Annotated in this window: 44 protein-coding genes, 2 tRNA genes and 1 rRNA gene; 10 read left to right on the forward strand and 37 right to left on the reverse strand. The window is 45.9% G+C overall.

Annotated elements, in window-relative coordinates; translation table 11 throughout:
- Together GC102_RS35000 and GC102_RS35005 are read right to left on the reverse strand one after the other, a co-directional pair.
- Nucleotides 1-87 (reverse strand): 16S ribosomal RNA (locus GC102_RS35000); the annotation flags it as partial.
- Nucleotides 88-475: 388 nt separating this feature from the next.
- Nucleotides 476-1,345, reverse strand: coding sequence for a nucleotidyltransferase-like protein (locus tag GC102_RS35005; RefSeq protein WP_171693615.1), 870 nt, complete (start codon nucleotides 1,343-1,345; stop codon nucleotides 476-478).
- A 124-nt stretch (nucleotides 1,346-1,469) separates the two neighbouring features.
- Here GC102_RS35005 and GC102_RS35010 point away from each other — a divergent pair, with 124 nt between their 5' ends.
- The gene (locus GC102_RS35010; protein ID WP_171693616.1) at nucleotides 1,470-1,874 is read left to right on the forward strand and encodes a DUF2614 family zinc ribbon-containing protein; all 405 of its coding nucleotides are present in this window, start codon (nucleotides 1,470-1,472) and stop codon (nucleotides 1,872-1,874) included.
- A gap of 43 nt (nucleotides 1,875-1,917) precedes the next feature.
- Here the strand turns inward: GC102_RS35010 and GC102_RS35015 are convergent, their stop codons facing one another.
- The 15 genes from GC102_RS35015 to GC102_RS35085 form a co-directional block, all read right to left on the reverse strand.
- On the reverse strand, nucleotides 1,918-3,654 hold the full coding sequence (locus GC102_RS35015; RefSeq protein ID WP_246321295.1) for a glycosyl hydrolase family 18 protein: 1,737 nt from the start codon (nucleotides 3,652-3,654) through the stop codon (nucleotides 1,918-1,920).
- Between the two features lie 123 nt (nucleotides 3,655-3,777).
- Complete coding sequence (gene perR / locus GC102_RS35020; RefSeq protein WP_057305131.1) at nucleotides 3,778-4,212, reverse strand: peroxide-responsive transcriptional repressor PerR; 435 nt, start codon at nucleotides 4,210-4,212, stop codon at nucleotides 3,778-3,780.
- A gap of 100 nt (nucleotides 4,213-4,312) precedes the next feature.
- Nucleotides 4,313-4,891, reverse strand: coding sequence for a DUF6677 family protein (locus GC102_RS35025; protein ID WP_171693617.1), 579 nt, complete (start codon nucleotides 4,889-4,891; stop codon nucleotides 4,313-4,315).
- A gap of 22 nt (nucleotides 4,892-4,913) precedes the next feature.
- A complete protein-coding gene (locus GC102_RS35030) occupies nucleotides 4,914-5,222 on the reverse strand; it encodes a hypothetical protein (protein WP_171640652.1) in 309 nt (102 codons plus the stop codon).
- Complete coding sequence (locus tag GC102_RS35035; RefSeq protein WP_171693618.1) at nucleotides 5,173-5,775, reverse strand: RNA polymerase sigma factor; 603 nt, start codon at nucleotides 5,773-5,775, stop codon at nucleotides 5,173-5,175. The genes GC102_RS35030 and GC102_RS35035 overlap by 50 nt, the downstream gene beginning before the upstream one ends.
- A gap of 61 nt (nucleotides 5,776-5,836) precedes the next feature.
- Nucleotides 5,837-6,544: an MgtC/SapB family protein gene (locus tag GC102_RS35040; protein ID WP_171693619.1), complete on the reverse strand. Its 708-nt coding sequence runs from the start codon at nucleotides 6,542-6,544 to the stop codon at nucleotides 5,837-5,839.
- Nucleotides 6,545-6,619: 75 nt separating this feature from the next.
- A complete protein-coding gene (locus GC102_RS35045; protein ID WP_171693620.1) occupies nucleotides 6,620-7,102 on the reverse strand; it encodes a GNAT family N-acetyltransferase in 483 nt (160 codons plus the stop codon).
- Between the two features lie 71 nt (nucleotides 7,103-7,173).
- Entirely contained in the window at nucleotides 7,174-8,625 is a 1,452-nt protein-coding gene (gatB, locus tag GC102_RS35050; RefSeq protein ID WP_171693651.1) for an Asp-tRNA(Asn)/Glu-tRNA(Gln) amidotransferase subunit GatB, read from the reverse strand.
- Between the two features lie 33 nt (nucleotides 8,626-8,658).
- Entirely contained in the window at nucleotides 8,659-10,116 is a 1,458-nt protein-coding gene (gene gatA, locus GC102_RS35055; RefSeq protein WP_171693621.1) for an Asp-tRNA(Asn)/Glu-tRNA(Gln) amidotransferase subunit GatA, read from the reverse strand.
- A 27-nt stretch (nucleotides 10,117-10,143) separates the two neighbouring features.
- Nucleotides 10,144-10,431 carry an Asp-tRNA(Asn)/Glu-tRNA(Gln) amidotransferase subunit GatC gene (gatC, locus tag GC102_RS35060; protein WP_057305138.1) on the reverse strand — a complete coding sequence of 96 codons (288 nt, stop codon included), beginning with the start codon at nucleotides 10,429-10,431 and terminating at the stop codon, nucleotides 10,144-10,146.
- 171 nt (nucleotides 10,432-10,602) lie between these two features.
- Nucleotides 10,603-11,898, reverse strand: a complete 1,296-nt coding sequence (locus tag GC102_RS35065) for a TolC family protein (RefSeq protein WP_171693622.1) — start codon at nucleotides 11,896-11,898, stop codon at nucleotides 10,603-10,605.
- A gap of 24 nt (nucleotides 11,899-11,922) precedes the next feature.
- Nucleotides 11,923-13,143, reverse strand: a complete 1,221-nt coding sequence (locus GC102_RS35070) for an ABC transporter permease (RefSeq protein ID WP_246321296.1) — start codon at nucleotides 13,141-13,143, stop codon at nucleotides 11,923-11,925.
- Nucleotides 13,144-13,151: 8 nt separating this feature from the next.
- Nucleotides 13,152-14,426, reverse strand: coding sequence for an HlyD family secretion protein (locus tag GC102_RS35075; RefSeq protein WP_171693623.1), 1,275 nt, complete (start codon nucleotides 14,424-14,426; stop codon nucleotides 13,152-13,154).
- A 34-nt stretch (nucleotides 14,427-14,460) separates the two neighbouring features.
- Nucleotides 14,461-15,036, reverse strand: coding sequence for a TetR/AcrR family transcriptional regulator (locus GC102_RS35080; protein ID WP_171693624.1), 576 nt, complete (start codon nucleotides 15,034-15,036; stop codon nucleotides 14,461-14,463).
- Nucleotides 15,037-15,225: 189 nt separating this feature from the next.
- On the reverse strand, nucleotides 15,226-15,606 hold the full coding sequence (locus GC102_RS35085) for an ATPase (RefSeq protein WP_171693625.1): 381 nt from the start codon (nucleotides 15,604-15,606) through the stop codon (nucleotides 15,226-15,228).
- Between the two features lie 205 nt (nucleotides 15,607-15,811).
- Between GC102_RS35085 and GC102_RS35090 the strand changes: the two genes are divergently transcribed.
- On the forward strand, nucleotides 15,812-17,203 hold the full coding sequence (locus GC102_RS35090; RefSeq protein ID WP_171693626.1) for an MATE family efflux transporter: 1,392 nt from the start codon (nucleotides 15,812-15,814) through the stop codon (nucleotides 17,201-17,203).
- Nucleotides 17,204-17,271: 68 nt separating this feature from the next.
- Here GC102_RS35090 and GC102_RS35095 read toward each other — a convergent pair whose 3' ends face one another.
- The 3 genes from GC102_RS35095 to tkt form a co-directional block, all read right to left on the reverse strand.
- Nucleotides 17,272-17,763 (reverse strand): NanQ anomerase/TabA/YiaL family protein, encoded by a 492-nt coding sequence (locus tag GC102_RS35095; protein ID WP_171693627.1) that lies wholly within the window; start codon nucleotides 17,761-17,763, stop codon nucleotides 17,272-17,274.
- 99 nt (nucleotides 17,764-17,862) lie between these two features.
- A complete protein-coding gene (fsa, locus tag GC102_RS35100; protein WP_171693628.1) occupies nucleotides 17,863-18,519 on the reverse strand; it encodes a fructose-6-phosphate aldolase in 657 nt (218 codons plus the stop codon).
- Between the two features lie 35 nt (nucleotides 18,520-18,554).
- A complete protein-coding gene (gene tkt / locus GC102_RS35105; RefSeq protein WP_171693629.1) occupies nucleotides 18,555-20,582 on the reverse strand; it encodes a transketolase in 2,028 nt (675 codons plus the stop codon).
- Between the two features lie 115 nt (nucleotides 20,583-20,697).
- On the opposite strand from tkt, the gene GC102_RS35110 reads away from it, so the two are divergent.
- A complete protein-coding gene (locus GC102_RS35110) occupies nucleotides 20,698-21,585 on the forward strand; it encodes a LysR family transcriptional regulator (RefSeq protein ID WP_171693630.1) in 888 nt (295 codons plus the stop codon).
- Nucleotides 21,586-21,646: 61 nt separating this feature from the next.
- On the opposite strand, the gene GC102_RS35115 is transcribed toward GC102_RS35110, so the two are convergent.
- Genes GC102_RS35115 through GC102_RS35125 form a run of 3 tightly spaced genes read right to left on the reverse strand, consistent with a single transcriptional unit; the run spans nucleotide 21,647 to nucleotide 24,507 of the window.
- Nucleotides 21,647-22,714, reverse strand: a complete 1,068-nt coding sequence (locus tag GC102_RS35115) for a zinc-binding alcohol dehydrogenase family protein (protein WP_171693631.1) — start codon at nucleotides 22,712-22,714, stop codon at nucleotides 21,647-21,649.
- A 21-nt stretch (nucleotides 22,715-22,735) separates the two neighbouring features.
- A complete protein-coding gene (locus tag GC102_RS35120) occupies nucleotides 22,736-23,680 on the reverse strand; it encodes an aldo/keto reductase (protein ID WP_171693632.1) in 945 nt (314 codons plus the stop codon).
- Nucleotides 23,677-24,507 carry an amidohydrolase family protein gene (locus tag GC102_RS35125; RefSeq protein ID WP_171693633.1) on the reverse strand — a complete coding sequence of 277 codons (831 nt, stop codon included), beginning with the start codon at nucleotides 24,505-24,507 and terminating at the stop codon, nucleotides 23,677-23,679. Before GC102_RS35125 ends, GC102_RS35120 begins: the two co-directional genes overlap by 4 nt.
- 148 nt (nucleotides 24,508-24,655) lie before the next feature.
- Here GC102_RS35125 and GC102_RS35130 point away from each other — a divergent pair, with 148 nt between their 5' ends.
- On the forward strand, nucleotides 24,656-25,519 hold the full coding sequence (locus tag GC102_RS35130) for an AraC family transcriptional regulator (protein WP_171693634.1): 864 nt from the start codon (nucleotides 24,656-24,658) through the stop codon (nucleotides 25,517-25,519).
- 80 nt (nucleotides 25,520-25,599) lie between these two features.
- Here the strand turns inward: GC102_RS35130 and pelG are convergent, their stop codons facing one another.
- The 6 genes from pelG to GC102_RS35160 are packed head-to-tail and all read right to left on the reverse strand — an operon-like array spanning nucleotide 25,600 to nucleotide 32,986.
- The gene (gene pelG / locus GC102_RS35135) at nucleotides 25,600-27,057 is read right to left on the reverse strand and encodes an exopolysaccharide Pel transporter PelG (RefSeq protein WP_171693635.1); all 1,458 of its coding nucleotides are present in this window, start codon (nucleotides 27,055-27,057) and stop codon (nucleotides 25,600-25,602) included.
- A complete protein-coding gene (gene pelF, locus GC102_RS35140) occupies nucleotides 27,057-28,469 on the reverse strand; it encodes a GT4 family glycosyltransferase PelF (protein ID WP_171693636.1) in 1,413 nt (470 codons plus the stop codon). The genes pelG and pelF overlap by 1 nt, the downstream gene beginning before the upstream one ends.
- A complete protein-coding gene (locus GC102_RS35145; RefSeq protein WP_171693637.1) occupies nucleotides 28,466-30,310 on the reverse strand; it encodes a DUF2194 domain-containing protein in 1,845 nt (614 codons plus the stop codon). Before GC102_RS35145 ends, pelF begins: the two co-directional genes overlap by 4 nt.
- Nucleotides 30,270-31,334 (reverse strand): tetratricopeptide repeat protein, encoded by a 1,065-nt coding sequence (locus GC102_RS35150; protein ID WP_171693638.1) that lies wholly within the window; start codon nucleotides 31,332-31,334, stop codon nucleotides 30,270-30,272. Before GC102_RS35150 ends, GC102_RS35145 begins: the two co-directional genes overlap by 41 nt.
- A complete protein-coding gene (locus GC102_RS35155; protein ID WP_171693639.1) occupies nucleotides 31,331-32,566 on the reverse strand; it encodes a hypothetical protein in 1,236 nt (411 codons plus the stop codon). Before GC102_RS35155 ends, GC102_RS35150 begins: the two co-directional genes overlap by 4 nt.
- A gap of 18 nt (nucleotides 32,567-32,584) precedes the next feature.
- The gene (locus GC102_RS35160; RefSeq protein ID WP_171693640.1) at nucleotides 32,585-32,986 is read right to left on the reverse strand and encodes a response regulator; all 402 of its coding nucleotides are present in this window, start codon (nucleotides 32,984-32,986) and stop codon (nucleotides 32,585-32,587) included.
- A gap of 138 nt (nucleotides 32,987-33,124) precedes the next feature.
- Between GC102_RS35160 and GC102_RS35165 the strand changes: the two genes are divergently transcribed.
- The 5 genes from GC102_RS35165 (at nucleotide 33,125) to GC102_RS35185 (ending at nucleotide 37,864) form a co-directional block, all read left to right on the forward strand.
- A complete protein-coding gene (locus tag GC102_RS35165; protein WP_171693641.1) occupies nucleotides 33,125-33,955 on the forward strand; it encodes a glycoside hydrolase family 191 protein in 831 nt (276 codons plus the stop codon).
- A gap of 185 nt (nucleotides 33,956-34,140) precedes the next feature.
- The gene (locus GC102_RS35170; protein WP_171693642.1) at nucleotides 34,141-35,184 is read left to right on the forward strand and encodes an HD-GYP domain-containing protein; all 1,044 of its coding nucleotides are present in this window, start codon (nucleotides 34,141-34,143) and stop codon (nucleotides 35,182-35,184) included.
- 18 nt (nucleotides 35,185-35,202) lie between these two features.
- Nucleotides 35,203-35,748, forward strand: coding sequence for a heme NO-binding domain-containing protein (locus GC102_RS35175; RefSeq protein ID WP_171693643.1), 546 nt, complete (start codon nucleotides 35,203-35,205; stop codon nucleotides 35,746-35,748).
- A complete protein-coding gene (locus tag GC102_RS35180; RefSeq protein WP_171693644.1) occupies nucleotides 35,749-37,503 on the forward strand; it encodes a hybrid sensor histidine kinase/response regulator in 1,755 nt (584 codons plus the stop codon).
- Nucleotides 37,496-37,864: a response regulator gene (locus tag GC102_RS35185; RefSeq protein ID WP_171693645.1), complete on the forward strand. Its 369-nt coding sequence runs from the start codon at nucleotides 37,496-37,498 to the stop codon at nucleotides 37,862-37,864. The genes GC102_RS35180 and GC102_RS35185 overlap by 8 nt, the downstream gene beginning before the upstream one ends.
- On the opposite strand, the gene GC102_RS35190 is transcribed toward GC102_RS35185, so the two are convergent.
- The 3 genes from GC102_RS35190 to GC102_RS35200 form a co-directional block, all read right to left on the reverse strand.
- A complete protein-coding gene (locus tag GC102_RS35190; RefSeq protein ID WP_171693646.1) occupies nucleotides 37,858-38,775 on the reverse strand; it encodes an NAD-dependent epimerase/dehydratase family protein in 918 nt (305 codons plus the stop codon). The genes GC102_RS35185 and GC102_RS35190 overlap by 7 nt on opposite strands.
- 183 nt (nucleotides 38,776-38,958) lie before the next feature.
- Nucleotides 38,959-40,293 carry a (Fe-S)-binding protein gene (locus tag GC102_RS35195; RefSeq protein WP_376769434.1) on the reverse strand — a complete coding sequence of 445 codons (1,335 nt, stop codon included), beginning with the start codon at nucleotides 40,291-40,293 and terminating at the stop codon, nucleotides 38,959-38,961.
- On the reverse strand, nucleotides 40,286-41,701 hold the full coding sequence (locus GC102_RS35200; RefSeq protein ID WP_171693647.1) for an FAD-linked oxidase C-terminal domain-containing protein: 1,416 nt from the start codon (nucleotides 41,699-41,701) through the stop codon (nucleotides 40,286-40,288). Before GC102_RS35200 ends, GC102_RS35195 begins: the two co-directional genes overlap by 8 nt.
- 119 nt (nucleotides 41,702-41,820) lie before the next feature.
- Here GC102_RS35200 and GC102_RS35205 point away from each other — a divergent pair, with 119 nt between their 5' ends.
- The gene (locus tag GC102_RS35205; protein WP_171693648.1) at nucleotides 41,821-42,534 is read left to right on the forward strand and encodes a FadR/GntR family transcriptional regulator; all 714 of its coding nucleotides are present in this window, start codon (nucleotides 41,821-41,823) and stop codon (nucleotides 42,532-42,534) included.
- A 6-nt stretch (nucleotides 42,535-42,540) separates the two neighbouring features.
- Here the strand turns inward: GC102_RS35205 and GC102_RS40200 are convergent, their stop codons facing one another.
- The 5 genes from GC102_RS40200 to GC102_RS35230 form a co-directional block, all read right to left on the reverse strand.
- Nucleotides 42,541-42,666 carry a hypothetical protein gene (locus tag GC102_RS40200; RefSeq protein WP_281367741.1) on the reverse strand — a complete coding sequence of 42 codons (126 nt, stop codon included), beginning with the start codon at nucleotides 42,664-42,666 and terminating at the stop codon, nucleotides 42,541-42,543.
- Between the two features lie 31 nt (nucleotides 42,667-42,697).
- A complete protein-coding gene (locus tag GC102_RS35215; RefSeq protein WP_171693649.1) occupies nucleotides 42,698-43,891 on the reverse strand; it encodes an anhydro-N-acetylmuramic acid kinase in 1,194 nt (397 codons plus the stop codon).
- Entirely contained in the window at nucleotides 43,891-45,549 is a 1,659-nt protein-coding gene (gene nagZ, locus GC102_RS35220) for a beta-N-acetylhexosaminidase (protein ID WP_246321297.1), read from the reverse strand. The genes GC102_RS35215 and nagZ overlap by 1 nt, the downstream gene beginning before the upstream one ends.
- Nucleotides 45,550-45,926: 377 nt before the next feature.
- A tRNA-Leu gene (locus GC102_RS35225) sits at nucleotides 45,927-46,005 on the reverse strand.
- Between the two features lie 47 nt (nucleotides 46,006-46,052).
- Nucleotides 46,053-46,138 (reverse strand) — tRNA-Leu (locus GC102_RS35230).
- Nucleotides 46,139-46,194 lie beyond the last annotated feature (56 nt).

A 46,194-nucleotide genomic window follows, 5' to 3' on the forward strand; every position in this document is an offset into this window, starting at 1 on the left:
TTATCCCGAAGGATAAATCCGCTCGACTTGCATGTATTAGGCACGCCGCCAGCGTTCGTCCTGAGCCAGGATCAAACTCTCCATAATAGTGGACAATTGCTTGTCCGTATATCTGAAAGCTGAAATGCTCATTGACTTGCTAGCGAGATTTTGCAATCTCTTTTTGAACGATTTCTCGTTCGTGCTTACTCACTCGTTGTTCAGTTTTCAAAGATCAATTTCTTTCGTATTTCTTCGCCATCCGTTTAGCGGCGACTTTTATAATATATCACATCTAGGCTACTCAATGCAAGCTTTTTTTTATTTTTCTTTTTTCTTGCTTCGCTTACACCTTGGTACTGCGTTGGCTTTCGAATGCGAACCGTTTTTAGCGGCGAGAGTTAATTTATCATAGAATCGCAATCAAAGTCAAGCAATAAAATAAGAATAAAAAAAGAACCAGAATAATACCTGATTCTTCTTGGGGTTGGCTCGATTAAACACTCGTATATCTTAACTCTATTTCTGAATTCTCTTCATCAATGAGAACGGCCACTTCTTTAATCAATCCTTTTTTGACAAGCTTATTCAACAGCAAGGGAAGCTCCGTCCTAAGCTCAACTAACTGAGCATGCTGCTGCAGTTCATCTGTGCTTAAAGGTATTTCATTTTCTCTTAGGATTTGAATAAACGCCTCACAGCAACGCTCCATTTTCGACATAACCGAAAATTCACAAGCGAGTAGAACGAGCTGGACTCTCTGCTTCAACGTTTCCTTACTCATTGTCAGTTCCTCATATAGCTTATACACGCCAGGATTAATCGCACGGATCTGCCTCCATACGGTGATTTCCGGGTGATAGCCATCTTCGATAATAACAATGCGAGCCCAGTGATGAAGTGCTTCTAGAATATTATTGTACGCATCCAGCAAATGCTCATCTAAAATGTATTCCTTGCTCTGAAGGTATTTACGTAGAAATAGGGAGAATTCAACAAGTAGTTTGTGCTCACGCAAGTCCCCCGGAAACTCGAGTATTCGATGACGCAAGCCTTCTAAATAAGTGTTCTGATCCAGAAGTATCTCCCCTTTTAGCAGCCAGTGAAGGATATTTCGGTTGACGCCATGACGTATCCATTGCTCTATGGAAGATGGATCTATCCATCTTTCTTGTATCCTCGAATCGTCTCTTATATAATTAGTCGTATGATTGTTCAGGCTCAGGTCGTTCGTTACTATAAGAAGTAGCGTATCAAAACCATCCGTCAGTGAAGGAAGTTGCTTAGGATTATCTACCGCCATGACACTAATGATCCTCTGGTCATTTCGGAACTTAAGCAAAAACTGCTCTTTATCGATTCCCATGGGTATCCGAAGCTCCTGTCTCCAAATTGTTTATATCTATTTCTACATCGTAGAAGGAGTTTCCTGCTGATTTCTGTGACAATTCATACAAACATGATAGCAATTGAATGGGGAGGAACAACGCGTGCGTTTCAGATCAAGTAAAGTAAATGAATTCCGCTTATGGGGTCTCGGCATGACCATGGGTGGAATGCTGCTTATGATTATAGGACTAGCGGGCATCGTTTTTGACTGGGGGAAGGCTGGGCGAATCATCGCTGTAGTCTTCATGATCATTGGTATGATAAGTATGATGGTTAGCATGGGTATATACTTCTGGGCAGGGATGCTTTCCACATCGGCAACTGTCATTGATTGTCCGGAATGCGGAAGAAGAACGAAGATGTTAGGGAAGACGGATCGCTGCATGTTTTGCAAAACGATTTTAACAGTTGATCCACAATACGAACCTACAGCCGAGAACGAAACAGCCGCTACACAAACTGTTCAACTTGAATTGGACAGAGCTCACGAACATAAGCCTCATTGATTGTAAAAAGCCGTAACCCTCTTGGGTTCGGCTTTTTGTTTTGTTATTGCTTAGCTTGTTGTAATGTATCCTGAATGACTTTCCACGTTGTCGGCTGTTCAAAGCCTCTTCTCCATGAGGCCACTCCTGCTAAATCGTACTTCTTCACGAGTTCAAGCCTTGCTTTCATCGATGTTTCATCTTCTAACCAGATACGTATGAGTTTCTCTCCATCTTTGTACTCCACATAGTTCTGACCTGTATCAGCTAAGAAAGTAGGGGTTAGTTTCTTATCTTTAATAATCGTCTGGGCGGCTTCCATCGTTAAAGTTTTGGAGGTGACAGTCGTTTTACCATTCTTCGTCTCTTCGGTCCACTGACGCGTATAGAATGGCACACCTAGGACAAGCTTAGATGGTGGCACCTTCTCGCTCCCCAAGAGCTGGGTAACAGAGCGCTCTGTCCACGGCAGCGATGAAACGGAGCCAGATTTGGGGCTAGAAGCCCAATATTCGTCATATGCCATCAACATCATATAGTCAACAACTTCGGCAAGAGCAGGTCTGTCATAAAACATGGACCACATCTCATTCGTTGATTTTGGTGTTACATCGATGGAAATGGCAAGACCTTGTTCATGCATAAAAGGTGTCAATTCACGGACGAATTGGACTAAATTTTCTTTATCTTTGAGATGCACATTTTCAAAATCAATATTGATGCCCTGCAAATTGTACGTTTGTGCAAAGCCGAGCAACTGTTTAATCATTTTCATACGACGATCATAGGAGGACAGCGCTTGAGACGTCCGATCGGGTTCAAAGCCGTTGCTAAACAACGCCCAGACTTGATAATTGCGCGTTTGCGCCCATTTCACATAGGAAGCGTCGGCCAAGTTCTTAATGCGCCCCTCACCGTCAGCCAGAGAGAACCAGGTAGGGCTAACAACATGTAAGCCGGGCATATCGCCAAGTTTAGAAGTGTCAGGATTCTTCGTAATGACGTGTTCCCAAGTGAGATTTAGTTTACCGTTAAGCGGCTTCCAAGGTACATAAGCTGATGCCTGCTCCTGAGCTGGTATAGTTTCTTCATGATCCTCCAAAATATCAGCTTTACGCACAAAGCCTATAGGACCACTCTGCTGCTGTACGCGATACCATTCTCCCTCTACAGCTAGCACCATAACTTGCTCATTGTTTGCAATCGTGGAGACTATCGGTGCTTTTATAGAAGCAAATGTCCGCAGTTGGGCATCTTCGGTACCCATATGCTTCCCCCATTTTACGAGGTCGCCCTTTTTGAATAAAAGAATGGCACCTGACTTCTCGGACTCTCTTATTTCAAAAGGATACAGCTGCCGAAGAGGCTCAATAGGCACGTAAATGTCATTCCCTTTCTTTTCAACAGGAAAAGATAAGGTGATTGGTTTCTCGTTCATTAAAGCTGAAAGCTCCGTAGTCTTTAACCGCAATACTTTATCTTTCGTTGTGATAATAACGGAATCACTGCTTTTTTCATATATAATCGATGGGTCCATCCACTCCTGTATGAGTGTAAGCGGAAGCTTCAGTCCCTCTTTTTCCCCAATCGCGCTTGTCTTATAGTAATTACCTTGATAAAAAACCGGCTTGCTTAACTCGTTATATTCTAGCTCTACCTTCGTCCGGTTCGGCGCTAACTGCTGCCATAAGAAAGTAGCTGCTCCCGCGGCAAACATTCCAATACAAAGGCCAAATAATAAGAGAATTCTCTTCGTAGATCTTCTGCGTTTCGGTTGCAGATCTGTAGGTGATGAATGCAAGGTTTCACTTCCTTTATTTGATATATAAAAAGAAAAAACGTGTTCTTACCTCTCTACATCCGAAAGGAAGGATCACGTTTCATTATACATCATAGGTACAGATAATGAGGAATTCTGCTTAAGTTAATGCTTGGTAATCCCTGTACAATCCGGGCAAACGCCATAAACCTCTAGTCGATAACCGCCAACTCGGAAGCCTGTTTGCTCAGCAGCGGTAGTCTCTATATCCGAAAGTGGCGGATACTCAAAATCCGAAATCTTCCCACACAACTCACAAACAGCATGATAATGGTCCGTCATATCCGCATCAAAGCGACTCGAGCTGTCTCCATAAGTCAGTTCCCGAACGAGTCCCGATTCAATAAATACTTTAAGATTATTGTAAACAGTCGCAACGCTCATGTTAGGAAATTTCGATTCAAGAGACTTGTAAATGTCATCTGCTGTCGGATGAGTCATGGAGTCCAGCAAAAAGGATAGAATAGCATGCCGCTGCGGCGTCATCCGAACACCTGTTGTTTTCAACTTAGCTAAAGCCTGTTCTAATTGTGCTGCCATGGTACTCACCACCTGATGTTAGTCATTAAAACCTTACATTATATTGTACGTGTGTTAATTGACTTTTGTCAATGATGGTTGCGCATATAGCACCATTTGGCTATTTATTTTTACGGGAATCTAGTACATACATAGCCAAACCAGCAAGGACGAGGATAACCGATCCAATATACGAGCCCATGAGATCAAAGAGCCCTGTGAACCAACGAGGTTTGTTGCTGAGAAGAAAAAATAATACACCAGCCGCAATAAGAATAACACCTAAGTTTGTGCCTTTGATTAGTTTCTGTAAAGGATCTTCATTGTTATAGAGTTCAGCCGCAAATTCCCCAAGCTCATTACGCCGGTTCACATTGTCCGTGGTTTGAAGCGCATCGAATAGATTGTAGAAGTATATGACTGGAATGAACAATGCAAAAAGCGTTACCATAGGTACACTTGTGTCAGACCGAGTAGTGATAGATGTGATAATAAAAATATCGAGAATGAGAAGCATCATAATAAATAGACCGCGCTGCATAAGGCCTAAGTAAAAGTGTCCAGTTCCCGGGACAATGAACGATAGAATGCCTGCGACCCATTTGCGCTTCTTAGGAGCTTGATAATAAGGAGCATAGTGTTGAAAAGATGGATTGGGCGAATACTCCGGAATGTGCGAATTGTCTTTGGGAAGATTCACTTAAATACCTCCTATATATGATTTACAAAATTCGGGATAAATGTTGGATATAAGTTGTTATCTGAGCGATCCCCGTATCTATATTCATAATTTTGTTGATAATCCCTGATTGCATGAGGAGTACAGTCGCGGCTATCGCAACAAAACTGTTCACCCATTGTTTTCTTTTGCCAACTTGATGATTAATTGGATTCTCAGGAATTTCTGCAGATTGTACCCTGCGCATCACACGCTCCGTCAACATTGGGCTTGGTTCACTAAGCGGCATCTCGTCCAGCAATTTATTTAGGTATTGCGTGAGCCGTGTGTCTTCCTGATGTTTGGGAATCATGTGCATTCACCTCCAACCATTTTTCTTTTAGCATCGCTTTTCCCCGATAGAGTCTAGTTTCCAACGTTTTCATGGGCAGCCCGGTCACCTCAGACATTTCTTGGTACGAGAGCTGCTTATAATGAAACAAATACATAATTAATCTATACTTGTCTGGCAGTTCGGAAAGCAGAGCCTGCATACGCTCCTGCTCATCCTTCCGCATAGCCATTTCCTCAGGCTGCTCACGTGCATCCGTAAACCAGCCCTTCATTTTATCGAGAAGCGCTTCATAGGGCTTACGTTTCTGCGAACGCCGAAAGTCAGTCACGAGATTCGTCGTCATGCGATAAAGCCAAGTTGTGAACTTCGCATCCCCACGAAAATGAGCTAATGAACGAAACAGCTTAACGAACACTTCTTGGGTTAAGTCTTCAGCAGTTTCCTTATGCGGGACCATGCGGTATACCAATGTATAGATGTAGCTTTTATGCCGTTCTACCAATACACGGTAAGCATCGGAGTGACCTTGACGGACCCGGTCGATCAGCTGCTCATCCGTCATTTTGTCCATGCCTGACTTCCCCCCTTTCTGTTCGTCCAAAAGCTTAGACGCTTCCCATAGGCTGACCCCTTCAATTTTTACTTTTTTCGAGGGTAACGCCGGTAACCCCTTTCATTTGATTGATTTCTTCAAGAACCGTCTCGATTATGGACGGCTTAGGAATGGTGACATGGAATGTAATTTGAACATGATTCGGTTTACTGTCGCTCTCTTGTTCTTCCATTGAGATCTTACGGATGTCAACTTTCTGTTTACCAAGTAGGGTCGTAATAAGTCCTAGTGTCCCCGGTTGATCAATCGCCAGTATTTTGAGAATACGAATTTTCTTGCCGTTAAAATATTTATGTTCCACTTTATTCAAGATCCACAAGGAGATGAGCACCATAAAACATGCTAGAACAGCCGGATAATAGAAGCCAGCCCCAATGGCAAGGCCGATACCCGCAACTACCCAAAGTGAAGCCGCTGTCGTAAGCCCCGTAATGGATCTCCCATTAAAGATAATCGTTCCAGCACCTAAGAATCCGATACCGCTAATAACTTGTGCAGCTAAACGCGAAGGATCAATACGGACATTCACTTCGTTCACAAAGGCACTAAACCCATACATGGAAAGCAACATAACAAGGGCAGAGCCCACGCAAACTAAAATATGCGTACGAAGGCCAGCTGCATGACTGCTGACCTCCCTCTCAAACCCGATTAATCCACCTAGAAAAAGTGCCAGAACTAACCGTATCGTAATATGGAGTTGATCAATAACCCAAGGATTGCTCATCGTGTAACCGCTCCCTTTTTTCATACTGATAGTGCCTTGTATCACACAAGATAGCGAGAACCACTGAAAATATATTTAGGAGATGATGGCAGGCCGTTCGAAAGTGGTTAAGCTTATTCCCGGAGGAACTGTGAATACTCGACGTACGGCGAAACCGAAACTCTCGTATAACTGAATAGCAGGTAAATTCTCCGTTCCGGTGGATACAATAAAACGCGTTGCTCCATTTAACTGTTGATCCATTAGTATATGTTGTAAAAGTGACCTAGCAATCCCACGGCGAAAAAAATTCGGATGCACCATCATTCGGCAGATCGTGACTATACAACCTTCTCGGGAATAGGATATGGCCCCAGCAAGTGTGGGCTCATCATTCTCCTGAACGTAAAAGCCATAAAATGTTTCCTCCGCTTCGCGTAAAGAGTGGATCCCATCCCTCAGCGGCGGGATGTCATCAAAGCCAATAAGATCAGCTTCCACGCGATAGGAAGCGATTTGTAGAGATAACAGGACCAAGATATCCTCGTTGGTTTCCAATAGTAGTCGTTGAATGGACATGCAGAGTCCTCCTCTCTAGATTAACTGAAAAAAGTGGCGTCCATAACATCGGATCACCACTTCAACCTTCATCATTTACTGTTCAGGCACTCCACAATTAATTTGTTGACGAGCCCTGGATTAGCTTTACCTTTGGTTTCTTTCATGACTTGCCCGACTAAGAAGCCCACTGCTTTTTCCTTGCCGGCTTTGAAATCAGCTACTGATTGTGGACTGTTCTCGACAACTTGCTGGACAATGGCCTTGATAGCACCTTCGTCGCTGATTTGTACAAGCCCCTGCTCTTCAACGATCTTTTGCGGCTCTTTGCCGGATTCGATCATTTCCTTGAATACGGTTTTGGCGATTTTGGTGGAGATTGTGCCTTTCTCAATCAGACCAATCATCTCACCTAAGCCTTTACCCGTGATTTTCACATCGGCAAGTTCCAGGCTATTCGCGTTCAAATACCCAAGTAGATCGCCCATGATCCAGTTCGAAACCGCTTTGGCATCTTTGGTATATTGCAAGCTCTCTTCGAAGAAATTAGCCAACTTCATGGACGAAGTGATTACATCAGCATCATAGCTCGGTAACCCGTACTCACTGCTGTATCTCGCTTTACGCGCGTCTGGCAATTCAGGGATAGAGGCTTTGACGCTAGCTTTCCAAGCATCGTCGATATACAAGCTGACGAGATCCGGATCCGGGAAATAGCGGTAGTCATGCGCGTCTTCTTTGCCGCGCATTGCCAAAGTCATTCCTTTTGCATCATCCCAGCGACGGGTTGCTTGTTCGACTTCACCGCCACTGCGAAGAATTTCCGCTTGGCGGTATTCCTCGTACTCGAGTCCTTTTTGGACACCACGGAACGAGTTCATGTTCTTCAGTTCGGCTCTCGTGCCGAATTTTTCTTGCCCGAATGGACGCAAGCTGATGTTAGCATCACAGCGCAGTGAGCCTTCCTCCATTTTCACATCGGAAACGTCGCAATAGATCATGATCGCTCTTAGCTTCTCCAGATAAGCCCGCGCTTCCTCTGGTGAACGCAGATCGGGCTCGGATACGATTTCAATCAGAGGTGTTCCCGCACGGTTCAAATCCACAAGAGAGGTGTAACCACCGTCTACGTGTGTTAGCTTACCTGCATCTTCCTCTAGATGAACGCGAGTCACGCCGATACGTTTGCTTTCTCCATTCACTTCGATATCGATCCAACCGTTCAAGCCGATCGGCTGATCATATTGCGAAGTTTGGTAAGCGTCCGGTGAATCCGGGTAAAAGTAGTTTTTACGGTCAAATTTACTGTGTGTAGAAATCGTACAATTCAGTGCCATAGCGGCTTTCATCGCATATTCGACTGCTTGACGGTTAAGTACCGGAAGTACACCCGGGTGACCTAAACAAACCGGACATGTATTCGTATTCGGAGGTGCTCCGAATGAGGTTGCACAACTGCAAAATATTTTGGAAGCGGTATGAAGCTCTACGTGAACTTCAAGACCGACTACAGTTTCAAATTGGGTATCTGTTGCCGACAAAATGAATGCCTCCTTCGTTACTCATGAACTATTAACCTACAATTGCGGGCGCTGCTTATGATGATCTGTATGCTGCTCGAAAGCGTGGGCTACACGCAAAAGGGTAGCTTCATCCAACGCTTTGCCGATGACTTGCAGGCCAACGGGAAGTTCGTTCACGAATCCGCAAGGTACGCTAATCGCAGGAATGCCCGCCAAACTGACCGGAATGGTCATGATATCGTTCAAATACATCGTGAGTGGATCACTGCTTTGCTCACCGATTTTGAAAGCAGGTGTCGGAGCCGTTGGTCCGATGATGATGTCGAATTTCTCGAACACTTGATCAAAATCTTGCTTGATCAGGGTGCGGACTTGCTGTGCTTTCAAATAGTAAGCATCATAGTAACCTGAGCTTAACGCATAGGTTCCCAGCATGATGCGGCGTTTGACCTCGGGGCCAAAGCCTTCGCTGCGTGACATATGGTACAAGTCCAGCAAGTTGCGAGCGTTGTCCGAACGCACACCGTAACGCACGCCGTCAAAGCGCGCAAGGTTCGAGGACGCTTCGGAAGAAGCGAGCAAGTAGTAAGTCGCTACGGCATACTCAGAATGAGGCAGCGTCACTTCTTCCCATACAGCGCCTAAGCCTTCAAGCACTTTGAGCGCTTCAAGCACTTTCTCTTTGACGGCCGGGTCGATACCATTGCCCATGTATTCTTTGGGTACGCCGATGCGCAGACCTTTGATATCACCAGTCAATGCGCTGAGGTAATCAGGGATATCCACTTTCGCAGACGTGGAATCCTTCGGGTCGTAGCCGGCGATGGCTTGGAGCAGGTAGGCGGAGTCTTCAACGTTCTTCGTCAGCGGCCCGATCTGGTCGAGTGAGGACGCGAACGCGACTAAACCATAGCGGGACACAAGTCCGTACGTCGGCTTCAGCCCGACGATACCGCAATAAGCGGCTGGCTGGCGAATGGAGCCGCCAGTGTCTGAACCCAGCGCGAAGTACACTTCGCCTGCAGCAACTGCTGCAGCGGAGCCGCCACTGGAGCCTCCTGGTACGTAATCCGTGTTCCACGGATTGTGGGACGGATGGAAAGCGGAGTTCTCGTTGGAGCCGCCCATGGCGAATTCATCCATGTTGAGCTTGCCGATCGTAACGGTTTGAGCATCCTTGAGCTTGCTAACCACTGTTGCATCATAGATCGGCGTGAAGTTCGATAAGATTTTGCTTGCACAGGTCGTTTTCAAACCTTCGGTAACCATGTTATCTTTGATCCCAATCGGAAGGCCGAATAAATGGCCACGTTCATTGCTGCTCGCGAACTGCTCGTCCAACTTGGCGGCAGCTTGTCTAGCGTTCTCTTCATCTAATGTAAGAAAGGCGCGAACCTTGCTTTCCACTTGTTGTATTCTTGTATAGGATTGATCCACGAGATCGGCAACTTTAAGTTCTTTGCCTTGAAGCTTCGCGTGAATTTGCTGTAGGTTTAAATCAAACAAAGACAACGACAGGCACTTCCTTTCATATGGTTCTTATTCTAAAACAGCTGGGACTTTGAATTGCCCGTCTTCGTGATCGGGTGCGTTCAGCATCACTTTCTCAATAGGCAGCGATGGTTTCGTGACATCTTCACGCATGACGTTGACTAACGGCATGGCATGACTGGTCGGAATAACACCTTCGGTATTCAACTCATTCAGCTGCTCGGCATATTTTAAAATGGCATTTAGCTGTTCAGTAAATAGTTCTTTCTCGTTATCACTCAGGTCGAGTCTAGCCAACTTCGCAACGTGCTCGACATCTGTTTTCGTTATGCTCAAGTTTTCTACACCCCTTTAATTAATCAGCATTTAGTCATTCTTTTCATTATATCCCAGATATTTTACGAACTCAATCCAGAAAAAACCACAAATCAAAAACCACAGCTTTCTTCTCAGCTTGGCTAGGAGGCCGTCGCTAAAAAGAAGCTGTGGTTGCTTTGTGGTCAAGAATTATTGGATAAATCCCGTATCCATCGCTTTCGCTTTTTCTTTTAACACGTAATACTTGAGCTTAGCAGCGGCTAAGGTCGTTTCATTCTGACGGACTTTGATTTCGAATTTATTCAGATCATGCTTGGAGATGACGCCAACGCTATAGCGAAACTTCATTTTAGTCAAATCGGCCTGCACATCATTCAAGTTCCGCTGTTCTGTGAGAACGGCTTGATACGCATTCTTGGCATCGTTGTACGTCGCTTGAATTTTCTTGGTTAGTTCAAGCTTGGTTTGCTCATTTTTCTGCCCGTTTATGGCTAGATTAACGCCTTGATACATTTCGCCATACGTATTCTGGATAACCGTGTGACCCGTTTCCCATACAGCTTCGTCGATGTTATTGCCGGCTGTTTTCATCTGATAAGAAGCCTTCAATAAGGTGGTCATGTCTGTCTCCGAAATGGGATCCACTGAAATGGACTCGATATCCTTGATGACTAGATTAGGGTCATAGGAAATCCCAATGTCCGTCGAAAGCTGCACAAGTCCCAACCGATAGTTATTAAGCAATGTTGCGTTATCGTCCTTTTGCTTATTGATGGCTTTCTGCACCGTCTGCACATCATCAGGTGATGCTAACCCTTGCTGCGCGAAAAGCGTAGCTTTCAGCAGGTCCTTCTCCATCACAACCTGGTATTCATTCATGAAATCAAGCTGCTTCTTCTGGGCTAATAGCTGCACATATTGCGCGATGGTTTGCAAGCGAATGCCCGCCTTAGCTTCATCTGACTGCAGCAGCGAGTTCCGCCCATCGGTCCCGAGTTGATGCGCTGCTGTACTCATTTGCGCACGTTGAGAGGATATGATTTTATTCATGCCGCCAGCAAGAGCTCCCATCCCCTGCATCATCTGGTTCATCGCACTATTTTGCATGACGGTCCAGGCGATATCGGTTGGATTTGTTAGGTTAGGGAGCTGTGGATTCCCCGTGTTGGTCACCTCTGCAGGAGTGCTCGGTAAATGTCCGGGCGTCATCGAGGCTGATCCCATTTCGTTCATTTGCTGTTCCAGATCGCCCTTTTTACTGCCTTGAGCTGCGTATTTTAGCGTTAGCAAGGCAAGGTTATGGGAATCTTTCAGTGCTTTATCCAGTACATATGTCAAATCTACGGAAGATACGGTTTCTAGAACGTCTACGCTGACGTATACATTTTGAGTTGGATCTTGGACATTATCGGCGAAAACAAGAGTTTGCGTTGTGCTTGAAAGGAGTAACAGGGCTGCAGATAAACTTATGAGCGTTTTTTTCAAAAAAATCGCTTCCTTCCTCTTCGGTTATAACGAGATATTCGATCCGGATGGCAGCACAGTTTGCGTGCCCGCAGCGGCATCTTTTGATTTCTTTTTAGAGAAAATAATGAATCTAGTTAGCAACATAGCAATGAAATAAGTGAGTGCACCAGTCAAAATCAATGAAACGCAATCATGCCAAATGACGGCAAAGTCATTTCCTTTAACAAATACGTTGCGAACGCCATCTAAAAAATAAGTGAGCGGAAGCATATGGCCGAGCACCTGCAGCACTTTAGGCATAGCTTCGAATGGCCAAGTGAACCCCGATAGCATAAAGGAAGGCACCGCAATTAACATTGCAGTCTGAGTTGCCCCGAGCTGATTGCTCGAGAACAAGCTGATCAGATAACCAATACCGCTGACGGCAAAGGTAAAGCTCACAACGATGGCCAAACCGACTAGCAAACTGCCGCTCATAGGTGTACCAAAGGCATACAAAGCGATGACGAAGGTAACGGCTGTGTTAAAGAAATTGATTAAGAAGTACGGAGCTGTCTTCGCGTAAGCAATGCGCCATGGATTTCTTCGCCATGCCTCGAACCGCTGCCACGTCCCAGCATCTTTCTCGCGAGTGATGGTTAAGGCAATGCCAAGAAACAGAACTTGCTGTAGAATCGCACCAACAAGTCCGTACAGCATAAAGTCACTATAATTGAAAGCTGAATTGTACATAATGCGATATCGGAAAGGAATCGGAGAAAGGGTGTTCATCACTTCCTCGTTCTGAAGTCCTTGCTTTAGTTGGAGCTTTTTTTGTGAGTAACCCATGCTGAAGGTTGAGATGACTTCGCCCGCCCCTTTGGTAGCAGAGTTCGAAATCATCATGTTGCTGCCGTCGATCAGTGTAAGCAGCGGCAGCGTTTCGCCATGTTTCAGCTTCGCTTCGAAATTAGAAGGAATGACGAGGCCTACCTTGGCCTCTCCTGATGAAAGCGCCCGCTTCACATCTTCCTCCGAGTGATATTCCTTCTTGATCTGGAACGTTTCACTCTGCTCGAAGGCTTGAATAATTTGACGACTAAGTGGACTTTGGTCTTCATCGATAACAACAGTGGCCATTTCGGTCACTTTATGGTGTAAGTAAATCGATCCGAACAGCACCGTATAAAGAATCGGAACGAAGAACAAGATCAGAAAAAGACGTCGGTCCTTCAGAATGTGCTTCCATTCTTCTGTAATTAGCTTGCCAATCTGAAGATCCATCTCCTTCATCATCCTTCCGTTTTACCGTTCCATTGCAAGGTCATCCCTGTTGTTGCTGTGTTCGGCAATGTGTTCAGTTCGATTTTGATCCCAAACGAACGAATGTCCGTTTCGCCTGAGGTTTGTGTCGCTTTCTTGATTGCAAAATCCGGCGCAGCCGCTACAGTTTTAACTGTACCAACGATTTTCTCGCCCGTTGACAGCATGGTCATGCTGATGTTGTTGCCTACTTTCAGTCCTGCAATAGATGTCTCTGGCAAGTAAAACTTAGCCCAACGTTTCTCCGTCGACTCGACCGAGAGTACAGGAAATCCAGAGCCTACAAGCTCGCCCACCTGTGCAGATTGACTAAGAATGACCCCATCAGTGGGTGCAACTAACTCTGTGTAGCTCAAGTAAGTCTCTGCTTCCAGCTGAGCCGCTTTCGCTTGCTGTTCACCGGATTGTGCGGATTGAATTGCACCTTGAGCTTGCTGCACAGCTGCTGTTGCAGCCGCTACATCGCCCTGTCTCACCTGCACGTTTCCGCGATTGGCTTCAGCCAGCTTCAAGGACGCTTGCGCTTGGGCTAGCAAAGCTTCCGCTCCGCGAATTTCTTCCTCACGAGGTCCTTGATTCGCCATGTTTAGCTGCTGCTGAGCCAGATCGCGTTTCGTTTTCGCTTCTTCGAAGCTCACCTTCACTTTATCCACATCAGCCTGAGCAACAAGCCCTTGCTCCAGCATCGCTTTCATCCGATTCAAGTTTTGCTCAGCAATGGTGTATACTTCGGAAGCCGCTTGGAACTGAATCTCAGCTTGCTTCTTCTCCTCCGGACGCGCCCCATTATGCAGCCCATCCACTTTGGCTTGTGCCGCGCTAACAGCTGCTTTGGCCTGTTCAACTTGCTGCTCGGCTGTATCAGCCGTCACGTTGACACCGGCAATGCCTTGCTGCTTCTTCGCTTGAGCGGTCGCGGTAGCTCCTTGCGCCTCAGCGATTTTGCCTTTAGCGAGCGCGACGGCCGCTTTGGCCTGCTCGACTTTAGCTTCAATCTCGGTGCTTTGCAGATGGGCCAGCACTTGCCCTTTTTTCACGACATCCCCTTCTTTCACGAGGATTTCGGTGACTCTTCCGCCCACTTTGAAGCTGGCACTTACTTCGTTCGATTCAATATAAGCCGTAGGATGCAGCTGATTAACGACATCTGTTTGGCTAGTTGCCTGTTTGGTTGTTAAAAGAAATGCACTCGTTCCGATGATAATCGCCATCGCGGAATAAACCATTGGTCTAATAAAACGCATAATTACCCCTCCATGAAATAAAAAATGAGAAAAATTACTTAATCAGAAAGTTATCAAAATACAACTGCAGCGTGCTCATAATCCGCTCGTCGGTTAATGGCACGTTCTGCTTCTGCTTCTCCCAATCAAAAACTAAAGCGACATACAGCTTGAATAAAATGAAAGCTGTCATTTTCGGGTCACAGGTCTTCATCGTGCCGTTATGTATCGCGCGTTCCATATGTTCACTCATGAACTGGATCACTTCTGTTTCGATACTGGCCATCGCTTCGATCGTTACCGGACTGCCAAATTGTTGAACCTCGTGAGCCAATTGGATGAGCAGCTCATGCTCTTTGCGAAAAACGAGAACCCCATAAATCGCACTATGAATTTTCTCGAAGGGTGTTGCTCCCTCTGCAATAGCTTTATCGGCGACTGCCTTCATTTCGGCAATTAACGACTGTACAATTTCATGCAATAGATCTTCCTTATTCGCGAAAAACGTATAGATCGTCGCCTTACCGACACCGGCTATTTTGGCGATTTGATCCATCGTTGTACCTTTGTACCCAAAAAGTGAAAAAGATTTCTTCGCCGATTCCATAATTAACAATTTTTTGGCATCCATTTGCGCACCTCAGAACTAGAATACTAAAATAGTTTTATGTTCGGATATTAATGTACCACCATTTCATGATTTTAGCAACCCAAAAACCATGATTCTCAAGCAGCTTCTTTTGTATACATAAACACACTAATAAAACAAAACCCGCACTAGTGAGCACTAGGCGGGTTTTGGTGTTTGATGAAACATGTATTAAATCCAGGCCTTCAGGCCGATTTGTTTAATGAAATCTTCGGTTGACTGAACATCTTTATCTCGTTCTACTTCCTGTTGTCCACTTGGCTCACCGTTCATAATTTTACGAAACAGCTCTTCATTCTTCGTTGCTAGCGCGAAATCAATTAACGCTTCTCTCTCGACTTGATCCGCCTGCTGATGGAGAAGAACTTCTTCAAGCTCGATATCTGACGCAGGTACGTAATAGTGTTTATTATCCTTGGGGACGCGAACGACGTAGTCGAAAATGTTATCGTTATTCCGGTCGTAAGCAATAATATATCCATATCCGCCTATTGGCAGATTCTGTTCTAAACTATCGGCAATTACTATTATTTTTTCACCAAGACGAAGCATCTGAATTTCCCCCCACCTATATAAGCCCACAATCTATATGTCAACCAGACTTATCCTCTACTCTACTAAAAAAAATAGTTTGTGTCCAATTGATAGAGGGATCATTTGTAAAATACGCAATTATTTTTGGAATGAGATGGAAGAAGGTATAATGAATGAAGAACTTTAAATGCTTGTATCTGAATGAATAACAAGGAGATTCCACATGAGCGAGAATACTACTAAGAAGCCGCGCCCATCTTTGACGGAAGGCCCGATTGCCAAGACGTTGATCTTATTTTCGTTACCGATTCTGTTAGGTAATGTGCTCCAGACGCTTAATGGTTCTATTAATGCCATATGGATTGGCAAGTACCTCGGTGAAGGTGGGCTTGCGGCGACGTCCAATGCCAACATTATCATGTTCTTCTTAATTAGCTCTATTTTCGGCATTGCAATGGCCGCCGTTATCATGATTGGTCAAAATCTCGGAGGACAAAAGGTAGAAGAAGCTAAAAAAGTTGTCGGCACCAGCGCCGTCTTTTTCCTCATTCTTTCCATCGTCGTTGCCTTATTCGGGCTGCTTTTCTCCCATACCATTCTGGGGTGGATGAATACACCTGCGGATGTTAAGGATCTTGCCGTTACATACACGCGAATCATTTTCGCTGGTGTTCCATTTATGTTCGGCTTTAATCTCATTATGGCCATATTACGGGGTTCAGGTGACGCAAAGACTCCTTTCTATTTCCTGTTATTGTCTGCCGCTTTGGACATTGTGTTGAATCCATTGCTCATTCAAGGCATGGGGCCTTTTCCGAAAATGGGGATAGCCGGCTCGGCTGTCGCTACCTTTGTGGCACAGCTAATCAGCTTCGTGCTGTTGATTGTGTATTTGTATCAGAAAAAGTATTTTCTGCGGATTACGAAAAAGGATATTCCCCTGCTTCGCATTAATTGGATGATCATTCGGACTCTGATTCAAAAAGGACTGCCGATGGGATTAAATATGGTCGTGGTTTCCTTAAGCAACTTAATTCTCATCCATCTCGTGAACTCCTATGGTTCTGAATCAACCGCTGCCTTCGGCGTTGCGATGCAAATATCGAGCTATGTGCAAATGCCCGCGATGGCGATTGGAGGGGCTGTGACTTCCATGGCCGCGCAGAATATTGGTGCTGGGAAATGGGATCGGGTGAATCGAATTACGTGGACCGGTGTTGGGGTTAACATCATGATGACGGGACTTATTGTCGTTCTTCTTCATTTGTTCAACCGAGAGGTCGTCAGTTTCTTCCTTCCTCCTGAGGGCAAAGCGATCGCAATTGGGGTACATATTAATAATATAACGCTATGGTCGTTTATTATCTTTGGCGTGTTTAACGTCGTTGCCGGTGTAGTTCGTTCTGCAGGGGCTGTTGTGTTCCCGCTTATTGTTGCCTTTATTGCCCTGCTGCTTGTTCGAATTCCGCTTGCTACTGTGTTGGCGAACAAATATGGATTTGATGTGATCTGGTGGAGCTTTCCGGTTAGCTTCAGTGTTGCGGCTGCGTTGAACTTACTTTATTATCGCTTTGGTAAATGGAAGCAGGCGAGGATGCTTACGAGTAGGGGCTAGAAATTGAGAAGGTATAGTGAAAAGAGCCCGTGAAACACGGACTCTTTTCCTATTATTTTGAGATAAAGTTAAAGCTGGAGAAGATCTCTGTGGATCTTGATGACGATCTTTTTGTTGCTCTTTGACTCCGTAATGGAACCGTTCGGACGGTGAATGTCAGAGGGAAAGCAAACCGCAAACATACCTGACTTCAAAAGAATTTCCGTTTCTTGCTGGGAGGGATCCGATTTATAAAAAGCAATATCATGGGAGTCGAACTTATCATCGACGACTTTCGCGTTAGGATTCAGCTTGTAGAAACTAAGCCTTTCCTCCCCGCTTACTAGAAACTGAATATCCGTATATATCATATGGGACTCCGGCATCTGCTCCTCAATGGGACGGGTCACAACTTCCTGTACATTGGCAAACATCAAATGTCCCTTATCACCTTCAAGATCATATCTCCCAACTTCCGCCTCACCTAACTTGCGATTCAAAATGTAATCGATACCCCGCGATACGGCCGGTGGCCACAAATGACGTTCCTGCTCAAAATGCTCAACATCGCTAATAATCATGGTGAAATGACTCCTTCTATAACTCCGAATAAAAACTTACATTTACTATATCCTAGGACGAGAAAAAAGACCCGCTTCTTACTGCGAGTCTTCCTACGCTTAAAACTTTTCTTGTTTTGCGCCTTCCCAATCTGCCAAAAACTTCTCGATCCCCGCGTCTGTCAGCGGGTGCTTGCTCATGGACTCGATAACTTTATAAGGCACTGTAGCGATATGTGACCCTGCAAGCGCCGCTTCAATCACGTGAGCGGAGTGACGAACACTAGCAGAGATAATTTCGGATTTGATACCGTGTACTTGGAAAATTTGGCTGATTTCTTTAATTAGATTCATACCAACTTGATTGATATCATCCAAACGTCCAATAAATGGCGATACGTAAGTTGCTCCTGCGCGTGCAGCAAGTAAAGCTTGTGTCGAGCTGAAGATCAAGGTTACGTTCGTTGGGATGCCGATTGATCTGAACACGCTAGTCGCTTGAAGTCCATCCAACGTCATTGGAAGCTTAATAACAACATTTGGGCTTAGTTTAGCAAGCTTCTTGCCCTGTTCAACCATTTCGTCTGCTTTCAGTGAAACGACTTCTGCACTAATCGGTACATCGCCGACAATGGAGATAATTTCTTTCACTGTTTCGAAGAAATCTCTACCTTCTTTAGCAATCAATGAAGGGTTGGTTGTTACTCCTGCTACAACGCCTAACGCGTGAGCTTTGCGAATTTCGTCTACATTGGCCGTGTCGATAAACAATTTCATCCTGTATCCCTACCTTTTCTCCCTTTTGTGGGCTCTTATTGGAAATACTTCTGTCTGATTTGTTGAACGATTGCATCTGCTGTAAAGCCGTATTCACGAATTACTCGATCTGCCTTCGCTGATGCACCAAATTTACGGATGCCAACAACGAAGCCATCGCCTCCCGTAATCTCTTCCCATCCAGCAGGATAGGCCATCTCAATGACTACATTTGCTTTTACTTGTGGTAAAAGGATGGCATTCCGCACCTCTTCAGGCTGCTGCTCGAACAATTCACGGCTTGGCATGGAAATAACACGAGCCCCAATACCATCTTGCGCCAACTGCTTCTTCACGTCAAGTGCTAAGCTCACTTCAGAACCCGTTGCGATGAGTTGGATATCAGGTGTCGCTGATGTGTCAACATCGGATAAAATATAAGCTCCTTGATGAATATGAGCATAAGCAAGATGATCCGTGCCCGGAAGCACCGGCAAATTCTGACGCGAAAGCGCGAATACGAACGGGCCTTCCTTCGCCCCCAGAACATACTCCCAAGCCGCTGCGGTTTCGTTAGCGTCCGCAGGACGGAACAGCGTCAGATCCGGAATCATCCGCAGGGATGGGATCTGTTCGATCGGCTGATGCGTAGGACCGTCTTCGCCGACAGCGATGCTGTCATGCGTAAACACGTACGCAACAGGGAGCTTCATGAGCGCGGACAAGCGAATCGCGCCGCGCAAATAGTCGCTGAACACGAGGAACGTTCCGCCGAAAGCGCGCAATCCGCCGTGCAGCAGCATGCCGTTCAATGCTGCGCCCATGGCGAACTCACGGACGCCGAACCAGAAGTTGCGGCCGCTGTAATCGGCGGCGCTGAATGCCGCGGCGTCGTTAATCATGGTGAAGTTGGAGCTCGCTAGGTCGGCGGAGCCGCCTACTAGCTGAGGTACCCGCTTCGCCAAGCCGTTAATCACTTTGCCAGAAGCTGTGCGCGTCGAGATAGCGCCGCTCTCTGGGGTAAAGCGCGGCACATCGGCGTTCCAGTCCGCTGGAAGGTCGCCGCGGCTCGCGAGCTCGAATTGCTGAGCGAGCTCGGGGTCCGCAGCCTGGTAGCTGTGCCACAGCTGCTCCCAGCTGATTTGGGCTTGAGCGCCCAGTTCTTTGTGCTGGGCGAAGTGCTTATAGACCTCAGCCGGAACGTAGAAGTCCGGCTCAAGCGGCCAACCCAGAGCTTGCTTCGTCAGCATCAGCTCTTCTTTGCCTAGCGGCGAGCCGTGCGTGCCGCCGTGGCCGCCTTTGCCGGCTTTGTTCGGACTGCCGAAGCCGATCGTTGTTTTAATCTCAATCAGGGTTGGACGACCCAGATCCGCTTTGCCTTCTTCGATCGCGGCAGAAATCGCCTCGACGTTGTTTTGCTCTTCCACACGTAAGTATTGCCAACCATAGGATTCAATACGCGTCCGAATATTTTCAGAGAACGACATATTCAACTCGCCGTCGAGCGAAATATCATTTGAATCGTAGAGCACAATTAGCTTACCCAATTTCAAATGACCTGCCAAGGAAGCAGCTTCGGAGGAAACACCTTCCATCAAATCGCCATCTCCGCAAATAGCATACGTGAAGTGATCAACGATTGGGAAGTTCGGTCTATTGTAAACAGAAGCCTGATGGGCTTCGGCCATTGCCATTCCGACAGCCATTGCAACCCCTTGGCCAAGTGGTCCCGTTGTCGCTTCAACACCTGCCGTATGACCATACTCGGGATGCCCGGGTGTGCGGCTTCCCCATTGACGGAATTCCTTAATGTCGTCAAGGGTTACATCATAACCACTTAGGTGCAGTAGGCTGTAAAGCAGCATCGAACCGTGTCCTGCGGATAGAACAAATCGATCACGATCAACCCATTTGGGATTCGTCGGATTGTGCTTTAAGTGCCGTGTCCAAAGTGCATACGCCATAGGCGCCGCGCCCATCGGCATACCAGGATGACCCATAGCCGCTTTCTCGACTGCATCGATTGTAAGCGTTCTAATTGTATTGATGCTTAACTCTTCAATGCCAACAGTTGTCTGATTCAAAAGAGATTCGCCTCCATCAATTTGGTTGTATTAATTCCATCTACTCTTTATTATAAGGATAGATGAAGCATTCAAATAATTGATAGTTTCGATACTCGCTATAGAAGGTGTCTATATGGTGAATTTTGAACTTTATAAAGTATTTTATCTGACTGCCAAAACTGGCAGCTTATCTAAAGCAGCAAAAGAGCTGTACATTACACAGCCCAGCGTCTCTCATTCGATCAAATTGTTGGAGGATACTTTGGGGCTGCAGCTGTTTGCCAGAACGTCCAAAGGCGTCGAGCTTACCAAGGAAGGCGCTGTGCTGTTTTCCTATATCGAACAGGCGTACAATTTCATTTCACTCGCTGAAGAGAAATTAAGTGAGCTTCGTAATTTCTCTAGCGGAGAAATCAAAATTGGCGGCAGTGACTCCTTGTGTAAACACTATCTGCTCCCTTTCTTGGAGTCATTTCACGTACAGTATCCGCATGTACAGATTAACTTAGTTCACGGAACGACACCGGAAATTGTGAAGCATCTGAAAGAAGGCAAGATTGATATTGGCATTGTCAGGACGCCTATTCTAGATGATCAATTGCAGGTGCGAGAAGGCATTACTATTCAGGATTGCTTCGTAACGGGGCCAAAATACCGGGAGCTGTCATTGGGAAAAGTCTCCCTTGCTAAGCTGTTAACCTACCCAATCATCTTATTTTCGAGTAATAGCTCATCACGGAAATTCGTCACCCGTCTGTTCAGTGAAAATGGCTTGCTGTTGGAACCGGAAATTGAGCTCGGCAGCGTGGATTTACTCATTGAATTCGCAAAGATCGGTTTTGGCGTTTCCTTCGTAACCAAAGAATTTGTAGCGAAGGAACTGGCAGATGGAAGCTTGTTTGAGGTGAATATTGACGCTATCATTCCGTCGACTAAGATCGGTATTATCACATTAAAAAATATGCCGCTATCAACCGCGGCTTCTGCTTTCGTAGCAGAGCTAGAAAGCCCGGGAAGTTGAGCCGAGTTGAGAATGGTACCTAAACAAACCTCAACGCCGCCTGAGCGTGCCTTTTTCATTTTCACAAACTAACGATCGCTTTGATGACCTTCGATTCTGGCTTCAGCCAAGTCTCGAACTGATCAATCATGTCCTCGAATGTCGCGCGGTGCGTGATGTATCGTTCGATGTCGATGATGCCGTCTTGCATGGCGGCACGTACGGTGTCGAAATCCTCCATGGTCGCATTGCGGCTGCTCATTAAGGTCAGCTCCCGTTTATGAAAGTCGGGATCATGGAAGGTGATATCGGCCTTAACAAGTCCGACATACACGAGTTTGCCGCCATGTGCGACAAGTCCGAACGAATCAGTCATCGACCTAGCGTTCCCTGTCGCATCGAAGACGACAGTAGGATATTCGCCGTTCGTGAGCGCAGCTAGCTGCTCCATCGGCTGCTGTAAGGCATTAATCGTATGATCGATGCCTGCCCAATCACGGCAAAAGGCTAACCGCTCATCGTTAATGTCCATCGCAATGACGTTTGCTCCGCGCTGCCTAGCCAGAATCATAACGCCGAGTCCAATTGGACCAACCCCAATCACGAGCACGTTTTCACCAGCACGAAGTTCTGATCTTCTCACTGCGTGAGCTCCGATGCTAAGCGGCTCTAACATAGCTGCTTGGTCCAGCGTGAGGCCATCGGTCTTGATGAGATGGCTGACTGGCAAGGAGATCAGCTCTCTCATCCCCCCGTCGATATGTACGCCAAGCACCTTCATATCTGTGCAGCAGTTTGTCTTGCCGTTCCGGCAAGCAATACAAGTCCCGCAGTGCATATAAGGGACGATGCTTACTTGATCACCGATTTGCAGTCCTGTGACTCCCTCACCTTCTTGCAATCCTGTGACGCTCTCACCGACTTTTAGTCCTGTTACACCCTCACCAATCTGTTCAATATAACCAGCCAGTTCATGCCCGAGAACACGGGGATAGCTAAAAAATGGCTGATTCCCTTTATACGCATGCAAATCTGTCCCGCATATGCCTATCCTTTTGATGCGAACAATAGCTTCCCCTGCTCTTAGACTAGGCTCCTGTACTTCTACTTGCTTAAACTTCTCGATCTGTTCACATACGATTGCTCTCATTCCTGGTTTCCCCCTGTCCGATTACACATAGGTTTTCTCGTTATATTCGGGTCTTCCACTAATCCAAGACTTATTGTGAATGGGGGTTAGAATCTCCAGCACCTCATGAAGCAGCTCCATGTCAATTGGTTCATCTGTCCACGCAATATTATTGCGAATGTTGTCAGGGTTCGCCGTGCTGACTAGCGTCGTAGGGATGCGTTCGTTCGCTGTTGCATACTGCACAGCCAATTTGGCAATGTCAGTTCCCTTACTTGCACAGTGTTCAGCAGCCTGTTTACATAGTCGCTGAATTTCGCCTGAGGCTGGATGCCATTCCGCCGCTGGTTTAGTGCTCAGAAGCCCCATCGACAGCGGCGATGCATTCACCAAACCTACCCCATGCTGTTCCAGAACTGGAACTAGATCCAGCAAGGAATTATCGTTCAAACTATAGTGACAGTAGGACAAGACGGAATCCAGTTCTTTGTGAGCCAATGCTTTTTCAAATATAGATAACGGTAAACCGGATACCCCGAAATAACGAATCTTACCTGATAGCTTTAATTCATCCAGCGCAGGGAAGGCGCCTTCCAGAATCTCGTTAAATGGTGCAAACTCAATATCGTGTAAATATAAGATATCAATATAATCCGTCTGAAGCCGCTTTAAGCTCTCATCGACACTTTCTAGAATTCGCTGCTTCGAGAAATCGAACTCTTCTGCTCCGTATCGCCCTGCCTTCGTCGTCAGGATGAAACGATCCCGCTCCAATTGAGCTATTGCCTTACCTAGTACCGTCTCTGCCTTGGTTAACCCATAAAAAGGGGACACATCAATCAGATTAATGCCCATATCAATTGCTGTATGAACGGTTCGGATGCTTTCTTCTTCATTAGTTTCACGGAATACAGATCCTAGTGAGGATGCACCAAAGCTCAGCACGGAGACATCAAGTCCGGTTTTGCCTAGCTTACGATACTTCATAATTTATAAAATTCTTTTGCATTTAATCCGAATAAGCGTGCTTTATCTGCTTCCGACCAATTTCCTGGCAATGCTTGAGTAAGCACATCGACAACGTCATCGTACTCTGCTGCTAGCAAACAAACTGGCCAATCACTGCCGAATAAAACACGTTCCGTTCCAAATACCTCGAGGACATGCTGGATATAAGTACTAAAATCCTCACGCTTCCATTCTGTATGATTGGCTTCTGTTACCATACCGGAAAGCTTACAATATATATTTGGATGCTTCGCAATAGCCGTCATTTGGCTTTTCCAAGGCTCAATAACACCATCCGCAATTCGCGGCTTAGCCATATGATCAATAACAGCGCGTAAACCTGGAACCAGCTTCAAAAGCTGAACCACCGGCTCCAATTGATGAGATACGACTAGCAGATCAACGGGTACATCTTTTTCAGCAAAATAACGGAACGCTTCTACAAAATGAGGCTCAAGTATAGCACTCGCATCCGGCATTTCTTGAATCATGACTCTAAAGCCTACATATTTAGGATGCTGGCTAAATCGTTTGTAATGAATATGAAAGTCAGGATCATTCAGATTGAGCCATCCTACTACACCGGCAATTGTATCTGATTCCTCGCTGAGGGATAATAGATAATCCGTTTCTTCTAATGTGGGCGCCGCTTGAACCACAATAGTTTGATCCAAGTTGTGCTGTTGCAGGTGGGGTAATAAGTCGTTCGGCAGGAAATCACGATACAGTACCGACAGCTCTGGTGTAAGCCACCCATAGTCACCCCGATCCATCTTCCAATAGTGCTGGTGTGCATCGATCCGCATAGAGATTCTCCTCTTCATTATCCATAAATTTTGGCACCGCTTTCTTCTATTGTATCACCAAATAAATCATATGAAATAACGATATCTAGCATCTTTATACGTTTTTTTGATATCATGAGATTACGAGTTATCTTGAAGGAGGAATCTTATGCATCCCGTGCGAAAAGTGTTCGATGCGAACGATGCCTTCCCGTTTTCACTTGCCTATAAAAACACAAAGAGCTCGCAAAGCGAGCTTCCTGATCATTTCCACGACTGGTATGAAATTGTATATGTATATAGAGGTAAAGGAACCTTCTTTATCGATCACACGTTTTATGAAATGAAACAAGGCGATCTCTTCCTCATCCCTGGCAATACGATTCACCGGGCAACTCCGGATAAAGAGACGCCTGTAACGTCCACAGCAATTTATTTCAGCCCCAGCATCGTACAGACTCCTAACTTGGGTGACTCTTTCTCTTATTTGCATTGTTTCGAGCAAGCCACAGCACATCACAATTACAAGTTTGAAACTCTACTCTCACAACGTCAAAACTTAGATTCAGGGTTGGAATCCATTCAATATGAATTCAAACATCCGAATTTAGGTCACCGGCAAGCTATCTTGCTGCAGCTTCTTCAACTCCTGCTTTTTTTGAATCGTGATCTAGGTTCAGGCACGAAGCCTAGCACTGGGGATTCCATCGCTCCCCCGATGTGGATGAGGGAAATTTTGCTCTATATCGATCAGCATTTCTGTGAGGACATTGGCCTTAAGACGCTTTCGAAGCAAGCATCGGTCACACCTGCCCATTTCAGCCGGGTATTTAAGCAGCTAATTGGGATGAATATTACCGCCTATATCATGACCAAACGAATTATCCGAGCGAAGCAGTTGCTTAGCGAAAACGACCTCAACATTAGCAGCATCGCAGAAATGTGCGGCTTCGAGAGCTTACCTCATTTTCATGCCATGTTCAAAAGAGTTCTGGGTATGACTCCCGCGGCAGCTAGAAAGTCGGCTAGATAGCTATGCGGAAACAATTAAAAAAAACAACCTCCATAGATGTCTATGGAGGTTGCTTATGTCTAAGCCGAAGCCTATTAATTTTAGAATCGCCAGTAAGCTTTTTCACTTAATCGGGTGAAGAATCCTCGGACTTCCTTGTAAATGATGCTTTGCGAGATAAAGGTATGCACCTCGATCCGCTTCAAGAACGTCAGCAATCGAAAACCGCTCCAGCTATAAGCAGCAAGCCCTGCCATAAAGTAGCTAAACCCATAATAATCGAAGCCCAGAGGCAGCAGTGCGAAAGTTAGTATCACATTTAAGGTGAAATATATTCCCCCGGTAATAACTGCACCTTTGCGATCTTCGAAATACAACATGATTAAGATATTAATGAGCATGATGGAATTCATCAGTGCTCCTAGCGCACACATCTTAAAAATGTCGATTACGATTTCTTGTAAGCCTAGCCTTTCTAGGAGCATATCACTAATTAAAATGATAAATAGCGTCAATATGCCTTGCAGCTTCGTCAGACGATACAGTTCACGCCATAACACCTCTACCATTCGCTTCTTCGCCTTGGTGATCATTTCCAGGGTTCCACCATGGGTTACATAGCCGTAAAACGTTTTGTATTTATCATAAAATTGTGTCTCCACCGAAACGACGAACAGAACGAGCGACGGAATGATCGTGAGATTTGCCAGAAAGACAGGGGTATCATAGATGGGGCTATACATAAACGTCTCCTCGATCCGGACACCCGATGGTCCTAACCAAATGATGATATTATGCGTCCAAACGCCTATGTTGTAAAGAAAACCGATCCAAAGCAGCGAAGGATATTTATCGACATAATGTAAAAAACCATATGGATTAGATGCTTCTTTAGCTGGAAATGAGCGCAGCAGCACAAATACCAGTATGCTCATGGTAAGTAGAATACCACAACTAAAACCTATTAAAATGTTGGTCGCCTGCTCATGTTGCTCGAAAGCAATGGGGTACCTCATCAGAACAATCACACCGATGATCGAGACCAGCCCGCCTGCCAAAAACGAATAAGAAATAATCTTATAATCCTTAGCTGCGGTTAAAAAGACCATTGCCAGCCAAATTTGTCCAATCATGAAAAATAACAATACGCTCGTCACTTTATAAACCATTGATAATGGAGACGACCAATAAAAAATCACAGCGATAATGAGCGAAATACCTAGTATGATCCTACTTATACCAACATAGGTAGGTGTGACGACCTCTAGGCGATTTTGAAAGAAATGATCGGCCAAATACCTTGTAACGCTTAGCTGCCAGCCCCCGGAAAGTATTTGCGAGAAAATGAAACAATACGATACCGTAACAATAAACAATTGACGCTGAGCGTCATCTACATGACCGAATTGAACAAGCATAAAGTTAATCAGAGCAATACTGCCAACAGATAGCATCCAAGGACCAGCAGCAATGAAAGAAGCGTAGGCATAAGCCCGAACTCTTAGTGTTAGATAGTCATCGTGGAACAACTTCTGTAGGGTAAATCCAATTCCCGCCATTAGGTAACCACCTCATCATATAACTGCCGATAAGCATCAATAAAATGATCAATCTGATAATAGGCTTCCACACGATTGCGTCCTACTTGTCCCATGTAGGCTCGCTCTTCCGGGAGTGAATACATTTTTACCATAGCCTCAGACATGGCTTTTGGATTAACAGGAGGAACGATGTAGCCGGCTATTCCGACATCGTGCTCGTCCTTCCCCTCCAACAGCTCGCGGCAGCTGCCTACCTCGGTACAGATCCATGGTATTCCTGCGGCCATTCCTTCCAGAACGGCGAGGGGCTGTCCTTCACTAATCGAGCTCAGTATGAGCGCATCAATCTTGGGTAAATATTCGTCAATCGCTACCTTTCCCATAAAAGTAACAATCTCCTCTAGATGGAGATTGCGGGTTAAGGCTACGCATTCTTGATAGTAATCAGGATCTTCGTCCGTAGGCCCCATAATCCAAAGACGTATGTCAGGGATGTCATGACTGGCGAGCCGAACAGCATAGAGCATCGTCTTTATATCCTTAATGGGTACGAGACGCACTAAGGCTCCGAAGACTATCCCTCCACCGGAGATACTCGTATGTCTTGGGAGTACTGACAATTTGTGATAATCAATGCCATTAGGGATAATCATAGCTTTCTCAGCATGAAGTCCGAGCTCAAGCTGAATTTGATGCGTACCTTTATAGAGAGAGATGGTTCGATCAGCCGTGTGATACGCACCTTGAGACATATGGTAGAAATACTCGATCCATCTTTTTTTGAAGGGAGGATCTACCCACACAGATTTCAAAATCTCTTCTTCCCGTTCACGTGCGTATACGCCATGCTCAGTAAGCAGGAATGGCTTCTTATGCTTCATTCGCAGATAGGTGGCAATCAAGCCAGCATATCCAGTTGAAACAGCATGATACACATCGGCTACCGGATAGGACTGCTGCAGCAGATAAATGGCGGGGATGTACATGGATCTCCACGTCCAGAAATAGCTATTAAACGAATGATTCGGCATTTCTTGCTCATAGGAAGCGACCAAGAAATCCCAAAATATTTCACTTTTCATAAAGGTAATCGGATTTCCCAGCTTTTTAGAATCAGCAATGCAGGGAAGAGATTGTTCGGAATTTTTTTGAAAAGCAAACCACTCCAGACAGGAAGCAGCTTCTTTCTTGGTTAATCGTGGCGGCTTCCCCTCCTCTAGCTTCAGGTAATCCATCATGAAAACATCATGAATGCCTGAAATATTGGGCGGAAGCTTGTATTTATAGCTTGAGGCCTCTTTACGAGAGGAAGAAATCGCGATGATTTCAAATTCATGCTCTGGCATGGCCGAGACCAACATCTGAATCCAATTCGCTACCCCACCTGACACGTAAGGGTAACTCCCTTCCACTAACAATGCGATTTTCATGGCTTCATTTCCTTCAATTGTAGGGTCACAGTAGGTTGACGAGCCTCCAAATGCCAAAGTCCGTCTGTATGTTCCATACGTGTCAGTACGCCAGCTACCTTGGAAATCTCTGGTGTTCGGTTATCTGGCACGCGAACGGTGTAATGCATGGGGACCAGTTCATCTTTGGTCGTAATCGTAATTACGTCTTTACTATAATGAACGTCAACCTTTCCGGCCGAGTAAATACTTAGCTTTTTCACCGCGTCCCTAACCGTTAAAGGTTGAAGATATGCATAGTTTTTATTGAGTGATGCCATCCATGCTTCGAATTGCTCACTCAAGTATTTCCAGCCTTTACCCCCGGAACGTTGAATATCCAGCGCATCATCCGGATGTACAAAGTGATTTACCAAACCAAAATTAGCAATAACATCATTGACGTAAAACTTCGTGCTATCGTCCAGCCAGTAACCGGATGAAATACGGGGGAAATTCGTGAATTGCGGAAATTCACTGTCCACTCCAAATTCCTGTTCCAGGAAGCCCTCTTCTTCCCCCGTATAATAAAGGGAAGAAATGATATCAATGGAGGGTACTGCTTCAGCGATCGCTGCCTTCCCAGTCTTGTTCAGCACATTGGATGGAGGCACATATGTCTTTAACTCATGTCCGGGAAACAAGTCATTCGATAGCTCTACCATACGCTGAAGACTTTCAACCATGGAAGCTTTATCAGGCCAAGGAACATAGCCGAGATTAGTGTCGATTGGCTCCCTTGCAGTGACAAGAGATTGGTGATTATAGCCATGCAGACCAATCTCACCACCTAGACCTAATAATTTAGAGCCAAAATACGGCATAATCTTCGGATAGTTCTCCATAAGGGTTGGGAGAGGCGAACTCGTCTGATTCTGATAATTCCCAATCATGAGGCCCGTATACTTCCACCCATAGAGCTTAGCGAAACGAGCCATATCCGCCCACCAAATCCGTTCATAAAATGCAGGTGTGCTAAGTCCGTACTCCTGACGAATCAGCGGATTAACGACAAGCGGAACGGGTGATGGGAAATCGTCAATATTCAGACTTCGTACTGCCACTTGTGAAGTAACCAGGCTGTCTAAAGCAAGACCAATCGATTGAACCATTAGCCCTCGACCTACCTTCTGGATACTGCTGGTTGAGTTCCAGAACACAACGCTCCCCTGCCCATAGTTATTTTTCCAGAGCATAGGCACTCCTTCGGCAGATAAATAAACTTTAACCTGCGGCTTAAGCTTAATATCCAACATACTATTGGAAAATAGCGCATTGCTTGCCGGAAGATTAGGATAGCCGGGAAATACAGTTTGGTTAACTTCTATCCCATGTATCGTTCTTTCAATGAATTCGTTATTACTTTCTATACCCAGCATGTCATTCCATTCTGGAGCATAAAACCGCGTAAAGGCAAGAAGTCGACCGCCTTCCTTCAAATAAGACTGGATAACGGTCTGATCCAGCTCGCTTATATCTTCGCCGGTGAGTAGAATGACAGTCCACGGGTTTGGTTTAATTGTTCTCAATTCGTCGGCCGTTATGGATTCTGCATGCAATTTGGCAAGCCCCAGTGCTGTCTGTAGGTTGACTTTGACCTTATTGCCTTCTGAATCTTTAGGATTTGTATACATATACAGACTGAGTTTATCACCTCTTATTGATGATTGGGCCGAGCTCTTCACCGAGAACTGCGCCTCTTGATACACATTTCTTGCTGAAGATAAAGGAAACAAATCAACGGTTCGAATGGTTTGCAGCCCGACACCGAGCAGCAGCACACTAACGATAACGAATGTAAGGATGATCAACTTGCGGGACACCTTGTTCCTTCAGCTCCTTCCAAAATTGGATCGCAGGCAGATGCTCGTCCGGAACCTCAATGCTGCTGTCCAACCATTGCTGTGCAAATTGACTAAGTTCGTTTAATTTTCCTTCTGCATACATTTTTTCTGCTTTAGTTAAATACACCATATAGCGATATTCACCCACATTGGAAAGCTGCTCAGCGTGGCGGATGGCCGTCTGGTAATCCTTTTCCATTCGTGCCAGATTGCATAACTCTGCGATAAATCGGGGCTCATCGGGAAATTGAGTAAGTCCCCTTCCTATACATTGTTTGAACGTCTGTCTAACTTCCATAGCGAGCTCTTCCGTCAATAAATGGCTTCCCAAATAAAGTCGGTAGGCTTCCAATAATTCTTTCCATGTCTCCCAGCTTTTATCGTCCTGCTGCAGAAGGAAAGTCCATTTCTTGATACTTCGTATATATTGCTCATTTAAATAGTTCAAGCTAGTCGCTGCATAATGAACCACTTCGGGATCCTCATTGCGCAGGGCTTCGTTAAACAACTGCACTTTATTATTGCCTTCATATTGGAGAAGAGAAAATAAAGCCTCCTTCTTGCCCACAGGCTCACCTGACATCAGGATTTCCCGGAATGGTAAACGGTTCGATTCCGCTTCCACATTTATATTATAGCTTTCCATGGATTGCGGAGAATAATAGACGTAGTTCTCATATTCCTCGTAAAAGTCGTGCCTAAAACGAAAAAATAACAATCCTGAGAAGACAAATGATCCAACCAGAAATCCAACACTAGGAAAGAAAAGGATGATCGTTTGCACCCACCCGGCACTCAGTCGATCTTCGATTCGGAAGGAGATAATATGGAGCAGCCTATTATATATGAGCACAAGAACGAGATGAAGTACCAAGCTAATCCAATGAAAAGAAAGCCCGATGATCTGCAATCCGTCTAACACTGCGAATAGTAGACTAACTGCCACGGCAAGCCTTGCGTAAGGAGAAACATCAAAATGCCGGACATTCCGAGAGACTCTCATTCTGAGCCCCCCCTATTGAAACGATCCCTAATCCTGTCTTCAATACGTGATGCCAGCTCTGGGGACGTTGCGGGAAGTAGAAATAACAGCTCTCCGCGGAATGAATCGTAGGCCATAGCATCTTCATCACGCAGCATCTGCTGTGTCAGAGCATTGATCTCTATCAGTGCCTCTGTCTCTTCCATTTCGCTAAACTCGATTGGAATCTGCAGTAATAGGAATTTTTGGGCAAAATCAGTTGCGCGTATCGTTTCTTCATTCAATTTGGCGTAGAAATAATCCGGCTTCATTACCCGGGTATTGGGGAAATAACGTTGTTCATTCAACTTCTGTTCCTTTTGGAATGCTTTAACGCAGCTCTCGCCCATCCAAGTGAGAATAAGTCGAAATAGGTCCATCGTATGCTTGTTCAAGGCAACAAAATCAAGCCCGTTCAAACCTATAATGCCTATAATTTGCTTGTTCTCATCCAGAAGAGGTCCTGCAAGTATGGGGATATCTGCCGATTCTCCCTCCGGTCGCATTTGAATCGTTTTCTCATTACATACTTGGGAGTACAAGGATGGTTGATCTAGGAATACGGTAGATGGATAATGTGTTTCTGCACCGTAATAGACTTTCAGCCTCAGTACATCACCGCCTGGACTCATTCGATAGATGACGATGGATCCCGCCTGAATTAAATCTTTGCATAAGCGCACCGCATCCGTGAAAATAATTTCCGAATCTTCGGAATCTAATGCCTTGGCAATTTTATAGAGGGTATACATGCTTTCTTGAGCGCCGACTACCTTCGTTTCCAGGGCTTTCTTAACAAAGAGAAGATCATGATAGCTGGTATCCATTTTCGCTAGCTGCTGCTTATTGTCCTCAAATTCATCCGCCAGAATGGCATATCGAAAGCGTAAATCGGAGGAAACGTGACCAACAAATAAAGCGATCCCCCAATAACACACGAACCAATTCGCCTGATCCCATTGGTCAAACAGCCCAAATAAATCACCGTTAATCTGGAGGTACGTTAAGATATGCAGCAAGCTGGCTCCAACCGCCGAGGCTGCTCCTATGCGTGTCCCATAGCGGAGTGAAAAGTAAAGAGTAACAAATAAAAATGGATTGGGTGACCAATTCAACCAATCCATGTTGTACACCAAATGGATAATAAATAGAACGGCCAGAAAAAAAGCCAGTTCACACCAGGCTAACCAGCTTCGGTTTTGTCGAAAAATCAATCACGTTTCCTCCAAACTTTAACTATCCAAAGGTTTGATAATGATGGGGTTATTTTTCTTCCTATAAAACTGTTTCAATTGCTCATAGATATCATCAATTTGAAAAGGCTTAATAATATACTCATCGGCTCCAGCCATCATTGACTTCGATAATTCGCCGATGGAATGCTTCGCGCTCATCAGAAAAATGGGTGTTTTTGCAAAGGATTTGTCCGAGCGAAGCTCTCGGCATAGTTCAAATCCAGTCAAATTCGGCATAAGAACATCGGACAGAACAGCATCCGGTTTCAATTCCTTTATCGATTTTAACGCAGCAATAGGATCATTGAAGACTGATACCTGGAGACCTCTCACTTCGAATAAATCCTGTAAAATGTGTAGTAGGACATTATCGTCGTCCACGATAGCTAGGTGATTCATGGCTGTCAACTCCTTACATTTATCTAGCTGCATTTTTCATTAATTTACGTATGTAAAAGGATATGTTTGAATGTCTATAGGTTATATTTTATCATATAATGAAGCTAATCCAAATTTCAGGAAGGTCCGTGAAAAGCGATGAAGACATCACAGGTAACAGCTGCCATTATCGTCTCCATGGTTTTTTTCTCATTCCCATTCAAGAAGCAAGTCCAAGCTTCTAAACCTTTTCAAAACGTGAAAGACTACTCCCTCTACTATGGTGCACCTACTGAAAAAGCCATCATTCAATTAAAGACCAAAGATCTTATTATTATTGAACCTCAATTGTTCTCAAAGCTACAAATACAAGACATTCAAACGACGGGCACAATGGTTATAGGTTATATAAGCGTTATGGAAACCCCTGCCTGGAACACTCTTCGTGTGAAGGAACTTCTGTCTTCCGACTATTTATTGAAGCAGGGCGAGCGTATCCATTTCAAGCAATGGGACTCTTATTTGATGGATTTGCGACAATCACATTACCGTCAGCTGCTGTTATCAGAAATCAAAACTTCTATCTCAGACAAAGGTTTAGACGGTATGTTCCTAGACACGGTTGGAGATATCGATGACTGGATTCAAGATGCAGCTACTCAAACCCAAACAAGAGAAGCTTACCGTTCTTTCCTCCAAGACGTGAGCGGCCAATACCCCAAGCTTTCCATTATTCAGAATCGCGGCTTTGATACACTCGACTATGCGCTGCCTTATATCGATGGTTTGTTATGGGAGGACTGGCGTGCTAATTGGAAAGAGGATTTGTGGATGAAAACAAGAGTGGACAGACTGCGAAAGGAACAAAAGAAGGGCTTGACCATATTTTCCATCCATTTAAATAAAGAGAGCTCCCCTGGTAGAGAAGCCCGTAAACTAAAGTTTTTACATATAGACGCACCTGATGGTTATACGAAAGAAGTCAACTAATTTTGAACCTCCCCCCTACACCATGCTTAGACCAACTTCCATTCCAAGTTCTTCAACACAACTGATCTCCATGTTTTGATTTTTTTACAGGATTCGACATTTTAATAGTCACATTACATGTTATCTATGATAAAATCTCACATATAGCCTACGATTTAAGAGCAAGGATGGAATGAGGTACATAGATGGATGAGGTTTGGAAGCAAAGCGCTAATTTTCTGGTTATCGATGATCAGGAGTACAATATCAACCTTTTAGAGCGGATACTGCGCCGTGCGGGTTTTTCCAATATACACTGTACGACGGATCCCAAGCGTTTAGATACCCTTTTTGATGAGGTTCAGCCTGATATCATTTTATTGGATCTGCATATGCCGGAAATGGATGGATTTGCAGCGTTGAAGCTTTTGAAAGAACGCGTCTTGGAAAGCAATTTCTTACCGATCGTAGTACTTACCGCCGATGTAACTCAAGAAGCAAAGAAGGAAGCGCTGCACCTGGGAGCGCATGATTTCCTCACGAAGCCTTTGGATAAAACAGAAGTGGTTTTACGGATCAACAACTTACTCAAGACACGATTCTACCATTTGCAGCTTCAAGACCAGAATCAACGATTGGAGCAGCGTGTTCAGGAACGAACAGCCAAACTTGAGCAAGCCAAGCTGGAAATCCTGGAGTTACTTGGACGCACCTCCGAATTTCGTGATGATCAGACAGGGCAGCACACACAGCGCGTAGGCCGGATAGCGAAGGAGATCGCCACTTCTCTTGGACTGCCTAAGCAGGAAGCGGAGCTCCTCGAGCGGGCTACCCCTTTACACGATCTAGGGAAGATCGGCATCCCCGATGAGATTTTATTAAAACCGGGAAGATTCACCCCCGAAGAGTTTGAGCACATGAAAACACATACGACGATCGGGGCAAGCATACTCGAAGGAAGTCAATTTCCTGATCTGCAATTAGCCAGAACGATCGCTTTGTCGCACCATGAGAAGTGGGATGGAACTGGATACCCGAGCGGATTAAGCGGTGAAGAAATCCCACTAGCTGGACGCATCGTGGCAATTGCCGACTTCTATGATGCGTTGACTCACGAGCGCCCCTATAAAAGGGCTTGGTCGGAAGAAGAAGCTTTGACAGAAATTCAGAAGCAGCGCGGCATTCATTTTGATCCCCAAGTCGTGGACGCCTTCATGGGCATTATCCGAAGAAACAACAATTTCGAATAGAAATGGGAAGGTGTTCTTATGAAAGGCATGGTTTTTACTTCTTTTCTCGAAATGGTCGAAAATAAATTTTCTCTTGGTATTGTCGATCAAATTATTGAAAGCTCCGACTTGCCGTCAGGCGGTAGCTATACCTCAGTCGGTACATACGATCATAATGAAATGATTCAGCTTATTGTACAGCTGAGCCAGCGGACAAACATTCCTGTTACCGACTTGATCATCACTTTCGGCGAATATCTGTTTACACAGCTTATCGAGCTTCATCCTCAATTCATCCAAGAAAACAGCTCCGTATTCAGCTTTCTGCAAAAAGTGGACAGCTATATTCACGTAGAAGTCCGCAAGCTCTATCCCGGCGCCGAGCTGCCGGCATTCGAATATGAAACTTCGGTACCTGGAACGCTGATCATGACCTACCGGTCCTCGCGACCTTTTGCCGATTTGGCAGAGGGGCTTATCATGGGATGCATTCAGTATTATGGCGAACAAATTAGCATAGCACGGGAGAATTTAGACGAAGGAACCGCGGCCCGATTTATTTTAACGAACACGGAAGTGAGATAGATGCAGGATACGCAGGAACTAGACGTTCTTCGCCGACAACTAGAACGGGAAAAGAAAGCGCGCAAAGAAGCTGAACAGATCGCCGAGCAGAAAACGCGTGAAATTTATTATGTAAATCAAGAACTTAGACAGTTGAACGATCAGCTGGAGGAATTGGTGAAGGAGCGTACGATGGAGCTATCCAAAGCACGCGATGAAGCCATTGAAGCCAATCAAATCAAAAGCCAGTTTCTGGCTAATATGAGCCATGAACTACGCACGCCGCTCAACGCTATTATCGGTTATAGTGAAATGCTCAAAGAAGATGCCGAAGATATGAATGAACCCATATTCGCAGACGACCTAGGCAAAATCCATAACGCTGGAAAACATCTGCTGACACTTATCAATGATATTCTGGATCTCTCCAAGATCGAGGCCGGCAAGATGGATCTCTACTTGGAAGTATGTGATATCCCGACGCTTATTCACGAAGTTCTGACAACTGTCAATCCGCTAATAGAGTCAGGCGGCAACCATTTGGAAGTTGCCTTCCCCCAAGGCGAAATGAAGACAGACATCACGAAGCTTAGACAGATCTTATTCAATTTGCTAAGTAATGCCGGTAAGTTTACCAAGGATGGAATGATATGGCTAACAATTGGCTATGAAATGGCAAATGGGCATCCAGGCATTAGCTTCAGCATTAAAGACACCGGCATCGGCATGACGCCTGAACAGATGGAACATTTATTTCATGCTTTTAAACAAGCCGATTCCTCGACAACAAGGAAATACGGAGGCACGGGACTAGGACTTGCGATCAGTCAAAAGCTGTGCAAAATGATGGGCGGCCAGATCACTGTCGATAGTACGTACGGTCAAGGCACAACTTTTGCTTTCTGGTTGCCTCTACTAGAGAATCATGCGGAAGGCATTAACGATCCATTAACGGAAAACGGTTCATGGACGATGCAGCGAAACCGCACGGTTCTGGTTATTGATGATGATCCGGCTATGCTGCAGTTGATGCAGCGTTTGCTCAGTAAAGAGGGATGTACGGTGGCGCTGGCCCAAAATGGACAAGAAGGCATTCGGCTCGCTAGGGAGCTGCATCCTACGCTTATCTCCCTTGATGTGCTCATGCCGGGCACCGATGGTTGGACTGTACTAACAACACTCAAAAACGATCCAGAACTATCAGACATACCTGTCATCATGATGACAATGACCGATGATAAAAATATGGGCTATGCACTTGGCGCTGCGGAGTTTTTGATCAAACCGATTTATAAAGAAAAATTAATTTCTGTGCTGGACAAGCATATCCCTGAAAGGCAATCTAACTCGATACTCGTCATTGAAGACGATATCACAACAAGTCAAATGATGACTCAGATGTTGGAGAAAGAAGGCTACAAGGTCACTAAAGCGAAGGATGGACGCGTGGCCTTGCAATTCATGGCACACGCGATCCCGCAATTGATTCTGCTCGATTTAATGATGCCGGGAATGGATGGATTCGAGTTCGTTACGGAACTGCGCAAACGAGAGGAATGGCGCTGGATTCCGATTGTTGTCATTACGGCGAAAGACATTGCTTCGGAGGATCGCTTGCGACTGAACGGCTATGTGAAAAAATTAATCCAAAAAGGAAGCTTTAGGCGCGAAACATTATTACATGAAATCCGCAGCCTAATGGCTGGTTCCGTGGAGGACCAGACCATTGGGGAGCATACCTATATACGCAGCAAAGAGGAAACAAACGATGTATAAAATCTTATTAGTTGAAGACAACGAAATGAACCGTGACATGTTATCCCGCCGTTTATTGCGCAAGGGTTATGAAGTCATTATGGCAATGGATGGACAGCAAGGCGTCGATGCCGCAAGGACCGAATCCCCGGATCTCATTCTCATGGATATGAGCCTTCCTGTATTGGACGGCTGGAACGCCACACGTCAACTTAAAGCTTCGCCGGAGACAAAGGAGATCCCCATTATCGCGCTAACCGCCCATGCAATGGCCACGGATCGAGAACAGGCATTTGAGGCGGGATGCGATGATTTTGACACGAAGCCTGTTGAATGGAATCGGCTGCTCGAGAAGATACAAGTGTATTTGAAAGATCAGTAGCGATCTTTGTAATAGTCAAAGGTCTCCTGCAAGCCACTTCTTAATGTATATACCGGACTCCAATCCAAACCGGCAAGCGCGGCACGATTATCCAAGCGGCTGTGAATGATATCTCCAGCTCGAGAAGGTGCGTAAGAGGGATTGAAGCTCATCCCGCTGATGTCGCACATTTCCTTAAGAAGAGCGTTAACACTTGTCTGCTCGTTCCAACTAATATTGTATAATCCTCGGCCGCCCTTACTCAGTGCGGCCATATTTGCGCGTACGATATCTTTCACATAAATAAAATCTCTTGTTTGCTCCCCATCACCAAAAATCAATGGTTGTTGACCCGCTAGAAGCTTATCAACGAAAATGGAGACTACACCTCCCTCACCCTTCGGATCCTGTCTAATTCCATATACATTCGCATAACGCAAAATCGTATAATCCAACTCATAAAGAGAAGAAAAGCTCTCTATATAGAGTTCCGGTGTATGTTTAGAAATACCATAGAAGGATAGCGGTTTTATCGGATGATTCTCATCAACGCCCAAATATTGCGGGGTTCCATACACAGCTGCGGATGAAGCGTAAATCAGCTTACGAACACCATGCTCCCTGCATTGTTCCAAGACGGCAAGAGTACCGAGAATGTTTATTTTAGCGTCTAGTAAAGGATTAGTAAGCGAAGTCTGAACATCGATTTGTGCAGCATGATGAATCACGACTTCTGGGCGTGCAGCGGTGAAAGCCTCATTTAATCCATTATCTAACAAATCTCCATGATGGAAGACCGCAAGGGGATTCAAATTTTCTTTACGACCTGTAGATAAATTATCAAAAATATGTACATGATGCCCCGAAATGATCAATTGATCGACAATATGTGAAGCAATAAAGCCCGCTCCCCCTGTAACTAAAATATTCATAAGCGCACGCCCCCATCATGATAACGTAAATAAGCTGCAATATAGATCACTCGATTTGAGTTTTATTATATTATAGATCTCCTCCGTGTAGTTTGAATGAAAAAAATACAAATAAAAAAGAGCCATTATTTCGAACTAGATGAACTAGCTCGAGATAATGGCTCTATTTTTGTTTGACTTGGATTAATTCTTCACGACTCTATCATATAAAAAGTCAGCAATATGGACGGCCTCCATGCAGTCTTTTTGCCCGTGCTTTTCAATACCCAGCTTCATTTGCAGCAAGCAGCCAGGGTTGCTTGTAACGAGATATTGAGCGGCAGTAGCGTTCACATTTTCCATTTTATGCTCAAGAATTTGGTTCGCCATAACGGGCTGTGTGACATTATAAATGCCGGCCGAACCACAGCAGGAGCCTGCATCTTTCATTTCTATATAGGCAATACTGCCTACCTCTTTCAGAAGCTGTCTGGCAGGATTGCTGCCTTTCATAACATTACGCAGATGACAAGAGTCCTGATAAGTAACGCGAGTGGAAGCTCCACCGTCAACGGTCTCTACGAACTGGAGTGGACGTCCTTGCTCTACAAGAATCGTACTGATGTCCTTCACTCGTGCAGCGAACCAAGCCGAGGCTTCCTTCCATTCCGGCTCCTCATGAAGCAAATGATCATACTCTACAAGAATGGCACCGCAGCCACCCGCATTGGACACGATATAATCTACGCCGGCCTCTTGGAAAGCGCGAATGTTATTCTTGGCCAAAGCTTTTGACTGATCACTCTCACCGCTGTGTGCATGTAGGGCTCCGCAGCAATTCTGCGTCTCTGGAATGACTACGTCAAATCCCGCTTCAGAAAGCAGCTTTACCGTTTTGATATTCGTTTCGGTAAACAAAACATCCATTAAACAGCCGCGGAACATGCCAACCGTAGCCATCTTTTCACCTTTTGCCGGAATATAGGTACCCAATTGCTCTACGATCCCCTTGCTGGAAGCGTCAGGGAGTATGGTTTCCATATCGGATAAGTGCTTGGAAAATACCTTTACAGCGCCTGTTTTCCTAACGATGGTTTGCAACCCTGATTTTTTATAGAAATGAAGGCCTGATCCTAACAAACTCATCCTTTTTTGGTGAGGGAAAAGCTCTTTGAACACGATCTTGCGTACACCGCTTACCCACCATCTGTGCTGCTTCGTGTGCGTCTCAATCGCATCACGTGCCTGTTCAATTAACTGTCCATATTTCACATCTGCCGGACAGGCTGGTTCACAAGCGCGGCATCCAAGGCAATGGTTCATTTGGTCTTCGAAGCTGATACCTGGCTCCATAATGCCATCCACGGCCGCTTTCATAAGTGAAATTCGTCCACGAGGGGATTCGGCTTCCACGCCGGTCTCCTTGAATGTGGGACAAGCAGGCAGACAAAAACCACAGCGCATACAATTGGTTAACTGTTCATAGTCCAGCTTCTGTATCAGTGTTTCTTGAAGTGTTGCTGCTGCGAGCTTAGCCACGATCAATCACCACCCTGCGTCTGGACTCTTTGGCAAACATTTTACCTGGATTTAAAAGATGGTGAGGATCGAAGACTTCCTTAATCCCTCTCATCATAGCGATTCCGGCACTTCCCACTTTCCATTCCAAGAAAGGGGCTTTGACTAAACCAACGCCATGCTCGCCAGTAATCGTCCCTCCCATCCCGATAGCCGCTTCAAATATTTCCTCGAAGGCTAATTCAACACGATGTATTTCTTCGTGATCCCTTGCATCCGTCGTAGCTGTTGGATGAAGGTTGCCATCTCCTGCATGTCCAAAGGTACAAATTTGCACGCGATGCTTCTCGGCTATGCGATTAATCTCTAGGACCATATCAGCAATCTTAGAGCGTGGAACGGTCGCATCCTCTAATATCGTTGTTGGGCGTAGACGGGCGAGTGCTGTAAAAGCGCTTCTCCTTGCTGTTAACAGCTTCAGGGCTTCCTCTTGATTGCTCGCAATGCTGACTTCATCCGCCAGCTCCTCGCGGCAAATTTCCGAGATCCGTTCGATATCCCGCTCGACGGTTTCCATATCTCCATCCTGCTCAATTAACAGAATAGCTGCCATATCGAGCGGAAGTCCCAATTTGGCGAAATCGTCTACAACACGAATCGTCGGATTATCCATGAATTCTAAGGTAGCAGGAATGATGCGATTTTCAATGATTTTGGATACCGTGCGAGCTGCTCCATATAAGTCTTTATACATGGCGAGCATCGTTTTCTTATACTTGGGAGGCGGTATTAGCTTAAGCGTTGCTTCGGTAATGACTGCTAATGTACCCTCCGAGCCAATGAGCAGCTTCGTTAAATCATAGCCGGCCACATCCTTCATCAGCTTCCCGCCTGTGCGCATAATTTCGCCTGAGGCTAGGACACATTCTAATCCGATCACATAATCTTTGGTTGTGCCGTATTTTAAGCCGCGAAGACCCCCGGAGCATTCCGCTATATTTCCGCCTATCGTCGAGATCGACATACTGCTTGGATCTGGTGGATAAAATAAGCCAAGATTTTCAATATGCTCTATGAATTGCTTCGTAATGATACCCGGCTGAACCGTTGCCGTTAAATTTTGCAAATCAATGTCGAGTATCGCATTCATTCGATGCATGACCATCACGACGCCCCCTTGAACGGGAACCGTTCCGCCACAAAGATTCGTGCCTGAACCTCTACTAACGAGCGGAATGCGATACTCATTTAACACCTTCATAATCGCAGAGACCTGCGCCGTATCTTTGGGATAGATCACACCATCAGGCAGCGCTTGGAGCATAGGTGTTCCATCGTAAGAATGCGTAACAAGAGATTCCATATCATCTTTGAAAAATGCCTCGCCTACAATATCATGCAGTTTTTGTCTTACTCGGCTATCAAGCATAAATACCTCCCATGGGACAACTCATTTATTTCAACACAATTGATCATGTGATCAGATGACTTTTTTTCTATTTTAACTTATGATTGAATAGATGTATAGAGACTTCATGGGGGAATTATATGACATTTCAGCAGATTCGACCGCAAAAGGGCTCGGAAATCGTGCTTCAGCAAATAAAAATGCAAATCGAAACAGGTACTTATGCACCAGGTTCGAAACTTCCAACCGTCGTGGAGCTTGCAGCCAGCTTTCAGGTTGGCCGTTCTACCGTAAGAGAAGCGCTTAGCGGATTAAAGGCTATGGGGTGGGTAGATATTCGACATGGCGGAGGCACCTTCGTTACGAACCCTTTGCCAATAGACAGCAGCAGCCTCTTTGACCAAGGCCAAACGCTGCAGGAAGTGCAGGAGGTGCGAAGATTCATAGAGGCGGGTTGTGCTTCGTTAGCCGCAAGTCGCCGTACCGAAGGAAATTTGACGGCACTCAGGCAGATCCTTAGCACGATGGAAGCTTCACTTGAAAATGAAGAAGAAAGCGAGCAAGCCGATATTCGCTTTCACCTAGAAATCGCCAAAGCCTCCCACAATTCCCTCATGATCGGGATGATGGAGTCATTAACGGAGCGGTTGCAGCAAAGTATGAAGGCTTCTCGCCGGCTATGGTTTTTTGCTGAACGTGCTTCCGCTGAAAAGCTCCTTCAGGAACATCGTGACATCGTCGATGCCATCGAGACGAAAGATGAGCAGCTTGCAGCGGAGAAGATGTCGCAGCATATTCATAAAGTGGACCAAGTTATTCAAAAGCTTGCCAAAATCTCTACGGATAAATTCTAAGAAACTTCACTGCTCCAGCCCAAAGTCAGCCACTTCAATGTTCCTGATTTCATTGTCTGTCAGCACAATACCGCTGAGCCTCAGTACTGCTGCTGTGCGCTCCTGAGCCCTCGTGATTTCGCTTCTTTTCATCTCTTTTCGCCCTCCCTAAAATCAAAAGAATCTAAGGCAGGGCTAACTTGCCCATGATCGTAGGCCGTTCAGCCCCGGTAGCGGACGGCAGATTATTAGGCACGCCATGAATCCAATCGTTGCCCAGCAAGGCAAAGAGGACAGCTTCTTTGGCATCACCCGATAAGCCAAGTTCATCCGATGTAAGAATGGATTGCTCTGGAAGCAGTTCTCGGAGCATTCCGAGCAGCGTCTGATTATGCGCTCCGCCGCCGCTTACAATCACTTCCGCAATGTTATATTCCGGGAAAACGAAGTCGTTGTAAGCACGGGCGATGGAATGCGCGGTAAATGAAGTCGCTGTCGCAACGATGTCTTCGGGAGGTAATCCTCGCTCAAGAGCAGTCGCCAAAAAAGAAGAGGCATATGCTTTACCAAAGAGCTCACGCCCCGTAGTTTTAGGTGGAGGGAGTTTGAAGTAAGGATCTGCCAGCATGCTATTAAGCAGCTCTACATCTACAAAGCCGATAGAGGCCCACGAGCCATTCGCATCATAAGTCAACCGGCCTTGTGAAAGCTCAAAGACAACTTGGTCCATGATCATATTGCCTGGACCCGTATCAAAGGCGATAAGACGATGAGCATCGGTCGATGCGGACGCCGGAATCGCGGTGCAATTGCCAATCCCGCCGATATTTTGGAGAATACGACCCTTTTCCTCATGGCGGAACAGAATAAAGTCCCCGTAAGGCGCAAGCGGTGCACCTTGACCGCCAACCGCCATATCCGCAGTACGGAAATCGCCAACAACAGGTCTTCCCGTCCGCTTAGCAAGGACGGATAAATCGCCGATTTGCAGGGTTGATTTCGGCAGAAATGGATTTGCTTCATCCGCTACTGGGATATGCCATACCGTCTGACCATGAGAACTGATGAGATCAATTTGCTCCAAGGAGATATTAGCCGCTGCCGCCGCTCGTAACACTGCATCGGCAAAGCGTTCCGCTATCGCGAAGTTCATCCCGCATAACAAAGACACATCCGAATGTTCGATGGAACATAATTCTTTGAGCTTTTCCCGTAATTCATCCTCATAAGCGAAGCTCTCAAAGTGGAGTACCTCGACCTTCGCGTCAACGCCGCAGCCATCAATCCGAACAAGCGCGACGTCAATGCCGTCAAGGGAAGTACCAGACATAATTCCAGCAACCGTCAGAGACGTTTGATTCAATAAAGAACGCAGCATTATAAACCACTCTCCCATTTCCATCCTGCAGGATAGTCTAGACCGAGCGAGACCGGCAGTCGGCCTTGCGGAGTAAGCTGACCAAGCAAGCATTTGGCCGCACTCTGAAGGGCAAGCGGCCGGCTTTCATAAGCCGCGACGAAGGTTGGAATCTCCGGCAGCTCCAGCAAATCGTACGGCACTCGCAGTGCGACGACGACAAGCGGCTTGCCGAGCGACTGCAGGGCACGCACCAGATCGACCTGAGCGGGATGGAATCGGGCGTTGTACGTCCCGATGACGATCTGCTCCGCCTGCTGCGCCTCGGCGAGCAGCGCAGAGCTGTTTGCTGCCACCTCCGACAGCGGCAGCACGCGATCGAGCACGTCTAAGCCGTGCTCGGCCAGCGCAGCCCCCAAGCTCGCGGGGCCCGCGTATGTTTCGTCGACACCCGACGAAACAGCTGCGGCCACAGTGATCGCGAGCGTCTTCACCCGCTTCAGCGGGAGCAGCTTCTGCTCGTCTTTGACGAGCGTGATGCTCGCCTCGCTGAGGCGCTGGGCGACCGCGCGGTGCGCCGCGGTCCCGACCTCATCCGCGGCCGCCGCACTTGGCCGCGCTTCAAACAAGCCGCGCCGCTCCTTGAGCGCGAGCAAACGGCCAACCGAAGCGTCAATACGCGCTTCGGTAATCCGCCCTTCGCGCACCGCGCGCTCCAGCGCGGTGATGGCCGCGAGCTGGCGGTCGCGGCTGTGGCTGATCAGCACGAGATCAGCCCCCGCTTCAACCGCCATGACAGCCGCCGGCGCTGTGCCGTAATGCTCGGAGATCGCGTTCATTTCCATGCAATCGGTCATGATAACTCCCTCAAAGCCGAGCTCCTCACGAAGTAATCCAGTAAGTACCGACTTCGAAAGAGTGACAGGCAGCTTAGCCGATTCTAAAGCGGGGAAATAAATATGCGCTGACATAATAGCATCCACGCCGCTCTTGATCGATTCAACGAAAGGCACCAATTCAACCGAACGAATACGCGCTTCAGAATGCTCGATCGTTGGTAAATCCAGATGCGAATCCACGTTTGTATCACCATGACCTGGGAAATGCTTGGCCGTTGCAACGACCCCGGCATCCTGGTAACCTTGCATCGACTGACGTCCAAATTCGGCAACAAGCTCCGGAGACTCCCCGAATGATCGAACGCCGATAACGGGATTATCCGGGTTATTATTCACATCCAGAACAGGTGCGAAGTTCATATTAACGCCTAGCGTTCGCAGTTCCTGCCCTGAAATAAAGGACGATACATAAGCAGACTTTGAACCGTCAGCTGCTTTAAGAGCTCCCGCAGCTAGTGCCATCTGCCCTGGCATTAACGCCACGCCTTCCGTCAAGCGAGCCACCATGCCGCCCTCTTGATCGATAGATATCCATAACGGCAGATTCTCGGAACGCTTCGCAACTTGTTGGAGCTGCTCGGATAACCTAGCAACTTGCTGTGTATCCTGTACATTACGTGCGAAGTAAATGACCCCGCCTATGTGGTTTAATTCAATAAAGTTCTCCAGATCTTCGGTCATACCCGTGCCTTCAAAACCACAAAGGATCATCTGTCCGATTTTTTGCCGAAGCGTCAATTCACTGAGGCTTCTCTGGCTCATGCTCGTATTCATATTCATATCGTTTACTAACTCCCCTCGTCAAGCAATCAAATTCCTATATGTAAGTGTTTACAATGCAAACCGAATACCTATTATTATAGGAATAAAAAAATAATATTTCAATATAAATTTAATATATGAAATTTTATTTTAAAGGAAATAGAACTTCGCCGGGAACAACCCTTACCTTCAGTTCGCAGAGGATGCCGTGGCGTTCTTGCGGATGAATTAACAAGAACCAGTAGTGACCAAGTGACGCCTACAAAAATAGACTGTCTCGTAGGTCTAGTGTCCAATGGGGCAGCCCTTGTCGAAATCTTATTCAGGGATTAAACAACAAAAAAAGTGGTTGAGCAGGAAAGCTTCCTGTTCAACCACTTTACTTTGTCATACGATACCGGCAAGAGGACTCGAACCTCCACCCTTTCGGACTCGATTTTGAGTCGAGCGCGTCTGCCATTCCGCCATGCCGGCTTAGTAGCACGCCTTGATGTGTTAAGGCGCGCATGCAGTTAAGATAATGCCGAAGACCGGACTTGAACCGGTACGGTAGTCACCTACCGCAGGATTTTAAGTCCTGTGCGTCTGCCGATTCCGCCACTCCGGCTTAATTGAAAGCTCCGAACTAGATATAACTAAGCTACCATCCAGTTCGTCACTTTG

Source organism: Paenibacillus germinis (assembly GCF_013141785.1).
Classification (GTDB): Bacteria; Bacillota; Bacilli; order Paenibacillales; family NBRC-103111; genus Paenibacillus_E; species Paenibacillus_E phytorum.

What these genes read in the sequence shown, in the direction of transcription:
- GC102_RS35200 (WP_171693647.1), bottom strand. Translation starts at nt 41,701, where the DNA reads ATGCTTGATAGCCGAGTAAGACAAAAACTGCATGATATTGTAGGCGAG.
- pelF (WP_171693636.1), bottom strand. Translation starts at nt 28,469, where the DNA reads ATGAAAATCGCATTGTTAGTGGAAGGGAGTTACCCTTACGTGTCAGGT.
- GC102_RS35180 (WP_171693644.1), top strand. Translation starts at nt 35,749, where the DNA reads ATGCAGGATACGCAGGAACTAGACGTTCTTCGCCGACAACTAGAACGG.
- GC102_RS35075 (WP_171693623.1), bottom strand. Translation starts at nt 14,426, where the DNA reads ATGCGTTTTATTAGACCAATGGTTTATTCCGCGATGGCGATTATCATC.
- GC102_RS35185 (WP_171693645.1), top strand. Translation starts at nt 37,496, where the DNA reads ATGTATAAAATCTTATTAGTTGAAGACAACGAAATGAACCGTGACATG.
- GC102_RS35205 (WP_171693648.1), top strand. Translation starts at nt 41,821, where the DNA reads ATGACATTTCAGCAGATTCGACCGCAAAAGGGCTCGGAAATCGTGCTT.
- GC102_RS35095 (WP_171693627.1), bottom strand. Translation starts at nt 17,763, where the DNA reads ATGATTATTAGCGATGTTGAGCATTTTGAGCAGGAACGTCATTTGTGG.
- pelG (WP_171693635.1), bottom strand. Translation starts at nt 27,057, where the DNA reads ATGGCGGGAATTGGATTTACCCTACAGAAGTTGTTCCACGATGACTAT.
- GC102_RS35040 (WP_171693619.1), bottom strand. Translation starts at nt 6,544, where the DNA reads ATGAGCAATCCTTGGGTTATTGATCAACTCCATATTACGATACGGTTA.
- GC102_RS35070 (WP_246321296.1), bottom strand. Translation starts at nt 13,143, where the DNA reads ATGGATCTTCAGATTGGCAAGCTAATTACAGAAGAATGGAAGCACATT.
- GC102_RS35005 (WP_171693615.1), bottom strand. Translation starts at nt 1,345, where the DNA reads ATGGGAATCGATAAAGAGCAGTTTTTGCTTAAGTTCCGAAATGACCAG.
- GC102_RS35115 (WP_171693631.1), bottom strand. Translation starts at nt 22,714, where the DNA reads ATGAGAGCAATCGTATGTGAACAGATCGAGAAGTTTAAGCAAGTAGAA.
- GC102_RS35170 (WP_171693642.1), top strand. Translation starts at nt 34,141, where the DNA reads ATGGATGAGGTTTGGAAGCAAAGCGCTAATTTTCTGGTTATCGATGAT.
- GC102_RS35165 (WP_171693641.1), top strand. Translation starts at nt 33,125, where the DNA reads ATGAAGACATCACAGGTAACAGCTGCCATTATCGTCTCCATGGTTTTT.
- GC102_RS35125 (WP_171693633.1), bottom strand. Translation starts at nt 24,507, where the DNA reads ATGCGGATCGATGCACACCAGCACTATTGGAAGATGGATCGGGGTGAC.
- fsa (WP_171693628.1), bottom strand. Translation starts at nt 18,519, where the DNA reads ATGAAATTGTTTATCGACACGGCCAATGTAGACGAAATTCGCAAAGCT.
- GC102_RS35090 (WP_171693626.1), top strand. Translation starts at nt 15,812, where the DNA reads ATGAGCGAGAATACTACTAAGAAGCCGCGCCCATCTTTGACGGAAGGC.
- nagZ (WP_246321297.1), bottom strand. Translation starts at nt 45,549, where the DNA reads ATGAATATGAATACGAGCATGAGCCAGAGAAGCCTCAGTGAATTGACG.
- GC102_RS35080 (WP_171693624.1), bottom strand. Translation starts at nt 15,036, where the DNA reads ATGGATGCCAAAAAATTGTTAATTATGGAATCGGCGAAGAAATCTTTT.
- GC102_RS35130 (WP_171693634.1), top strand. Translation starts at nt 24,656, where the DNA reads ATGCATCCCGTGCGAAAAGTGTTCGATGCGAACGATGCCTTCCCGTTT.
- GC102_RS35110 (WP_171693630.1), top strand. Translation starts at nt 20,698, where the DNA reads ATGGTGAATTTTGAACTTTATAAAGTATTTTATCTGACTGCCAAAACT.
- GC102_RS35030 (WP_171640652.1), bottom strand. Translation starts at nt 5,222, where the DNA reads ATGATTCCCAAACATCAGGAAGACACACGGCTCACGCAATACCTAAAT.
- GC102_RS35045 (WP_171693620.1), bottom strand. Translation starts at nt 7,102, where the DNA reads ATGTCCATTCAACGACTACTATTGGAAACCAACGAGGATATCTTGGTC.
- GC102_RS35085 (WP_171693625.1), bottom strand. Translation starts at nt 15,606, where the DNA reads ATGCTTCGTCTTGGTGAAAAAATAATAGTAATTGCCGATAGTTTAGAA.
- GC102_RS35035 (WP_171693618.1), bottom strand. Translation starts at nt 5,775, where the DNA reads ATGGACAAAATGACGGATGAGCAGCTGATCGACCGGGTCCGTCAAGGT.
- GC102_RS35175 (WP_171693643.1), top strand. Translation starts at nt 35,203, where the DNA reads ATGAAAGGCATGGTTTTTACTTCTTTTCTCGAAATGGTCGAAAATAAA.
- GC102_RS35120 (WP_171693632.1), bottom strand. Translation starts at nt 23,680, where the DNA reads ATGAAGTATCGTAAGCTAGGCAAAACCGGACTTGATGTCTCCGTGCTG.
- GC102_RS35150 (WP_171693638.1), bottom strand. Translation starts at nt 31,334, where the DNA reads ATGAGAGTCTCTCGGAATGTCCGGCATTTTGATGTTTCTCCTTACGCA.
- GC102_RS40200 (WP_281367741.1), bottom strand. Translation starts at nt 42,666, where the DNA reads ATGAAAAGAAGCGAAATCACGAGGGCTCAGGAGCGCACAGCAGCAGTA.
- GC102_RS35160 (WP_171693640.1), bottom strand. Translation starts at nt 32,986, where the DNA reads ATGAATCACCTAGCTATCGTGGACGACGATAATGTCCTACTACACATT.
- GC102_RS35190 (WP_171693646.1), bottom strand. Translation starts at nt 38,775, where the DNA reads ATGAATATTTTAGTTACAGGGGGAGCGGGCTTTATTGCTTCACATATT.
- GC102_RS35215 (WP_171693649.1), bottom strand. Translation starts at nt 43,891, where the DNA reads ATGCTGCGTTCTTTATTGAATCAAACGTCTCTGACGGTTGCTGGAATT.
- perR (WP_057305131.1), bottom strand. Translation starts at nt 4,212, where the DNA reads ATGGCAGCACAATTAGAACAGGCTTTAGCTAAGTTGAAAACAACAGGT.